54 protein-coding genes, 9 tRNA genes and 2 pseudogenes (2 of these 65 only partly in view) are annotated in these 54,421 nt (G+C 73.9%); 41 read left to right on the top strand and 24 right to left on the bottom strand.

All coding sequences use genetic code 11. The annotated features are described in order from the left end of the window. From egtB to ACTWO6_RS20245, 8 genes are all read left to right on the top strand, one after another. Window positions 1–722 carry the 3' portion of an ergothioneine biosynthesis protein EgtB gene (gene egtB, locus ACTWO6_RS20280; protein WP_446215397.1) on the top strand. The gene continues 616 nt to the left of window position 1, outside the view, so only the last 722 of its 1,338 coding nucleotides appear in the window; the start codon falls outside the window, past its left edge; it ends in the stop codon at window positions 720–722. A 214-nt stretch (window positions 723–936) separates the two neighbouring features. Next, window positions 937–1,683, top strand: coding sequence for an ergothioneine biosynthesis protein EgtC (gene egtC / locus ACTWO6_RS20275; protein WP_446215396.1), 747 nt, complete (start codon window positions 937–939; stop codon window positions 1,681–1,683). Between the two features lie 56 nt (window positions 1,684–1,739). Further along, on the top strand, window positions 1,740–2,705 hold the full coding sequence (gene egtD, locus ACTWO6_RS20270; RefSeq protein ID WP_446215395.1) for an L-histidine N(alpha)-methyltransferase: 966 nt from the start codon (window positions 1,740–1,742) through the stop codon (window positions 2,703–2,705). Between the two features lie 258 nt (window positions 2,706–2,963). Beyond that, complete coding sequence (locus ACTWO6_RS20265) at window positions 2,964–3,551, top strand: TMEM165/GDT1 family protein (protein ID WP_130337048.1); 588 nt, start codon at window positions 2,964–2,966, stop codon at window positions 3,549–3,551. 84 nt (window positions 3,552–3,635) lie between these two features. After that, window positions 3,636–4,004 carry a DUF1622 domain-containing protein gene (locus ACTWO6_RS20260; protein ID WP_446215394.1) on the top strand — a complete coding sequence of 123 codons (369 nt, stop codon included), beginning with the start codon at window positions 3,636–3,638 and terminating at the stop codon, window positions 4,002–4,004. Then, window positions 4,001–4,333 (top strand): hypothetical protein, encoded by a 333-nt coding sequence (locus ACTWO6_RS20255; protein ID WP_446215393.1) that lies wholly within the window; start codon window positions 4,001–4,003, stop codon window positions 4,331–4,333. The genes ACTWO6_RS20260 and ACTWO6_RS20255 overlap by 4 nt, the downstream gene beginning before the upstream one ends. Then, window positions 4,330–4,533, top strand: a complete 204-nt coding sequence (locus tag ACTWO6_RS20250; protein ID WP_446215392.1) for a hypothetical protein — start codon at window positions 4,330–4,332, stop codon at window positions 4,531–4,533. Before ACTWO6_RS20255 ends, ACTWO6_RS20250 begins: the two co-directional genes overlap by 4 nt. 734 nt (window positions 4,534–5,267) lie before the next feature. Continuing rightward, on the top strand, window positions 5,268–6,728 hold the full coding sequence (locus ACTWO6_RS20245; RefSeq protein WP_446215391.1) for a polysaccharide biosynthesis tyrosine autokinase: 1,461 nt from the start codon (window positions 5,268–5,270) through the stop codon (window positions 6,726–6,728). Here ACTWO6_RS20245 and ACTWO6_RS20240 read toward each other — a convergent pair. Continuing rightward, window positions 6,709–7,263, bottom strand: a complete 555-nt coding sequence (locus tag ACTWO6_RS20240; RefSeq protein WP_446220707.1) for an arsenate reductase/protein-tyrosine-phosphatase family protein — start codon at window positions 7,261–7,263, stop codon at window positions 6,709–6,711. The two genes, ACTWO6_RS20245 and ACTWO6_RS20240, sit on opposite strands and share 20 nt — an antisense overlap. Before the next feature lie 144 nt (window positions 7,264–7,407). Between ACTWO6_RS20240 and ACTWO6_RS20235 the strand changes: the two genes are divergently transcribed. The 4 genes and pseudogenes from ACTWO6_RS20235 to ACTWO6_RS20220 form a co-directional block, all read left to right on the top strand. Then, window positions 7,408–8,673, top strand: coding sequence for a glycosyltransferase family 4 protein (locus ACTWO6_RS20235; RefSeq protein WP_446215390.1), 1,266 nt, complete (start codon window positions 7,408–7,410; stop codon window positions 8,671–8,673). Between the two features lie 156 nt (window positions 8,674–8,829). Then, a complete protein-coding gene (locus ACTWO6_RS20230) occupies window positions 8,830–10,542 on the top strand; it encodes a DUF4012 domain-containing protein (RefSeq protein ID WP_446220706.1) in 1,713 nt (570 codons plus the stop codon). A 67-nt stretch (window positions 10,543–10,609) separates the two neighbouring features. Next, on the top strand, window positions 10,610–11,053 hold the full coding sequence (locus ACTWO6_RS20225) for a protein-tyrosine phosphatase family protein (protein ID WP_446215389.1): 444 nt from the start codon (window positions 10,610–10,612) through the stop codon (window positions 11,051–11,053). Further along, window positions 10,993–11,175: pseudogene (locus ACTWO6_RS20220) on the top strand (MerR family DNA-binding transcriptional regulator); the annotation flags it as partial. The gene ACTWO6_RS20225 and the pseudogene ACTWO6_RS20220, both read left to right, overlap by 61 nt. A gap of 86 nt (window positions 11,176–11,261) precedes the next feature. On the opposite strand, the gene ACTWO6_RS20215 reads toward ACTWO6_RS20220, so the two are convergent. Both ACTWO6_RS20215 and ACTWO6_RS20210 read right to left on the bottom strand, forming a co-directional pair. After that, window positions 11,262–11,732 (bottom strand): Clp protease N-terminal domain-containing protein, encoded by a 471-nt coding sequence (locus ACTWO6_RS20215; protein ID WP_446215388.1) that lies wholly within the window; start codon window positions 11,730–11,732, stop codon window positions 11,262–11,264. Between the two features lie 7 nt (window positions 11,733–11,739). Beyond that, window positions 11,740–11,943, bottom strand: coding sequence for a helix-turn-helix domain-containing protein (locus ACTWO6_RS20210; protein WP_109802195.1), 204 nt, complete (start codon window positions 11,941–11,943; stop codon window positions 11,740–11,742). A 101-nt stretch (window positions 11,944–12,044) separates the two neighbouring features. Here ACTWO6_RS20210 and ACTWO6_RS20205 point away from each other — a divergent pair, with 101 nt between their 5' ends. The 5 genes from ACTWO6_RS20205 to ACTWO6_RS20185 all read left to right on the top strand — a co-directional run bounded on the left by ACTWO6_RS20205 (window position 12,045) and on the right by ACTWO6_RS20185 (window position 20,104). Continuing rightward, window positions 12,045–13,562, top strand: coding sequence for an FAD-dependent monooxygenase (locus ACTWO6_RS20205; RefSeq protein ID WP_446215387.1), 1,518 nt, complete (start codon window positions 12,045–12,047; stop codon window positions 13,560–13,562). 156 nt (window positions 13,563–13,718) lie between these two features. Then, window positions 13,719–14,993 (top strand): D-alanyl-D-alanine carboxypeptidase family protein, encoded by a 1,275-nt coding sequence (locus ACTWO6_RS20200; RefSeq protein ID WP_446215386.1) that lies wholly within the window; start codon window positions 13,719–13,721, stop codon window positions 14,991–14,993. Window positions 14,994–15,209: 216 nt separating this feature from the next. Further along, on the top strand, window positions 15,210–17,555 hold the full coding sequence (locus ACTWO6_RS20195) for a lysylphosphatidylglycerol synthase domain-containing protein (RefSeq protein ID WP_446215385.1): 2,346 nt from the start codon (window positions 15,210–15,212) through the stop codon (window positions 17,553–17,555). Window positions 17,556–17,843: 288 nt separating this feature from the next. Further along, window positions 17,844–19,160, top strand: a complete 1,317-nt coding sequence (locus ACTWO6_RS20190; RefSeq protein WP_446215384.1) for a D-alanyl-D-alanine carboxypeptidase family protein — start codon at window positions 17,844–17,846, stop codon at window positions 19,158–19,160. A gap of 80 nt (window positions 19,161–19,240) precedes the next feature. Then, window positions 19,241–20,104 (top strand): M15 family metallopeptidase, encoded by an 864-nt coding sequence (locus ACTWO6_RS20185; RefSeq protein WP_446215383.1) that lies wholly within the window; start codon window positions 19,241–19,243, stop codon window positions 20,102–20,104. 41 nt (window positions 20,105–20,145) lie between these two features. On the opposite strand, the gene ACTWO6_RS20180 is transcribed toward ACTWO6_RS20185, so the two are convergent. Beyond that, window positions 20,146–21,189 (bottom strand): M36 family metallopeptidase, encoded by a 1,044-nt coding sequence (locus tag ACTWO6_RS20180; RefSeq protein WP_446215382.1) that lies wholly within the window; start codon window positions 21,187–21,189, stop codon window positions 20,146–20,148. Window positions 21,190–21,298: 109 nt separating this feature from the next. On the opposite strand from ACTWO6_RS20180, the gene ACTWO6_RS20175 reads away from it, so the two are divergent. Further along, window positions 21,299–21,805, top strand: coding sequence for a DinB family protein (locus ACTWO6_RS20175; protein ID WP_446215381.1), 507 nt, complete (start codon window positions 21,299–21,301; stop codon window positions 21,803–21,805). 191 nt (window positions 21,806–21,996) lie between these two features. Further along, a complete protein-coding gene (locus ACTWO6_RS20170) occupies window positions 21,997–22,767 on the top strand; it encodes a hypothetical protein (protein ID WP_446215380.1) in 771 nt (256 codons plus the stop codon). A 10-nt stretch (window positions 22,768–22,777) separates the two neighbouring features. Here the strand turns inward: ACTWO6_RS20170 and ACTWO6_RS20165 are convergent, their stop codons facing one another. From ACTWO6_RS20165 to ACTWO6_RS20155, 3 genes are read right to left on the bottom strand one after another with little or no spacing between them, the layout of a single operon-like run. Next, a complete protein-coding gene (locus ACTWO6_RS20165; protein ID WP_446215379.1) occupies window positions 22,778–23,584 on the bottom strand; it encodes an alpha/beta hydrolase in 807 nt (268 codons plus the stop codon). 11 nt (window positions 23,585–23,595) lie between these two features. Continuing rightward, complete coding sequence (locus ACTWO6_RS20160) at window positions 23,596–23,826, bottom strand: hypothetical protein (protein ID WP_446215378.1); 231 nt, start codon at window positions 23,824–23,826, stop codon at window positions 23,596–23,598. Further along, a complete protein-coding gene (locus ACTWO6_RS20155) occupies window positions 23,823–24,173 on the bottom strand; it encodes a PadR family transcriptional regulator (RefSeq protein WP_446215377.1) in 351 nt (116 codons plus the stop codon). The genes ACTWO6_RS20160 and ACTWO6_RS20155 overlap by 4 nt, the downstream gene beginning before the upstream one ends. Between ACTWO6_RS20155 and ACTWO6_RS20150 the strand changes: the two genes are divergently transcribed. The 3 genes from ACTWO6_RS20150 to ACTWO6_RS20140 all read left to right on the top strand — a co-directional run bounded on the left by ACTWO6_RS20150 (window position 24,172) and on the right by ACTWO6_RS20140 (window position 27,659). After that, entirely contained in the window at window positions 24,172–24,567 is a 396-nt protein-coding gene (locus ACTWO6_RS20150) for a hypothetical protein (RefSeq protein WP_446215376.1), read from the top strand. The two genes, ACTWO6_RS20155 and ACTWO6_RS20150, sit on opposite strands and share 2 nt — an antisense overlap. 105 nt (window positions 24,568–24,672) lie before the next feature. Beyond that, on the top strand, window positions 24,673–25,299 hold the full coding sequence (locus ACTWO6_RS20145) for a methyltransferase domain-containing protein (protein ID WP_446215375.1): 627 nt from the start codon (window positions 24,673–24,675) through the stop codon (window positions 25,297–25,299). Between the two features lie 350 nt (window positions 25,300–25,649). After that, window positions 25,650–27,659, top strand: coding sequence for a GTP-binding protein (locus tag ACTWO6_RS20140; protein WP_446215374.1), 2,010 nt, complete (start codon window positions 25,650–25,652; stop codon window positions 27,657–27,659). A gap of 31 nt (window positions 27,660–27,690) precedes the next feature. Here the strand turns inward: ACTWO6_RS20140 and ACTWO6_RS20135 are convergent, their stop codons facing one another. Continuing rightward, window positions 27,691–28,344, bottom strand: a complete 654-nt coding sequence (locus ACTWO6_RS20135) for a phosphatase PAP2 family protein (RefSeq protein WP_446215373.1) — start codon at window positions 28,342–28,344, stop codon at window positions 27,691–27,693. 82 nt (window positions 28,345–28,426) lie between these two features. Between ACTWO6_RS20135 and ACTWO6_RS20130 the strand changes: the two genes are divergently transcribed. Continuing rightward, window positions 28,427–28,798, top strand: coding sequence for a BlaI/MecI/CopY family transcriptional regulator (locus tag ACTWO6_RS20130; protein ID WP_446215372.1), 372 nt, complete (start codon window positions 28,427–28,429; stop codon window positions 28,796–28,798). After that, window positions 28,795–29,712, top strand: coding sequence for a M56 family metallopeptidase (locus tag ACTWO6_RS20125; protein WP_446215371.1), 918 nt, complete (start codon window positions 28,795–28,797; stop codon window positions 29,710–29,712). Before ACTWO6_RS20130 ends, ACTWO6_RS20125 begins: the two co-directional genes overlap by 4 nt. Here the strand turns inward: ACTWO6_RS20125 and ACTWO6_RS20120 are convergent. From ACTWO6_RS20120 to ACTWO6_RS20110, 3 genes are all read right to left on the bottom strand, one after another. Next, window positions 29,694–30,287, bottom strand: coding sequence for a DUF6058 family natural product biosynthesis protein (locus ACTWO6_RS20120; protein WP_446215370.1), 594 nt, complete (start codon window positions 30,285–30,287; stop codon window positions 29,694–29,696). The two genes, ACTWO6_RS20125 and ACTWO6_RS20120, sit on opposite strands and share 19 nt — an antisense overlap. 86 nt (window positions 30,288–30,373) lie before the next feature. After that, complete coding sequence (locus ACTWO6_RS20115; RefSeq protein WP_446215369.1) at window positions 30,374–31,093, bottom strand: hypothetical protein; 720 nt, start codon at window positions 31,091–31,093, stop codon at window positions 30,374–30,376. Window positions 31,094–31,160: 67 nt separating this feature from the next. After that, the gene (locus tag ACTWO6_RS20110; protein WP_446215368.1) at window positions 31,161–32,069 is read right to left on the bottom strand and encodes a phosphotransferase enzyme family protein; all 909 of its coding nucleotides are present in this window, start codon (window positions 32,067–32,069) and stop codon (window positions 31,161–31,163) included. Window positions 32,070–32,387: 318 nt separating this feature from the next. Between ACTWO6_RS20110 and ACTWO6_RS20105 the strand changes: the two genes are divergently transcribed. From ACTWO6_RS20105 to ACTWO6_RS20060, 10 genes are all read left to right on the top strand, one after another. Continuing rightward, window positions 32,388–32,461: transfer RNA gene (locus ACTWO6_RS20105), tRNA-Trp, on the top strand. 134 nt (window positions 32,462–32,595) lie between these two features. Next, window positions 32,596–32,668, top strand: a tRNA-Glu gene (locus ACTWO6_RS20100). Window positions 32,669–32,693: 25 nt separating this feature from the next. Beyond that, a tRNA-Gly gene (locus ACTWO6_RS20095) sits at window positions 32,694–32,767 on the top strand. A 28-nt stretch (window positions 32,768–32,795) separates the two neighbouring features. After that, on the top strand, window positions 32,796–33,995 hold the full coding sequence (locus ACTWO6_RS20090; RefSeq protein ID WP_446215367.1) for an RtcB family protein: 1,200 nt from the start codon (window positions 32,796–32,798) through the stop codon (window positions 33,993–33,995). 34 nt (window positions 33,996–34,029) lie between these two features. Then, window positions 34,030–34,102, top strand: a tRNA-Arg gene (locus tag ACTWO6_RS20085). Window positions 34,103–34,135: 33 nt separating this feature from the next. Further along, window positions 34,136–34,207, top strand: a tRNA-Gln gene (locus ACTWO6_RS20080). A 5-nt stretch (window positions 34,208–34,212) separates the two neighbouring features. Next, window positions 34,213–34,285 (top strand) — tRNA-Leu (locus ACTWO6_RS20075). A 12-nt stretch (window positions 34,286–34,297) separates the two neighbouring features. Then, window positions 34,298–34,372, top strand: a tRNA-Leu gene (locus tag ACTWO6_RS20070). A 7-nt stretch (window positions 34,373–34,379) separates the two neighbouring features. Next, a tRNA-Glu gene (locus ACTWO6_RS20065) sits at window positions 34,380–34,455 on the top strand. An 88-nt stretch (window positions 34,456–34,543) separates the two neighbouring features. Beyond that, window positions 34,544–34,607, top strand: a tRNA-Arg gene (locus tag ACTWO6_RS20060). A gap of 862 nt (window positions 34,608–35,469) precedes the next feature. On the opposite strand, the gene ACTWO6_RS20055 is transcribed toward ACTWO6_RS20060, so the two are convergent. The 3 genes from ACTWO6_RS20055 to ACTWO6_RS20045 form a co-directional block, all read right to left on the bottom strand. Beyond that, window positions 35,470–35,751 (bottom strand): hypothetical protein, encoded by a 282-nt coding sequence (locus tag ACTWO6_RS20055; protein WP_446215366.1) that lies wholly within the window; start codon window positions 35,749–35,751, stop codon window positions 35,470–35,472. 201 nt (window positions 35,752–35,952) lie between these two features. Beyond that, on the bottom strand, window positions 35,953–37,440 hold the full coding sequence (locus ACTWO6_RS20050) for an MFS transporter (RefSeq protein ID WP_446215365.1): 1,488 nt from the start codon (window positions 37,438–37,440) through the stop codon (window positions 35,953–35,955). 86 nt (window positions 37,441–37,526) lie between these two features. Next, window positions 37,527–38,126 (bottom strand): TetR/AcrR family transcriptional regulator, encoded by a 600-nt coding sequence (locus ACTWO6_RS20045; protein WP_446215364.1) that lies wholly within the window; start codon window positions 38,124–38,126, stop codon window positions 37,527–37,529. 188 nt (window positions 38,127–38,314) lie between these two features. Between ACTWO6_RS20045 and ACTWO6_RS20040 the strand changes: the two genes are divergently transcribed. After that, complete coding sequence (locus tag ACTWO6_RS20040; protein WP_446215363.1) at window positions 38,315–38,530, top strand: hypothetical protein; 216 nt, start codon at window positions 38,315–38,317, stop codon at window positions 38,528–38,530. A gap of 15 nt (window positions 38,531–38,545) precedes the next feature. Continuing rightward, complete coding sequence (locus ACTWO6_RS20035) at window positions 38,546–39,295, top strand: hypothetical protein (protein WP_446215362.1); 750 nt, start codon at window positions 38,546–38,548, stop codon at window positions 39,293–39,295. A 16-nt stretch (window positions 39,296–39,311) separates the two neighbouring features. Here ACTWO6_RS20035 and ACTWO6_RS20030 read toward each other — a convergent pair whose 3' ends face one another. From ACTWO6_RS20030 to ACTWO6_RS20010, 5 genes are all read right to left on the bottom strand, one after another. Beyond that, complete coding sequence (locus tag ACTWO6_RS20030) at window positions 39,312–40,211, bottom strand: Gmad2 immunoglobulin-like domain-containing protein (RefSeq protein WP_446215361.1); 900 nt, start codon at window positions 40,209–40,211, stop codon at window positions 39,312–39,314. Next, window positions 40,208–41,596, bottom strand: coding sequence for an ATP-binding protein (locus ACTWO6_RS20025; protein WP_446215360.1), 1,389 nt, complete (start codon window positions 41,594–41,596; stop codon window positions 40,208–40,210). Before ACTWO6_RS20025 ends, ACTWO6_RS20030 begins: the two co-directional genes overlap by 4 nt. A gap of 4 nt (window positions 41,597–41,600) precedes the next feature. After that, the gene (locus ACTWO6_RS20020) at window positions 41,601–42,281 is read right to left on the bottom strand and encodes a response regulator (protein ID WP_446215359.1); all 681 of its coding nucleotides are present in this window, start codon (window positions 42,279–42,281) and stop codon (window positions 41,601–41,603) included. A gap of 90 nt (window positions 42,282–42,371) precedes the next feature. Next, window positions 42,372–42,929 carry an AMIN-like domain-containing (lipo)protein gene (locus ACTWO6_RS20015; protein ID WP_446215358.1) on the bottom strand — a complete coding sequence of 186 codons (558 nt, stop codon included), beginning with the start codon at window positions 42,927–42,929 and terminating at the stop codon, window positions 42,372–42,374. 142 nt (window positions 42,930–43,071) lie between these two features. After that, the gene (locus tag ACTWO6_RS20010) at window positions 43,072–44,337 is read right to left on the bottom strand and encodes an MFS transporter (protein ID WP_446215357.1); all 1,266 of its coding nucleotides are present in this window, start codon (window positions 44,335–44,337) and stop codon (window positions 43,072–43,074) included. A 73-nt stretch (window positions 44,338–44,410) separates the two neighbouring features. Between ACTWO6_RS20010 and ACTWO6_RS20005 the strand changes: the two genes are divergently transcribed. Genes ACTWO6_RS20005 through ACTWO6_RS19995 form a run of 3 tightly spaced genes read left to right on the top strand, consistent with a single transcriptional unit; the run spans window position 44,411 to window position 46,764 of the window. Beyond that, the gene (locus ACTWO6_RS20005) at window positions 44,411–45,412 is read left to right on the top strand and encodes a DUF5937 family protein (RefSeq protein ID WP_446215356.1); all 1,002 of its coding nucleotides are present in this window, start codon (window positions 44,411–44,413) and stop codon (window positions 45,410–45,412) included. Window positions 45,413–45,416: 4 nt separating this feature from the next. Then, on the top strand, window positions 45,417–45,845 hold the full coding sequence (locus ACTWO6_RS20000) for an NUDIX domain-containing protein (protein ID WP_446215355.1): 429 nt from the start codon (window positions 45,417–45,419) through the stop codon (window positions 45,843–45,845). Window positions 45,846–45,867: 22 nt separating this feature from the next. Beyond that, a complete protein-coding gene (locus ACTWO6_RS19995; protein WP_446215354.1) occupies window positions 45,868–46,764 on the top strand; it encodes an alpha/beta hydrolase in 897 nt (298 codons plus the stop codon). Here ACTWO6_RS19995 and ACTWO6_RS19990 read toward each other — a convergent pair. From ACTWO6_RS19990 to ACTWO6_RS19970, 5 genes and pseudogenes are all read right to left on the bottom strand, one after another. After that, on the bottom strand, window positions 46,742–47,242 hold the full coding sequence (locus ACTWO6_RS19990) for a hypothetical protein (RefSeq protein WP_446215353.1): 501 nt from the start codon (window positions 47,240–47,242) through the stop codon (window positions 46,742–46,744). The genes ACTWO6_RS19995 and ACTWO6_RS19990 overlap by 23 nt on opposite strands. Window positions 47,243–47,333: 91 nt before the next feature. Further along, the gene (locus tag ACTWO6_RS19985; RefSeq protein ID WP_446215352.1) at window positions 47,334–47,906 is read right to left on the bottom strand and encodes a hypothetical protein; all 573 of its coding nucleotides are present in this window, start codon (window positions 47,904–47,906) and stop codon (window positions 47,334–47,336) included. A gap of 44 nt (window positions 47,907–47,950) precedes the next feature. Then, a complete protein-coding gene (locus tag ACTWO6_RS19980; RefSeq protein ID WP_446215351.1) occupies window positions 47,951–48,724 on the bottom strand; it encodes a hypothetical protein in 774 nt (257 codons plus the stop codon). A 5-nt stretch (window positions 48,725–48,729) separates the two neighbouring features. Next, window positions 48,730–49,350 carry an HD domain-containing protein gene (locus tag ACTWO6_RS19975; protein ID WP_446215350.1) on the bottom strand — a complete coding sequence of 207 codons (621 nt, stop codon included), beginning with the start codon at window positions 49,348–49,350 and terminating at the stop codon, window positions 48,730–48,732. A gap of 115 nt (window positions 49,351–49,465) precedes the next feature. Further along, window positions 49,466–49,594 (bottom strand): annotated as a pseudogene (locus ACTWO6_RS19970) (transposase); the annotation flags it as partial. A 364-nt stretch (window positions 49,595–49,958) separates the two neighbouring features. On the opposite strand from ACTWO6_RS19970, the gene ACTWO6_RS19965 reads away from it, so the two are divergent. Both ACTWO6_RS19965 and ACTWO6_RS19960 read left to right on the top strand, forming a co-directional pair. Then, window positions 49,959–50,918 (top strand): LpqB family beta-propeller domain-containing protein, encoded by a 960-nt coding sequence (locus ACTWO6_RS19965; protein ID WP_446215349.1) that lies wholly within the window; start codon window positions 49,959–49,961, stop codon window positions 50,916–50,918. A gap of 558 nt (window positions 50,919–51,476) precedes the next feature. Continuing rightward, on the top strand, window positions 51,477–54,421 hold the 5' portion of the coding sequence (locus ACTWO6_RS19960; RefSeq protein WP_446215348.1) for a GH92 family glycosyl hydrolase. The gene runs 2,680 nt beyond the window's last position; only the first 2,945 of its 5,625 coding nucleotides appear in the window; the start codon lies at window positions 51,477–51,479; its stop codon lies off the right edge, out of view.

The raw sequence follows: 54,421 nt of genomic DNA, 5'->3' as shown, positions 1-54,421 counted from the left end.
ACACCGTCGAGCTGCCCGCGTACGTCATCGACGCCGCGCCGGTCACCAACGGCCGGTACCGCGAGTTCATCGCCGACGGCGGGTACGACGAGCCGCGCTGGTGGAGCGAGGCGGGCTGGCGGCACCGCACCGAGGCGGGGCTGACCGCGCCGATGCACTGGCGGCGCGACGGCGACGGCTGGGCGTACCGGCGGTTCGGCCGGTGGTCGCCGGTCCGCGACGACGAGCCGGTGGTGCACGTCTGCTTCTTCGAGGCGGCGGCGTACGCGGCCTGGGCCGGCCGGCGGCTGCCCACCGAGGCCGAGTGGGAGAAGGCGGCCCGCTGGGACCCGGCCACCGGCCGCTCCGGCCGCTACCCGTGGGGCGACGAGGACCCCACCGCCGAGCACGCCAACCTGGGGCAGCGGCACCTGTGGCCGGCGCCGGTGGGCGCCTACCCGGCGGGGGCGTCGCCGCTCGGCGTGCACCAGCTGATCGGTGACGTCTGGGAGTGGACCTCGACGACGTTCCGGGGGCACCCGGGCTTCGCCGCGTTCCCGTACCGCGAGTACTCGGAGGTCTTCTTCGGCGACGACTACCGGGTGCTGCGGGGCGGGTCGTTCGGCACCGACAAGGCGGCCTGCCGGGGCACCTTCCGCAACTGGGACTACCCGATCCGGCGGCAGATCTTCAGCGGGTTCCGCTGCGCCCGCGACGCCCGGCCCGAGGAGGCGCACGCGTGAGGGAGCGGAGCGAGCGAACCATCCGGCTCAGCAGCGCGGCGCCTCGCGCCGCCGCGGAGCGGAGCGAGGTGGCGGTGTGAGCGCGAGGAGTGAGCCGGTCTTGCGAGCCCCGCAGTCGCGAACTGAGGTGGCGGCGTGAGCGCGAGGAGTGAGCCGGTCTTGCGAGCCCCGCAGTCGCGAACTGAGGTGGCGGCGTGAGCGGCGGTGCCGCCTGATGTGTCGTCACCTCGCGTACCTGGGACCGCCGGTCAGCCTGCGGACCCTGCTGTACGACCCGCCGTACTCGCTGCTGCGGCAGTCCTGGGCGCCGCGGGACATGCGCGGCGGCGGCACGATCAACGCGGACGGCTTCGGCGTCGGCTGGTACCCGGGCGAGGGCGACCCGGTCCGCTACCGGCGGGCCCAGCCGCTCTGGGGTGACACGACGCTGCCGGAGCTGGCCGCTCTCACGGTCAGCGGCGCGGTGCTCGCCGCCGTCCGCTCGGCCACCGTCGGGATGCCGGTGCAGGAGAGCGCCGCCGCGCCCTTCGCCGAGGGGCGCTGGCTGTTCAGCCACAACGGGGTGGTCCGGGGCTGGCCGGACGCGATGGTCCCGCTCGCCGCCGAGCTGCCGGTACGCGACCTGCTCACCCTGGACGCGCCGACCGACGCCGCGCTGGTGTGGGCGCTGGTGCGGCACCGGCTGCGGGCCGGGGAGGAGCCGGCCGCCGCGGTGGCCGACACCGTGGCGGCGGTCGCGACGGCCGCCCCCGGCTCCCGGCTGAACCTGTTGCTGACCGACGGCCGGACGGTGGTGGCCAGCGCCGCCGGGCACGCGCTGTCGGTCCGGACCGCCGGGGATTCGGTGCTGCTGGCCTCCGAACCCCTCGACGACGACCCCGACTGGCGCCCGGTGCCGGACGGGCAGCTGGTGGTGGCCACCCGGGCCGGGGTGCGGACCCGCGCCCTGGCGGGCGGGTGACGCCGGAGTTTTTTCGCGGGTGGGACAGGGACGTTCGCCAACGGAAGGGACACCTCATGAGCGCGGAGCCACTGGAGATCTACCTGGGGGAGCAGGACCTCGACCGCGGCCTGCGGGAGGACGTCCGGTTCGGGCTGACCGCCGAGCCGAAGTGGCTGCCACCGAAGTGGTTCTACGACGCCCGGGGCAGCGAACTCTTCGAGGAGATCACCCGGCTGCCGGAGTACTACCCGACCCGGGCCGAACGAGCAGTGCTGGCCGAGCGGGCCGGCGAGATCGCCGAGCTGACCGGCGCGAAGACGCTGATCGAGCTGGGGTCCGGCTCGTCGGAGAAGACCCGGCTGCTGCTGGACGCCTTCACCCGCCGCGGTGGGCTGGGCACCTTCGTGCCGCTGGACGTCTCGACCAGCGCCCTGCGGCAGTCCACCGAGGAGATCGCCGCCGACTATCCGGGGCTGCGGGTACGCGGGATCGTCGGCGACTTCACCCGGCAGCTGGACCGGCTGCCCACCGGCGGCCGGCGGCTGGTGGTCTTCCTCGGCGGGACGATCGGCAACCTGCTGCCGGTCGAGCGGGCGGAGTTCCTGACCGCGATGCGCGCCGCGCTGGAGGCCGGCGACTGGCTGCTGATCGGCACCGACCTGGTCAAGGACCCGGCGGTGATCGTGCCGGCGTACGACGACGCGGCCGGGGTGACCGCCGAGTTCAACCGCAACGTGCTGCGGGTGATCAATCGGGAGCTGGGGGCGGACTTCGACCCGGAGGCCTTCACCCACGTGGCGGCCTGGGTGCCGGAGCGGGAGTGGATCGAGATGCGCCTGCGCGCCGAGCGCCCGATGCGGGTGCGGGTGCTCGACCTGGACGTCGAGTTCGCCGCCGGGGAGGAGCTGCGGACCGAGGTCTCGGCGAAGTTCCGGCCCGAGGGGATCGCGGCCGAGCTGACCGCCGCCGGGTTCACCCCGGAGGCCTTCTGGACCGACCCGGACGGCCTCTTCGGCGTCACGCTCGCCCGGGCCGACTGAGGGCCGGGCCGGGCGGCGCGGGCCGGAGGCCGCCGCGGGTGACCCTGTTCACCCGCGGCGGCCCGCGCCGGGCGGGGTGGGCTACGCTGGCCGACGCGAAGGGGAGTAGCCCCCAATGTCGTGGTCGACATACTGATGCGTTCCGCATCCGGCCACGCGGCCCCGGTCCCCGGGGCGGGCGAGACCTTCGACTCAGGCTGTCGCAGCCGGGTCGAGGGCGCCCCTGTACCTCCTCCCGGCTTGATCGGGAAGGTTCACATGGACGGTTTCCTCGTCGCGCTGGTGATCAGCTTCGGCGTCATCTTCGTCGCCGAGCTGGGTGACAAGTCCCAGCTCATGGCCCTGACGTTCGCCACGCGGTTCAAGCCGATGCCCGTGCTGATCGGCATCACCGTCGCCACCGCGATCGTGCACCTCGCGTCGGTCGCGATCGGGTACGGCCTCAACGCCGCCCTGCCCACCGGCTGGATCTCGCTGATCGCGGGTCTGGCCTTCCTCGCCTTCGGCGCGTGGACCCTGCGGGGGGACAAGCTCACCGAGGAGGAGAAGCGCAAGGCCGAGAAGACCGGCAAGTCGGCGATCGTCGCCGTCGGTGTCGCGTTCTTTCTGGCCGAGCTGGGCGACAAGACCATGCTGGCCACCATCACCCTGGCCACCAAGTACGGCTGGTTCGGCACCTGGCTCGGCTCCACGCTCGGGATGGTGGCCGCCGACGCGCTGGCCATCCTGGTCGGCCGGCTCCTCGGCCGGCACCTGCCGGAGAAGGCCATCCGGTACGGCGCCGCGGTGCTCTTCGCCATCTGCGGCCTCTGGCTGATCTTCGAGGCGGTCGCCGAGCTCTCCTGAGCCCTCCGGGCCGGCCGGCCACCCCGCCGGCCGGCCGGTCCCCGCCCACCGACTACTGCTCCCCGGGACGGGTAACGGCTCCGGGTGCGGTGGTCGGAGGTCCTCCACCACGGCGACCAGATCGTGGTCGCCGTGGTGGAGGTCGCCGGCGCGGTGATCATCTTCGTCGGGGCGCTCTGGGCGGCGTTGCGGTTCGTGGTCGTGGGACTCCGGCACCGCGACGCCGCCCTCTTCACCCCGATCCGGCTCTCCCTGGGCCGGTTCCTCGCCCTCGGGCTGGAGTTCCAGCTCGCGGGGGACATCCTGCGTACCGCGGCGTCGCCGACCTTCAACGAGATCGGGCAGCTCGCGGCGATCGCCACCATCCGGACCGCGCTGAACTTCTTCCTCCGCCGGGAGATCGCCCAGGAGCAGCGGCAGGTGGGCCAGGCGGGCGGCGGGCCGCCGCCGTGACCGGCGCGCTGCCGGACCTGACCACCGGGCTGGCCTTCCTCGCCGGGTTCGCCGCGCTGGTCACCACCGGTTCCTGGCGGGCCGCGCTGCGGATCCTGCTGGACCTGCTGGTCGCCGTCGGGTTGCTGCGCCTCTCCCTGGCCGGCGGCTGGTCGGCGCTGGCCGTGGCGGCGGTGGTGGTGGCGCTGCGGCACCTCCTCTGGGCGGCCCTCGCCGCCGGCCCGCCCGGCCCGGCCCCAACATCGCCGCCCCGCTGCGGCGGAGACGATCAACGCTTAGCGTTGGCGGCGAGAGGCGAACACGGAGAAGACCGGAGGACAAGCGCATGAGCAGGCACGACGAGCCCAACGAGTACGGCTTCGCCGGTGACGCCACCGCCCCCGAGCCGCCGGCCGGCGCGCGCCCCGACGAGCAGGACCGGATCGAGGAGATCGCGGTGCCGGCCGACGACTTCACGGAGCCGTTCGCCGACGCGCTGGAGGAGACCGAGGAGACCGAGGAGGAGCGGGCGGCCGAGCGCAAGCGCTGAGCCGCGACGCCCCGCGAGCGGCGCGGACCGGACAGGTACGCCCCCGCCGAGCTGCTCGGCGTAGTGGGCGGTGAGCCGCTCGGTGACCCGCGTGGAAGCTCGGCGTCCGGGCCGCTCATCGAGAAGATCACCGTACGCCGCCCGGGTCCGCCGCACGGCCTCGCCGATCTGCTCTCGGCCGCCCCGGTACGCGTAGCCAGCCAGGCGCTGCCGGCGGTGGCCGGGGTGATCGTCGAGCAGCCCAGCCGGGACGTACCGGCTGCGCGGGTCGTCGAGGAGCACCCGGACCGCTCGCTGGCCTCGTCCACCCCGTGGACCAGGCACCGCTCCGGCCGCGGACCGGGCGCTGGCGGCGTTCCCGGTGGGCGCGCCAGACGGCCCGGGCCGCGCCCATCAGGAGCAGGGCGACGGCGGTGCCCAGCAGGGGCGTGCTGGCCGGTACCGGTCGGTCGGTGATCGGCAGCAGCCCGGCCAGCGTGACCAGGGCGGCGAGCGCGCTGGTGCCGGCCAGATCGCGGGCCTCGCCGGCGCTGCTTCGCGATCCATGGTCTGCCCCCCGCGTCTGATCCGACATTGGGTTGATTTGGTACTTGTGTGCCGGTCTGATCGTCTACATTCGTTGAGTCGTTCACTGAGAAGGATGAGCGCTTTAGATACTGGCACGCGAACTGGGCGTTTTAGGGGGCTTTCGTGCAGTCTTTCCGGATAGCTGGCTCGACGCGAGGGGAGTTGTGATGGAAGTTCGCAGCTACCTGCGCCTGATCCGACGCCACTGGTGGATCGTTCTGGTCACCCTGATGGTGGCGCTGGGTACGGCCGCCCTCGTGACGGTCCGGACCCCACCCCGGTACGTGGCCTCGGTGACCTACTTCGTCACCACGCCCACCCAGGGCGTCACCGACGCCTACCAGGGCGGGCTCTTCCTTCAGCAGCGCGTGAAGTCGTACGCCGACCTGCTCACCAGCGACCGGCTGGCGCAGAGCGTGGTGGCCGAGAACCCGGTCGGTCTCACCGCCGACCAGGTGCAGCGGCGGGTCAGCACCTCCACCGAGGCGGGCACGGTGCTGCTGAAGGCGACGGTCACCGACACCGACCAGACCCGCGCGCTGAAGATCACCGAGACCCTCTCCGCCAAGTTCGTGGAGCTGGTCCAGAAGGTGGAGACGCCGCCGGACGCCACGGCCCCCCCGATCAAGCTGGAGGTGGTCAGCGGACCCCGGGTGAGCTCCAGCCCGGTCTCCCCCCAGCCGGTGCGCAACCTGGTCGTCGGTGGCGTGCTCGGCCTGCTGCTCGGCCTGGCGCTCGCCGTGCTCCGCGGGCTGGCCGACGTGCGGATGCGGGACGCCGCCGCGCTCCAGCGGGTGACCGGCAGCCCGCTGCTGGGAGAGATCCCGTTCGACAGCGACGCCCGGAGCGCCCCGCTGATCGTCGGCGAGGCGGCGAACTCGGCGCGCGCGGAGGCGGTCCGCAAGCTCCGCACCAACCTGCGCTTCGTCGACGTGCACGAACCGGCCCGGGTCATCGCGGTGACCAGCGCCCTCCAGGGCGAGGGCAAGACCACCATGGCCTGCAACACGGCCATCGCGCTGGCCGAGGCGGGCTGGCGGGTGTTGCTCATCGACGCCGACCTGCGCCGGCCCAAGGTCGCCGACTATCTCGGTCTCGACGGCGGCGTCGGCCTCACCGACGTCCTCGTCGGCGACGTCCAGGTCGGCGACGTCGTCCAGCGCTGGGGCGACAAGTCCCTGCTGGTCCTCCCGAGCGGGTCCGCGCCGCCCAACCCGAGCGAGCTGCTCGGCTCCAAGGCGATGGCGGACCTGCTGCTCGCCCTGCGGGAGTCCGCGGACATCGTGGTCATCGACACCGCGCCGCTGCTGGCCGTCACCGACGGGGTGGTGGTGGCGGTGCAGGCCGACGGCGCCCTACTGATCACCCAGCAGGGCCGGACGTCGCGCCGCAAGGTGGCCGCCGCCGCCGCGTCGCTGCACTCGGTCTCGGTCCGGCTGCTCGGCTGCGTGCTGAACATGGCGAAGGTGCCGAAGGCGGACGCCCACCAGTACGAGGCGTACCGGGTGACCGTGCCGCCCGCGCCGTCCGGGCCCGCCGACCCGGCGCCCGCCGCCCCGCGCGGCGAGCACCTCGGGACGGGCCGGGCCAGCGATCCGACTCAGGAACTCACCCGGCTGCCCCGATGAGCGCCAGCACGGGTCTGATCGACTGCTCGATCTCCTCGGCGCAACGCCGGAAGTCCGCCGGCGTACCACCGACCGGGTCACGCAGATCGTCCGCGCCGGGGGCGGCGGGTTGCAGCCGCCCCCGGGCGCGGGCCGCCGCCTCGACCGCCGCCCGCAGCGGTCGGCCGGCCGGGTCCTTCGCCGGTTCCGCCGCGGCGGCCAGCCGGGCGAACTGGCGGAGGGTGAAGGTCCGGTGCAGCACCCCCGGGGCCAGCGCCGTGCAGAGCGAGCGTTGGCGCCGGGTCGCGGTCAGCACCACCGTGGCCGCCGTCAGGTGTTCCGGGCGCAGCTTCCGGGTGCGGAAACCGGTGGGGTCGGCGCCGGTCCCGGCCGCGACGTCGATCGCGTACGGGTGCATGGGCGCCCCGTCGACCGCGTCGGTGCCCGCACTGGCCACCGTGACCGGATGCGCGGCGAGCAGCCGACGCGCGATGTACTCCGCCATCGGTGACCGGCACATGTTGGCGTGGCAGACGAAGAGCACCCCGTCGACCATCTGCACCCCTCTCGTCGGCGCGGTCGCGGGACGGATCGCCGCGACGGCGGTGCTCCGGCCGTCGCGGCCGGACGCAGAGGGGTTGCCGGCATCGTACGGGGTTCCGGCGGCCCGCCGCCGGGCCGCCGCGCCGGGGGCCGGCGAATGAAGATCGGCATCCTGTCGTACCACTTCCCGCCGGAGCCGGCCTTCATCCCCGGCAGCCTGGCGGAGGAGCTGGCGGCCCGCGGGCACGAGGTCCGCGTCCTGACCGGCTTCCCGGACTACCCGGGCGGGCATGTCTATCCCGGCTGGCGGCAGCGCTGGCGCCACCAGACCCGCAGCGAGCGGCTGACGGTCCGCCGGGTGCCCCGGTACGCCGGGGGCGACGGGTCCACGCGGGCGCGGATGGCCAGTTGGCTGTCCTTCGCCGGCAGCGTCGCGCTCACCGGCCGGCGCTACCTCGGCGACGTCGACGCCCTGTACGTCTTCCAGCTCCCGGCGGTCACCTTCGCCGCCGCCGGCCTGCTCCGGCTGCTCGGCCGGGTGCCGACCGTGCTGCATGTGCAGGACGTCTGGCCCGAGGAGGACCCGTCCCGCGGTGCCGACACCCGACGCTGGTCGGGGCGGGTCGGCGCCACCCTGCGCCGGCTCTACTCGGAGGCCGACGGCATCGCGGTCAGCGCACCGTCCATGCGCGATTTGGTCTCCGACGGCGGCGCCGACCCGGCCCGGGTGCGGAACGTGCTCAACTGGACCGACGAACGGATCTTCCACCCGACCGAGCCGAGCCGGGCCGCCCGCCGGCTTATCCGCCGGGACGGCCGGTGCGTGGTGATGCACGCCGGCACGATCGGCGTACGGCAGGGTCTGGAGACCGCGGTGCGCGCGGCGGCGGCGCTGGACGACCGGATGGACCTGGTCCTGGTCGGCTCGGGCGCGGAGGAGCGGCGGGTGCGGGGGCTCGCCGCCGAGCTCGGGGCGGAGAACGTCCGCTTCGTGGAGCGGCGCTCACCGGTCGACATGCCGGAGCTGTACGCGGCGGCGGACTACCAGCTGGTGATGCTGCGGGACCTGCCGGAGCTGCGCGGCATGGTGCCCGGGAAGCTGCAGGCGGCCCTCTCCTGCGCCTCGCCCGTGGTCGCCTCGGCCGGCGGCGACACCGTCGAGTTGGTGGAGCGGGCCCGGGCCGGGCTCTCCTGCCCGCCGGAGGACTGGGCCGCGCTGGCCGACCGGTTCTGGCTGGCCTCCGCCATCCCGCCGCCGGCCCGCGCCGACATGGGCCGCCGGGGACGCGAGGCCTACCTGCGGGAGATGTCGCTGCGGGCCGGGGTCGACCGGATCGAGCAGATGCTCCACGAGGTGGCAGCCGGTGCAGCGCCGGCCGGCGGTCGCTCCGAGCGAAACCCGGATAAGGGCTTGAAGGCGTAAAGGATCGAATGGCACCACGGAGTCCTGGTCGCTTAGTGCTAGAAAGCGACTAATGGGCATGTCTATCCGTTTTTCGGAGTGGAGAGTGGTGTGAGGCATAGCGCTGTGCCGCGCCGGAGCAGGTCCCGACGGCGCACCCGGGCTCGGGTGCGGCGCATGCTCCTCGCCGGGCTGGTGGCCCTCTCGCTGGTCGTGCTGACCGGCGGGTGGATCGGTCTCCGTGGTTGGCAGGCCCGCGCCCACCTGCTCAACGCGGCCGGGCTGGCGCGTCAGCTCAGCGTGGACGTGGTCGGCGGGGACGCCGCCCGCGCCCAGCGCACCCTCGCCGCCCTTCAGGCGCAGGCCGACGCGGCCCGGAGGGCGACCGGCGACCCGGGCTGGTGGCTCGGCCAGCGGTCGCCGTACGCCGGCGACGACCTGGGCGCGGTACACCAGATCGCGGTCGCGATCGACGACCTCGCCCGGCGGGCGTTCCCGACCCTGCTCCGGACCGACCTCACCAGCCTGGTGCCCCGCACGGGGCGCCTCGACCTGGCCCGCCTCCGGTCGGTCTCGGCCGAGCTCTCCGGAGCCGACCGGGCGGTGGAGGAGACCCGCACCCGGCTGGCGGCGGTGCCCACCGACGACCTTCTCGCGCAGTTCCAGGACGTCCTGTCCAGCCTGCGCGCGGAGATCGACCGACTGGCCGACCTGACCGGCGCCGCCGACCAGGCCGCCCGTGTGCTTCCGCCGCTGCTCGGCGCCGACGGACCCCGGCGCTATCTCCTGGTGTCGCAGAACCCCGCCGAGCTGCGGGCGACCGGCGGCATGTTCGGTGCCTACGCGGTGATCCGGGCCGAGAACGGCCGGGTCACGCTGGCCCGGCAGGGCACCAGTGCGGAGCTGACCCGCTTCAACCCGCCGCTGCGGGTCGACCCGGAGCTGCGCCGGCTCTGGAACGACCTGCCGGGGAGGTATCCGGCGGACGTGAACCTCGGGCCGGACTTCCCCACGGCCGCCGCGCTGTACCGCGAGATGGTACGGCGGCGGACCGGGACCACGGTGGACGGTGTGCTGGCGGTCGATCCGGTGGTGCTCTCCTACCTGCTCAGGGCGACCGGCCCGGTCGCGGTGCCCGGCAGTGCGCCCCTGGTCGGCGACACCGTCGTCCGCACCCTGCTCAGCGACGCCTACCGGGATCTGGGCACCAGGGAGCAGGACGCCTACTTCGCCGCCGCCGCGCCGGCGGTCTTCGACGCGTTCCTCACCAAGAGCGCCGACGTGCGGGCGCTGTTGTCAGCTTTTGACCGGTCTGTAGCGGAACGCCGAATACTGTTCTGGAGTGTCCACCCTGAGGAGCAGCGTGTCCTGGGTGACAGCCGGTTGACCGGGACGCTCCCCGAGAAGGACATCGTGCCGACGGTCGGCGTCTTCCTCAACGACGGCAGCGGCGCGAAGCTCGGCTACTACCTGCGGTTCTCGGCGAACCTGACGGTCGGCGACTGCCAGTCCGACGGCCGGCGGGAACTCCGGCTCCGGGTCGCCGTGCACTCGACCGCGCCCAGATCGGGCCTCTCCGACTCGGTCACCGGTCTGGCCCTCGCCGGCGATCCGTACACCGCCCGCACCTTCGTGTCGGTGTACAGCCCGACCGGCGGGGCGGTGCTCGGCGGCCGGCTCGACGGCAAGGCCGCCGCAATGGGCAGCGGGACCGACCGCCGGCGCCAGGTGACGGTCGCGACGGTAGAGGTGCAGCCCGGGGTGACCCGGACCCTCGAGGTCACGCTGCTCACCGGGAAGACCAGCGCCGGCACGGCCGAGCTGCAACTCACCCCCACCGTCACCCCATGGACCACCCAGGTTGTCACCGCACCCAGCTGTGAGCAGTAGGAGAGAATCCACCATGCGGCTGTCCCGGCGGGCGTCCCGCATTCCCGACGGCGGCACAATGGGGGCGATGGCAGGGGAGTCCTGGGTGGACCCGGCCGGGCTGGTGACGCTGCCCGGCGGGGCCGTGGTGCGCGGGCGGCGGATCGCCGACACCGCCTCGCCGGCCGACTTCGCCCTGCTGCTCGCCCCCGGCCCGCACCCCGCCTGGCCGTACCGGCGGATCCGCTGGCCCGACTTCTGGCTGCCGCTGGACCGCGCCGACGCGCTCGACGCGCTGGGCGAGGCGCGTCGGCGGGCGTACGCGGGGGAACGGGTGGAGATCGCCTGCCGGGGCGGTGTCGGCCGGACCGGCACGGCGCTCGCCGCGCTCGCCGTCCTCGACGGGCTGCCCGCGGCCGGGGCGGTGGCCTGGGTACGCGCGCGCCACCATCCCCGCGCGGTCGAGACGCCGTGGCAGCGGCGCTGGCTCCGGCGGATCGACCCCGCCCGGGACGGCCCCGCCGCCCGTTGACCGGCCGGCGGGTCGGCGAGGTGGCCGCGCTGGTCGGCGTCCGCACCTCCCGGGTGCGGCTGTGGGAGGAGCGCGGCCTGCTCCGCCCGGCCCGGCAGCGAGGGACCGGCTATCGGCTGTACGACCCCGCGGAGGTGCGCGCCGCGCAGGTCGTCGCGCTGCTGCGCCGGGGCGGCTACCCGTACGAGATCGTCGGCGCGGCGCGGCGTCAGGCCGCCGTCGGGCCCAGCCGCGCGCGGACCGCGGACCGGTCCACGCCCAGCTCGCGGAAGACCTCGGCCGCCGGGTCGGGCGGGGCGCACTCCAGGAGGGCCAGCAGCAGGTGCGCCGGCCTGATCCGCCGGCCGCCCTGCTCGCGGGTCACGCCGACGGCCCGCCGCAGGGCGGTCCGCGCCGCGGAGGTGAACGGCGTCCGCTTGGCTGACAGCGGCACGGGGGCCCGCTCGACGCCCCGTACGTCGATGCCGACCGCGGCGAGGGCGGCGAGGTCCAGCGAGTCCAGCGCGGCCCGGGCGCGGGCCAGATCCAGGCCGAGCGCGCCCAGGGGGTCGAGCTCGCTGGCGTGCAGCACGCCGAGCAGCAGGTGTTCGGTGCCGAGCCGGCGGTCGCCCCGGTGCCGGGCCTCGTCGAGGGCGGCGGTCACGGACGTCCGGGCGTCGGCGGCGAATTGTTCGAACATCTGGGCCTCACTTCCCGTGCTTGCTGTGCACCGACTGGCGGGACACGCCGAGCGCGTCCCCGATCTGCTCCCAGGACCAGCCGTCCTGGCGGGCGCGCGCCACGGCCGCCGCCTCGACCTGTTCGGCCAGCCGGTGCAGCGCGCCGACCGCGCGCAGCCCGACGGCCGGATCGTGCGAGCGCAGCCGCGCGGCGAGCTCGGTCTCTTCCATGGCTGTCAGTCTGGATTGACAAGCGGTCGTTTGTCAATCCAGACTGACGTCGATCGTCGTTGTCAGGCCAGACTGACAACCTCGTCCGGAGGAGGACCGGAATGACTCTCGACGTGGTGATCGTCGGCGCGGGCCCGAACGGGCTGCTGCTCGCCTGCGAACTGCGACTGGCCGGCGTGCCCGTGCTGCTGCTGGAGCGCAGCCCCGGACTCGGCGGCGAACCGCGCGCGAACGGCCTGCTGGGTCGGGTGGTCCAGGCGATGGACCTGCGCGGCCTCTACGAGCCCCTGGCCGGGCGGCCCGGACCGCCGGCACCCACCCCCTGGTTCCAGTTCGGCGGCCTGCCGCTGGACCTGTCCGGGCTCGCCGGCAACCCGCTCTTCGCGTTGCCCGTGCCCCAGGCCCGCATCCAGCAGGTGCTGGCCGAACGCGCCCGCGCCCTCGGCGCGGAGATCCGGCACGAGCACGAGGTGACCGGGTTCGCGCAGGACGACGACGGGGTCGTAGTCACCGTCCGCGCACCCGGCGGCGAACAGCGGCTGCGGACCCGCTGGCTGGTCGGCGCGGACGGCGGCCACAGCCTGGTCCGCAAGCACGCCGGCATCGACTTCCCGGGCGGCACCGACGACCGGTTCATCTCCCACCTGGGGCACGCCGTCATCCCCGCCGACCGGCTCGGCCCGGACGGCGTCCTGACGCTGCAGGACGGCCGGCGGCTCCGGCCCTTCGTCCACAACAGGCTCCCCGGCGGGGTGTTCACCTACGCCCGGCTCGGCGACACCGGCGCGGCGCACCTGGTCGCCGCCATGGAGTGGACCGGCCCGCGGCCGGACGGCGCACCGGTCACCTTCGCCGACCTGCGCGCCGCGGTCGACCGGGTGCTCGACGGGATGCTTCCGCTGGGCAGCCCGGCCGGGCCGGCGCCGCTGCTGCGCCGGCTGGCCTGCGTCAACCTCCGGCAGGCCGCCAGCTACCGGGCCGGGCGGGTCCTGCTGCTGGGCGACGCCGCGCACGTGCACCCGGCGGTCGGCGGCCCCGGACTCAACCTCGGGCTGCAGGACGCGCTGAACCTCGGCTGGAAGCTCGCCGCCGAGGTGCGGGGCTGGGCGCCGCCCGGCCTGCTCGACACCTACCAGACCGAACGGGCGCCGGTCGGCCGACGGGTCGCGCTCCAGTCCCGCGCGCAGCTAGCGCTCCTCGCCCCCGGCGACGATATGACCGCCGCCCGCGACCTGCTCGCCGAGCTGCTGCGGCGGGAGCACACCCGGCGGGACGTCGCCGCCCTGCTGGCCGGCGCCGACCAGCCGTACGACATGGGCCAACCGGATCCGCACCCGGCGACCGGCGCCTGGCTGCCCGACCTGCTGCCCGCCCTCACGGACGGGCGGGCCGCCGTCCTGGACCGGATCCGGGCGGGCCGGCCGGTGCTGGTGGAGCTGGCCGACGGCGCCGCGGCGGCGGCGACCGGGTGGGCCGACCGGGTCGACGTCGTCCCCGCGCGCGGCGCGCTCGACGCCGCCGCGCTGCTGGTCCGGCCGGACGGGCACGTGGCCTGGGCCGGCGCCGACGGGCTGGCCGACGCGCTGGGCCGGTGGTTCGGGTCGCCGGCTTCACCCTGACCGGGGTCGGCTGCGCGACCAGCTGAGACGGGTCGGCGCGTCCCCGGCCACCAGCCGCGGGACGCGCGCCGATCCCCGGGGCGTGATCACGCCGGGGGAAGAAGTCCGGCCGGGTCGGCCGCGGCCAAGCGATCTTGCGGGTTAGTCTGCGTGGTCATGAGAGCTCGGGTCCTGGCCGCCGCCACCGCCGCCGTACTCGTGACCGTCGTGCCGGCCGTGCCGGCGCACGCCGCGCCCGCCCAGGCCGCGCCGGCCGCGCGGGCCGCCCGCGCGCCGCTGCCCTGCCCGAAGGCGCCGGCTCCGAAGGTGTCCCGGCCGCCCCGGCCGGTGCCCCCGCCGGCCGTGCCGCAGGACCGGGTGGTCGGTGGCGAGCAGCTCGACACGCCGGGCCTGGCCGCGCCGGCCGGCGCGCCGGCCCCGCCGGCGGTCACCGCGACGTCCTGGCTCGTCGCCGACCTGGACAGCGGCGCGGTGCTCGGCGCCTGCGGCCCGCACGAGTACGGCACCCCGGCCAGCACCCAGAAGCTGCTGCTGGCGGCCACCATGATGCCGAAGCTCGACCCGAAGCAGGTGGTCACCGTCACCCGGGGCGACCTGAACATCGCCCCGGGCAGCTCCGCCGTCGGCCTGCTCGTCGGCGGCCGGTACACCGTCGAGACGGTCTGGCTGGGGCTGCTGCTCAACTCCGGCAACGAGGCGGCGAACGTGCTGGCCCGGCTCGGCGGTGGCGCCGGGGGCGTCACCGGCGGGGTCCACGCGATGAACGAGGAGGCCCGCCGGCTCGGTGCCCGGCAGACCCACGCGGTCACCCCCTCCGGCCTCGACGGCAAGGGGCAGTTCACCAGCGCGTACGACCTCGCCCTGATCGCCCGGTCCTGCTTCGCCAACCCGCTGTTCCGCCGGTACGCGCTCACCGAGCGGACCCAGATCCCGGCCCAGCCCGCGCTCAAGAAGGGCGGGTTCCAGATCCAGAACGAGAACCAGCTCATCTACCGGTACCCGGGGGCGCTCGGCGGCAAGACGGGCTTCACGGAGCTGGCCCGGCACAGCTACGTCGGCGCCGCCCAGCGCAACGGCCGGCGACTGGTGGTCACCCTGCTCGGCGCCGAGGCCCGGCCGGTCCGCGGCTGGCAGCAGGGCGCCCAGCTGCTGGACTGGGGCTTCGCGCTGCCCCGGGACGCCCAGGTCGGTCGGCTCGTCGAGCCGGGCGAGCTGGACGCGGCGGAGGCCGCCCCGAGCGGCTCCCCGGCCCCGCCGACCGCGCCCGCCCCGTGGCACGGCCCCGCGGCGACCGCCGGCCGCCGGATGGCCGAGGGGGACTGGCGGGTCATCGGTCCGGTCGCCGGCGGCGCCGCCACCATCGTCGGCGTGCTGGTGGCGGTGCTGGTGGCCCGCCGCCGTCCCCGCCCGACCGGCCGCCGCCGCGCCTAGCCCCCGGACCCGGCCGCCGCCGCAGCCCCGGCTCCGGGCGGGCCGGCCGGCGCGGGGAAGGGGACGAATCGCCCCGGTTGCGGTCCGTCGCGCCCCGGGGTCGCCCTATGGTCGACCCATGCGGGACAGCGCGGCAGCCGGCCGGACCACGTCGCAGCCGGGACCGGCCCCGCGTACCGGTGGCGCGCGCCGGCCGGCCGTCCGCTAGGGCCGGGGATGCTCCGGGCCCGCCGGCCGTCGCCGGCGCTGGTGTTCAGCCTGACGGTCTCGGCCGGGCTGCTCGCCGTGGTCAGCCTCTGGGCCCGGAACCGGCCGCCCGGCCGCTGGGAACGGGACCTCTTCGCGCTGGTCAACCAGATCCCGGGGCCGGTCGGGCCGGCCCTGGTGCTGGTCATGCAGCTCGGCGCGTACCCGGCGGTGCTGGTGGCGGCGGCCGGGGCGGTCCTGGCCCGGCGGATCGGCCTGGCCCGGGACCTGCTGATCGCCGGCAATCTCGCCTACTGGTCGGCCGTCCTCTGCAAGGCCCTGGTCGCCCGGGAGCGACCGGCCGCGTTCCTGGCCGACATCCGGTTCCACGACACGATCACCGGGCGGTTCGGGTATCCCTCCGGGCACGTGTCGGTGGTGACCGCGCTCGCCGTGGTGCTCGCCCCCGCCCTGCCCGCCCGGCTACGTAGCCTGGTCTGGCTCGCCGTGGTCGCGGTCGGGACCGCCCGGATCTACGTCGGCGCCCACCTGCCGGTCGACGTGCTGGGCGGGTTCCTGGTCGGCTGGTTCGCCGCCAGCCTCACCCGGCTGATCGTCGGGGACGTGGGCCCCGGCGACTCGGCCGGGCGGCTCCGGCAGGTCCTCCTCGGCCGAGGTGTCGAGGTGGCCGAGCTGACGCCGGTCCGCGGGGACGCCCGAGGCTCCCGCCCGTGGCAGGTCACCACCACCGACGGGCGACGCCTCTTCGTGAAGGTCACCGGTGGCCGCCAGCGGGACGCGGACTGGCTCTACAAGCTCTACCGCCGGCTGCGCTACCGGGACATCGCCGACGAGCCGCCGTACGTGACGGCGAAGCAGAAGAACGAGCACGAGGCGTACCTGCTGCTGCTCGCCGAGCGGGCCGGGGTGCGTACCCCGCGACTGGTCACCACCGCCACCGACGCGGTGGGCGACGCCCTGCTGGTCCTGGAGTTCGTGCCCGGGCGGCCGCTCGACGCGCTGGAGGCGGCCGAACTCGGGCCGGACGTCCTCGACGAGGTCTGCCGGCAGGTGGCCCGGCTGCACCAGGCCGGCCTGGCTCACCGGGACCTGCGGGCGGCCAACGTGCTGGTCGCCGACACCTCGGCCTGGCTGGTCGACCTCGGCTTCGGCACCGACGGCGCCTCGGCCGAGCAGCAGGCCCGCGACCTGGTGGAACTCCTGGTCACGCTGGCCGCGCTGGCCGGCGTGCGGCCGACCGTCGACGCCGCGATCCGGCAGCTCGGCGCCGGTCCGGTCGCCGACACGCTGCGCTGGCTGCAACCGGCGCTGCTGTCCCGGGCCGGCCGGGCCCTGGCTGACGCCCACCCCGGCCTGCTGGTGGACCTCCGCGACGAGATCACCCGCCGGTTCCCCGACCGGCAGGACCGGCTGGCCCGGGTCGTCCGGATCACCCGTCGGGACGTGTTCCTGCTGGTCATGCTCGGCCTGCTGGTGCACTTCCTGCTGCCCCAGCTCGGCCAGGTGCGGGCCGCGTCGCACGCCGTGCTGCACGCCGACCCGCTGGCCGTGACCGGCGCCCTGCTGGCCTCGGCCGCCACCTACCTGCTGAGCGCGGTGGTGCTGCGGCTGGCCGCCGCCGGCCGGGTGCCGCTCGGCCGGACGGTCGCGGTGCAGGTGGCCGCGTCGTTCGTCAACCGGCTCGCCCCGGGCGCCGTCGGTGGCGCCGCGCTGAGCGTCCGCTACCTGCGCCAGCAGGACCTGCCGGTCCCGGCGGCGGCCACCGCCGTCGCCGTGGACCGGATCTCGGGCATCGTCTCCGTCGGCCTGCTGCTGCCCGTCCTGCTGCCGTTCGCCCGCGGCGCGCGCCGGCACCTGGTGAGCGCCGCCACCGGGCGCGGCCTGGCCGTGCTGCTGACCGTGCTGGCGGTGCTGCTGCTCGCCGCCGCGGCGCTGGCCGTGCCCCGGCTGCGTGCGCGGGTCGGCGCGGCCCGTTGCCAAGCGGCGCAGGCCGTACGCTCGCTGGCCCGCAGTGGGCGGATCACCCGGCTGCTGGCGGCGAGCCTGGGGCTCACCCTGGCCTACGGCGCCGCGCTCTACCTATCGCTCCTCGCCGTCGGCCTGCCGGTCGAGCCCGCGCTCCTCGCGCCGGTGCTGCTGGTCTGCGTCGTCGGGGAGGGGGTGGCGTCCGCCGCCCCGACCCCCGGCGGGCTGGGCGCCACCGAGGCGGCGCTCGTCTCCGGCCTGCTGCTGTTCGGGGTCGGGGTGGACACGGCGGTCGCCGGGGTGCTGGTCTACCGGCTGGCCACCTTCTGGCTGCCGGTGCTGCCCGGCTACGTGACGCTGCGGGTGCTGGTCCGCCGACACGTGGTCTGAGCACCACGCAGCCGGCGCTGGGTGGACGTCCAGGTGCCGACGAACCAGTCGAAGGTGTTCTCCATGGCCGCACGCTAGGCCGGGCCCACTGACACCCTGCCGTCAGGGGAGACGCCGATCAGCCGCCGACCCGGGACGCCCGGGGCCTCCGGCGACGCGTCGGCCCGCGCCGACAACAGGCTTCGCACCGTCCCGGCCGGCGGCGCAGCGTAGCGTTCCGACGCTCGTCGGGGGCCGGAACCGGCGACCGGCCCCCCGATCGGGCAGCCGTGGCTAGCGTCGCTGAACATGAGAGCTTGGGCTCTGCCGCTCGCGGTTCTCCCCGCCGTGCTGCCCGCCGCCGGCACCCCGACGGCCGCCGCCGGCGCTCCCACGGCCGCTGCCCGCGCGTCCACGGCCGCCGTCGCCGCCCCCGCGGGCCTCCGCAACCGGGCCTCGGCCGGCACGGCGCCGCCATGCCCGAACGTGCCCGCCCCGGCGACCCGGCCACCGCAGCCACCGCCGCCGGCGGACCCCGCCGCCCGGGCCGTCGGCGGGGCCACGCTCGCCACCGCCGGCCTGGCGGTGCCGCCGTCCGTGCCCGCGCCGCCGGCGGTGACCGCCACCTCGTGGGTGGTCGCCGACCTGGACAGCGGCGCGGTGCTGGGGGGCTGCGGTCCGCACGAGTACGGGGTGCCGGCCAGCGTGCAGAAGCTGCTGCTGGCCGCCACGATGCTGCCCCGGCTGGATCCCCGCCGGGAGGTCACCGTGACGGCGGAGGACCTGGCCATCGAGCCGGGCAGCTCCGCGGTCGGCCTGGCCGAGGGCGGCCGGTACCGAATCGAGACGATCTGGCTGGGCCTGCTGCTCAAGTCCGGCAACGAGGCGGCCAACGCGCTGGCCCGGCTCGGCGGCGGCGCGGACGGCCAGGCCGGCGGGATCCGCGCGATGAACGAGGAGGCGCGGCAGCTCGGCGCCCTCCAGACCCACGCGGTCACCCCGTCGGGACTGGACGGCCCGGGCCAGTTCACCAGCGCGTACGACCTGGCGCTGATCGCCCGCGCATGCTTCGCCGACCCGGCCTTCCGCCGGTACACGGCGACCCGCACCGCCGAGATCCCCGGGCAGCCGGCCCTGCGCGAGAAGCCCTTCCAGATCCAGAACGACAACCAGCTCCTCGACCGGTATCCGGGCGCGCTGGGCGGCAAGACCGGCTTCACCGACCTCGCCCGGCACACCTACGTGGGCGCGGCCGAACGCAACGGCCGGCGGCTCGTGGTGACCCTGCTCGGCGCGGAGATCCCCACCCAGCGGGGCTGGCAGCAGGGCGCGGCCCTGCTCGACTGGGGCTTCGGACTGCCGCGGGACGCCGCCGTCGGCCGGCTGGTCCGCCCGGGCGAGCTGACCGCCGCCAGCGCCGCGCCCACCGGCACGGCGCCCCCGTCGGCCCTCGCCGGCGGCGCCGGGCTGCACGGCGCTCCGGCCGGCGGCCCCGCGCCCTGGCCCCGGACCGGGCCGCTCCTCGGCGTCGGCGCGGTGCTGGTGGCGGGGGGAGCGGTGCTGATCACCCGGCGTCGCCGGCACGCCGTGCGGGCCAGCTCGGGGACCACCGGGCAGGAGTGGTAGCGCCGCCCGCCCCGGCCGTACCGGGCCGGGTCTCCGGGTTTGCCCGTCACCGCCGTGGTGGGTCCGGTAGACAGGGCAGCGTGAGCAGCGGGAGACGACCGTCCGGCGGCGCCCGGCGCCTGGCGGTCGTGCTCGTCGCCGCGACCGCCGTCGTCGCGGGCTGCCAGCGACCCGCGACGCACCCGCCCCCGTCCCCGCCCTCGCCCTCGCCCTCGCCGAGCCCACCACCGTCCGCCACCGGGCCGCGGGCCCCGGCGGACTTCGTCGTGCTCTCCGACGTCGACCCGAGCATCCACTCCGACATCCGGTACGCCACCGCGCACAACTTCGTCGGTCGTCCGATCGCCGGCTACCCGGAGCCGCTCTGCCTGCTCACCCGTCCGGCGGCGGAGGCGCTGCGCCGGGTGCAGGCCGCCGCACTCGGCCAGGGGCGCAGCCTGAAGGTGTACGACTGCTACCGCCCCCAGCGCGCCGTCGACGAATTCGTGGCCTGGGCGAAGCTGCCGGGGGAGCAGCAGATGAAGGCCGAGTTCTATCCCGACGTGGCCAAGTCGAAGCTCTTCGCCGACGGGTACGTCGGCGCGCCGACCTCGCACAGCCGGGGCAGCACGCTGGACCTCACCCTGGTCCCCGCCCCGCCGCCCACCCAGCCCGGATACGTGCCGGGGCAGCCGCTGGTGTCCTGCACCGCGCCGCCCGGACGGCGCTTCCCCGACAACTCGGTCGACATGGGCACCGGGTTCGACTGCTTCGACCCGCTCGCCCACACCGCCGACCCCCGGGTCACCGGGTCCGCCCGGGCGAACCGGGAGCTGCTGCGGCGGCTGATGACCGCCCAGGGGTTCGAGAACTATCCGCGGGAGTGGTGGCACTACCGGTTCACCGCCGAGCCGTACCCGCGGACGTACTTCGACTTCCCGGTGGCCCGGTCGTCACTGCCGTGAGCGCCGTCCCGGCCGGTGTCCGGCCGGGACGGCGCTGCCGGTCAGAGGATGCCGCGGGCGACGAACGCCGCCCGGGTCGCCGACGCGGCGGTCGACCCGTAGAGCCGCCGGGCGGCGGCGACCGTGGCCAGCGCCGCGTCCCGGAACGAGGTGTCCGGGGCGAAGGCGAACTGCGCGTCCACGATCAGTGTGGTGGCCTTGCGGTCGCCGAGGGCGGACCGGATGTCCCACAGCGCGCGGGACCAGATCTCGCCGTCGCGGTGCACCTCGCCCACCATGTCCGCCGGGTAGACCTTCGTGCCGTCGAGCCGGCGCAGGCAGTGCGGGACGGTGCGGGTGTAGGAGACCGAGTCCCAGTCGGCCACGCAGGCCTCCGGGGTCTTCGTCGGCGTGCCGGTCGCCCAGCTTGTCACCACGACCGCCAGGTAGTCGCCGAACGCCTCGCCGATGGAGCCGGACTCCAGGTTGGTGCCGAAGCCGGGCACCTGCCCGTCCTGCACCGAGTGGCCGTACTCGTGGACGATCACCTCGGCGTCCTCTGCGTCGTCCACGCCGCCCTTGCCCAGGGTGATGTTCGCCTTGTCCTCACGGAAGAACGAGTTGTCGCCGCCGAACTGGTCGATGCGCAGCTCGATCTGCCGCTGGTTGACCGGCCGCAGCGTGCTGCCGAAGCCGAGCGACTGCAGGTACGCCTGCGCGGTGTTCACCCAGTGGTAGCCCATGACCTGCTCGAACTGGTCGGCGTCCCGGTGCCACGCCGGGTACCCGCCGTCGACCGCCCGGGCCGGGGTGCCGGTCTTGCTCTTGACCGTGACGTACTTCCCGGTGAGGGTGCCGGAGCCGTCCAGGTTGGTCAGCAGCACCGACCGGTACGCCCCGGCCAGCGCCGGGTAGTCGGCGTCCTTGGCGTCGGTCAGCGTCTGGTCGCCGAGCTGCTGCACCGGGTTCGGGGCGAAGACGGTCGCGGTGGCGCTGTACCCGTACGGGTCGCCGGCAGCCTGGACGGTCGTGCCGCCGGCGACCAGCGCCGCGGTGACCGCCGAGGCGACCAGCGCGGAACGTCTGATGTGGGGGTGCATCGTCATGATCCCTTCGAGGGTGGATCGATCCGCTGAGACTAGGCTTCGCGACGAACCCTGCCAACCCTCGACGGGCAGGCCAGCGGCCCTCCCGTCGTCCCAGGAAGGACCCCTCGTGGAGACCGAACGGATCGGCCCGCCCCTGCTGGCCGGGGAGCGCGAGACGCTGCGCGCCTTCCTCGACTTCCACCGGGCCACCCTCGCCATGAAGTGCGCGGGGCTCACCGACGAGGAGCTGCGCCGCGAGTCGAGCCCACCGTCCACGCTGTCGCTGCTCGGCTTGGTCCGGCACATGGCCGAGGTGGAGCGCGCCTGGTTCCGCCGCGTGATCAACGGCGAGGACGTCCCGCTGGTCTGGTCGGCGACCGGCGACTACCAGGAGGCGTACGACGCGACCGGGGCCAGCCGTTCGGAGGCGTTCGAGGCGTGGCAGCGGGAGGTCGAGCACGCCCGTCGCATCGAGCGGGAGGCGGAGTCGCTGGACGTCACCGGCCACCAGGTGCGCTGGGGCGAGGACGTGTCGCTGCGGCTGGTGATGCTGCACATGATGCACGAGTATGCCCGGCACAACGGCCACGCCGACTTCCTCCGCGAGGCGATCGACGGCACGGTCGGCGTCTAGTCCGCCCGGCCGAGGTCGATCGTGGACCGTCGGGGCCTGCTCCCGCCCGGCGGGAGGGCCCCGGTACCTCGGTCCCCGCCGGCAGGCCCTCCGGCCCTGCCCGTGCCGGGCCGGCCCGGGCGCGGCTGAGGACCCGCGCCGCGGTGCCCGCCCGGTCCTGCTCACAATGGGGGAGAGCGGAAGGGGTGCGGGTGGGGCGGGAGCGGAAGCACGTCGTGTACGGGGCGTCGCGCGTGCCGTTCCTGCGCCCGCTGGCCCGTCCACCGGTGCCGTCGAGGACGTACCTCGGCTGCACGGCCAGCGGGTCCATCGCGGGCGGTTTCCTCTTCAGCGGTCACCCGTCCCCGGCGTTGGTCCTGTTCGGTGCGACCGCGCTGGCCGCGACGCCGGTGCTGGTCGCGTTGGGCACCCGCCGGCATGTCGTGCTGACCGGGCCGTACGGCTGGCGGACCTGGACCCCCATCGGGAAGGCGTACGCGCGCCTGCTCCGGTCGCTGCCGGAGCTGCACCCGATGATCGAGCTGCGCCCGACCCGGCTCGCGCTGGAGCGTGACCGGCTCGACCTCGCCGACCTCGTGGCCCGGCGACAACGGGTCGAGGCGGTACGCGGGTCGGTGCGCACCGCCGGGTACGGCTTGACCGCCGACGATCCGGTCCGCGACGAACTGGACCGGCGTGCCCGGCTGCTCGGCGACACCCTCGCCGAGCAGGACGCGGAGATCGCCCTGCGGACCGAGCGGCTGATCGCCCTGGCCGACCGGTGGTCCGAGTTCGCCTACCGTCGGGCTGCGGAGCGGCGCGCCGCCCGGCGCAGCCGCCGGGCGCTCGGCACGATCGCCACCGTCGACGCGACGCTGGACGCGGGCACCCCGGTCACCGCCCGCGACCCGGTGCCCGAGCTGGCGGAGCGGACCGACGCCGTGCTCGGGGCGTACCGTGAGTTGACCGGGCCGGACATCTGAGCCCCCCAGCTCAGCCGCTGCCGGCGTCGGTCCGATCGCCGTCGCCGCGGCGCAGCGGAAGCCAGGCCAGCACGTCCTGGATCTTCGCGTCCCAGTACGCCCAGTCGTGGGTGCCGGGGGAGAAGTCCACGGTGAGCGGCACCCCGCGCCGTCGGGCCGTCTCGACGAAGTGGGTGTTGTCCTCGTACAGGAAGTCCTCGGTGCCGCAGGCGACGTAGAGCGCGGGCAGGTCGCCGTCCGCGCGCTCCAGCAGCGCCACCGTGTCGTCGTCGGTGCCGGGCACCTGCCGGTCGCCCCAGACGGTGTGCCAGACCGCCGGGTTCATCGGGCTGGTCGGGTGCTCCCGCCGCTCGGCCACGTTGAGCGCGCCGGAGAGGCTGGCCGCCGCCGCGAACCGGCCCGGGTCGCGCAGCGCCCACTTCATCGCCCCGTAGCCGCCCATCGACAGCCCGGCGACGAAGGTGTCCTCCCGCCGCTCGGAGAGCCGGAAGAACGACCGGCACACCTCGGGCAGCTCCGTGCTGAGGAAGGTCCAGTAGCGGTTGCCGTGCTCCTCGTCGGTGTAGAAGCTGCGGCCCGCGTTCGGCATCACCACGGCCAGCCCGAGCGGCGCGACGTACCGCTCGATCGCGGTGCGGCGCAGCCAGATGGTGTGGTCGTCGGTCAGGCCGTGCAGCAGGTAGAGCACGGGCGGGTCGCCGACGGTGGCGCTGCCCGCCATGCCGATCTGCGATGAGGCGCGTTCCGGCAGGATGACCAGCATCGACGTGTTCACGTCGAGCGCCTCGGAGAAGAAGTCGCAGTGGACCAGCGCCATGGCGCCCGATGCTACGCGACAGGGCGGCCACGCCCTTGCCGCGTGCGCTGTCGCGCCCAGGGTGAGCGAGCCACGGCGAGCCGCTCGGCCCCGGCCGGGTCGGCTCCCTCGGCGACGGCCTGCGCCACCGCGCTGGGCAGGTGGTCCTCGGCCTCCACCATGGTCCGCCGCCCGGCGGCGCCGGTGCCGGCCAGCCGGTCGAAGAGCCGGTCGAGGTACCCGTCGATCGGAGAGTCGCTCATGCCGGTGCTCCCTGGGCCGGTGCGAGGATCGCGGCGACGTCGCGGACGAGGGCCTGCCATTCGGACTGGTTCGCCGCCAGCGCCGCGCTGCCCTGGTCGGTCAGCTCGTAGCACCGGCGACGGCGGCCGGTGTCGTCGTTCCACGCGCTGGCCACCAGGCCGGCGCGTTCCAGCCGGTGCAGCGCGGGGTAGACGGTGCCCTCCGGCAGGTCGAAGGTTCCCCCGGAGCGGTCCCGGAGGGCCTTGCCCTCGCCGGCCAGGAGGGACAGGATGACCAGGCGCGCCGGAAACCTCCGCGTAACCTGCGCGCCGCTGGTCTCTGTCACGAGGAAGTGGGAGTCAGTCATGAGCGACGTGTCGACGGCGCTGGGTGTGCGCCTCTATCCCGACCTGGTCGAACGGGGCGGGCTCGCGTCCGGGCTCACCGAGACGGCCGCCCAGCACCAGCTCGACGTCGGCCGCGTCTCCGCTCCCGAACAGGGCCGCAGCCGCTTCACCTGTGCCGAGCTGACCTCCGAGCGGGGCACCGTCTGCGTCGGGCTGGGCTCCCAGGCCCGCTACTTCATGATCGACATCAGGGTGGCGGGGGAGGTCCAGGCCCGGGGTGACACCACCGACCTGGTGCAGGTCGCCCAGGTGGCCGCCGCCTGGCGGGCCGGCGCGACCCTCGACGACCTCACCACGCGCTTCCCCTTCATGGAGCGGGTCACGGTCCGCCCGACGGTCGCGCAGGTCCAGTAGCGGACGCGGCAGGCCGGCGCGGCCCACGTCGAGACGCACGGGCTGACGAAATGGCGACGACAGTCGACGGGCTCCTGCGCCAGGCCGTGTTTCAGAGGGCTTGACATGACGGTCCGATACGACGAGGTGCTCGGCCCGCTGCGTGAGGCGTACGACGCGGCGGCGGCCTTGCGTGACGCGCTCACCAAGGAGCCGTGGAAGCTCGCGGAACGGCAGGCGTTCCGTGACCGGCTGGCGCCGGGCGCGCGGCTGCTGGAGATCGGCGCCGGCACCGGACAGGACAGCGCCTACTTCCAGCAGGAGGGCTTTGCCGTCGTCGCATCCGACCTCTCGCCGGTGATGGTCGAGCGCTGTCGGGCCAAGGGCATCGAGGCCCATGTTCTGGACTTTTTGCACCTGGATTTCCCGGTCGGCTCGTTCGACGCGGTGTTCGCGATGAACTGCCTGCTGCACGTGCCCAACCACGACCTGCCCGCGGTCCTCGCGGCGATCCGGGCGATCCTGCGCCCCGGCGGGCTGTTCTTCGTCGGCGTGTACGGAGGCAACGAGAGCGCCGAAGGTCCCATCAGCGACGACGAGCACGAGCCGCCGCGCTTCTTCTCGTTTCGCAACGATGAGCAGCTGCTCGGCTTCGCCGCCGCGTCGTTCGACGTCGTGGACTTCCACCCCGTAGACGTCGGCCGCGGCCACCGGTTCCAATCGCTGACGCTGCACCGCCCGGACCTCGAGTAACGGAGCACCGTCCATGGGCTGTGTTCGTCGGCAGATCAAAGCCATTCCTCACACCGAACCCATCTTTGAAACCGGGCCTCCACCGCCGCCCTCACCACCCGGCTGCGGCTGCACCGGCGCGAGTGGCGCCACGCCGGCCGGACGTACCAGGTGATCAGCCTGCGCCCGACCGACACGGCCGGACTGAACGGCCGCCCCGGCCCACCCCGCAAGAGTTAATCGGTTGCCGGCCCGCGGGCGGGCTGCTGCAATCCGATCAGGTAAGCCCGAGCAGAGGAGCCAGGCAATGCGCGCAGCGTCCGTGTCCAACCAGAAGGGAATCGCCACCTACCCAGAGGACATGACGCTGCGTGAAGACGTTGAACTTGGGAATCCTGGCACATGTCGACGCCGGTAAGACGAGCCTGACGGAGCGGCTGCTGCACAGCGCCGGCGTCATCGACGAGCTCGGCAGCGTCGACGACGGCAGCACCCGCACCGACACGATGGTGCTGGAACGGCAGCGCGGCATCACGATCCGCTCCGCCGTGGTCTCCTTCGTCGTCGACGGGGTCACCGTCAACCTGATCGACACCCCCGGCCACCCCGACTTCATCGCCGAGGTCGAACGGGTGCTCGGCGTGCTCGACGGCGCGGTGCTGGTCGTTTCCGCGGTCGAGGGCGTCCAGGCCCAGACCCGGGTGTTGATGCGGACGCTCCAGCGGCTGGGCATCCCCGTGCTGATCTTCGTGAACAAGGTCGACCGGGCCGGCGCCGACCCGGAGCGGGTGCTGCGCCAGATCGCCGAGAAGTTGACCCCGGCCGTCATCGCCACCGGACGGGTCGACGCGCCCGGCACCGCGGCCGCCCGCTGCCTCCCCTTCGGCCCCGACGACCCGGAGCATGCCGCGCGCCTCGTCGACCTGCTCTCTGCGTACGACGACGCGCTGCTCGCCGCGTACGTCGAGGACGAGCGCGCGGTGACCGGGCGTCGGCTGCGCCGGGCGCTCGCCGCGCAGACCGGGCGGGCGCGGGTGCATCCGGTCTTCGCCGGCTCGGCGATCACCGGGGCCGGCGTCGAGGCGCTCATCGCCGGTCTCGTCGAGCTGCTGCCGGCGGCCGACGGCGACGGGGACGCCCCGCTGCGCGGCACGGTCTTCAAGGTCGAGCGCGGGCCGGCCGGCGAGAAGATCGCGTACGCCCGGATCTTCGCCGGCACCCTGCGGGTCCGCGACCGGGTCCCGTTCCGGGGGGACGCGGCGGCCAAGGTCACCGCGATCAGCGTCTTCGAGGCCGGGGCCGCCGTGCCGGCCCCGTCGGTCGGCGCCGGCCGGATCGCCCGGCTGTGGGGCCTGGCCGACGTCCGCGTCGGCGACTTCCTCGGCGCGCCGCCCGACCGGCCGGCCGGCCGCCACCACTTCTCCCCGCCGACCCTGGAGACGGTGGTGGTGCCGTGCCGCGCCGCCGACCGGGCGGCCCTGCACTCGGCCCTCGCCCAGCTCGCCGAGCAGGACCCGCTGATCAACCTGCGGCAGGACGACATCCGGCAGGAGATCGCCGTGTCGCTCTACGGCGAGGTGCAGAAGGAGGTCATCCAGGCCACCCTCGCCGACGAGTACGGCGTGCCGGTCGACTTCCGGGAGACCACCACCGTCTGCGTGGAACGTCCGGTCGGGGTCGGCGCCGCCGTGGAGTGGATCGGCAGGGAGCCCAACCCCTTCCTCGGCACCGTCGGGCTGCGGATCGAACCGGGCCCCATCGACAGCGGGGTGGAGTTCCGCCTCGGCATCGAACTCGGCTCGATGCCGCTGGCGTTCCTCAAGGCCATCGAGGAGACCGTCCGGGAGACCCTGCGGCAGGGCCTGCGCGGCTGGTCGGTGATCGACTGTGTGGTCACCCTGACCCACGGCGGGTACTGGGCCCGGCAGAGCCACTCGCACGGCGTGTTCGACAAGAGCATGTCCAGCACCGCCGGGGATTTCCGCAACCTGACCCCGCTGGTCCTGATGGCCGCCCTCACCCGGGCCGGCACCCGGGTGCACGAGCCCATCCACCGGTTCCGTCTGGACCTGCCGGCGGATCTGTTCGGCGCGGTGCTGCCGGTGCTGGCCGGGCTCGGCGCGGTGCCCCGCGACTCCACGGTGCGCGGCTCGTCGTACCTGGTGGAGGGGGAGGTGCCGGCCGGCCGGGTGCACGCGCTGGAGCAGCGCCTGCCGTCGCTGACCCGGGGCGAGGGGATGCTGGAGTCGGAGTTCGACCACTACCGGCCGGTGCGCGGGCCGGCGCCGGGCCGGCCCCGCTGGGACCACAACCCGCTCAACCGCAAGGACTACCTGCTGGCGGTGGCGCGCCGGGTCACCGGAGCGACCCCGGACCGGTGACCGCCGTGCGCCGGTCCGGGCGCCCCGGCGGTCACCGGCCGGTGGTCTCCGGCGGGGTCCGCCCCCGGTCCGCGGCGGTGCCGCCGACGACCGGACCGGGCGGCGTCGGGGGCTCGGCGGTGACCAGCGGGCGCAACGCGGTGCGACCCGTCGCGGTGACCAGCCGGGTGGTGAACGGGCGGGCGAGCAGCACGACGAGGACCGCGACAACCGTGCCGAGGAGCAGGCCGGCGAGGACGTCGTGCGGGTAGTGCGCGGCGATGTACACCCGGGAGAAGCCCATCACCAGCGCGGCGACCGCGGTGACCAGGCCGAGTCGTCGGGACACGAACCACAGCGCGGCGGCCGCCGCGCCCGCCATCACCGAGTGGTCGGAGGGGAACGAGAAGTCGGTGCTGCGGGTGGCGAGCACGAGGATGCCCGGGTGGCTGGTGTACGGGCGGGCCTCGTGGAACGCCGACACGAACGGCTGGTTCGCGGCCACCGCCAGCAGGGTCGCCACCGGGGCCAGGACGGCCGCCGCCACCCGGGCCGGCTCGTTCGTGCGCCGGGCGTACCACCAGGCCGCCAGCATGAGGGCGGCGAAGAGCGCCACGCCGTACGCGGCGTAGCCGGTCACCGCGGCATGCAGCCAGGGGGTGGCCACCGCGAACCGGTTGACCTCGTCGAACAGTCCGACGTCCATCGCACTCCCGTCGCCGAGTAGCACCTACAATGTTTGTAGTTCGGAGGGTACTACTACAAGATTTGTAGTTACTGGGGGACGGGTGGAGAGCAGACGCCGCCGGCACGGCGACCTGGAACACGAGATCCTGGCGGTGCTCGCGGCCGCCGACGCGCCGCTCACCCCGGCGACGGTCCGGGAGCGCCTCGACGCCGGGCTCGCCTACAACACCGTCACCACGGTGCTGGCCCGCCTGCACGACAAGGGACGCGTCACCCGCCACCCGGCGGGCCGCGCCTACGCCTACCAGGCGGTACGCGACCGCGCCCAGGTGACCGCGCACCAGATGCGCCGGCTGCTCGACGACGACGACACCGACCGCTCGGCCGTCCTCACCCGCTTCGTCGGCTCGCTCACGCCCGAGGACGAGGCGCTGCTGGTCACCCTGCTCCAACGGACCGAGCCGGACTCATGATCATTGCCCTGGGAGTGGTGCTGACCTCCGTCGCGGCCTACGCCTGCTGCGGGCCATGGCTGAGCCGTACCCTCCGACCCGCCCTCGCCGTGCGGCTCCTCGCGCCGACCGGCCTCCTCGTCACCGCGGCGCTCTGGTTCGCCGCCGCGGTCGCCGCCGCCACCTGGATCGGCCAGGACGCCGAGGTCGCCGCGGTCGGCGCCTGGTCGGCCCAGGCGCTGCGGTCGCAGGCCCCCGTGCCCTGGCCTGTCTCGGCCGCCGCCCTGCTCGCCCTCGCCGCCGCGGCAACCCGTACCGCCGGCTTCCTGATCCGCCGGGCCCGGGCGATGCGTGCCGCGCACCGCGACTGCGGCCGGCTGGGCGAACCCGGCTCACTGGTGGTGCTCGACATCGACACACCCGACGCCTTCACCACCCCCGAGGCCACCGGCCGCATCGTGGTCACCCGCGGCATGCTGCGCGCCCTCGCCCCCGACGAACGCGCCGCCCTGCTCGCCCACGAGGCCTCCCACCTGTCCCACCGGCATGCCTGGTGGACCACCGCCGTCGATCTGTCCGCCGCGGCGAACCCGACGCTCGCCCCCACCGCGCGGAAGCTGCGCAACGCCGTCGAACGGTGGGCCGACGAGGACGCCGCCGCCCGACTGGGGGACCGGCGGCTGGTCGCCCGCGCCCTGGCCCGCGCCGCCCTGGCCCGGCGGCGCCACCCCGGCGACCTGCTGCCCGCCGCGACCGGGGGCGACGTCCCGGACCGGGTGCGGGCCCTGCTCGACCCGCCCGTCCCGCGACGCGGCCCGGCCGTCGCCGTGCTCGCCCTGGTCCTCGCCGCGCTGACCCTGGGCGCCGCGACCGTCCAGCACCAGGGCGAACGCGTCTTCGAACGCGCGGAGCACGCTCACTCGCCGCGGGGGTAGCGGGCCCGCACCGCGTCCACACAGGTGTCCCGGGAGGTCGGCCCACCGAAGCGGAGCCGGTCGTACCCGGTGAACGCCGGCTCCAACGCGTCCAGCTCGTCGACCAGCGCGTGCAGCCGCGCCGACCAGGCCGCCGACCCGGCGTCCGGCTCCGCCGGCGCCGACCGGATCGCCGCCACCAGCTCGTCCTTGCGCCGGATGGTGTCCGGCGTGACCGAGCGCAGGCAGACGTACCGCCCGCTGAGGTAGCCCTCCCACTCCGCCGCGCCCTGCGCCGGGTCCGCCCAGTGCCCGGCGAACCAGGCCGCCAGCCGCTCCGGGCCGCCCGCCCGCTCGGCCAGCACGAACAGGTCCGCCGGCACCATCTCCGCGCCGTCCGAGCGCAGGTAGCCCGGCAGCGGCAGCCGCCGGTCCAGCATCAACCGGCGTACGTCGTCCGGGTCCCGACCGGTCGCCGCGCACAGCTCCACCAGGACCACGAACTGCTTGCTGACGTATGCGTCGTCCGCCGCCGTCATCGGATGGTCCCCGTTGACCTCGCGGAACCGCTCGGCCAGCCGCTTCCTCAGCTCCACGCGCTTTCCCTCCGGTCAACGGACCGGCCGTCGCGCGGTCGTCACCGGCACGGTAGCCGCCGGACGGTTCGGTCCGCACCGAACCGTCACCGGTCGTCGAGCCGGGCGAGCGCGCTGCCGACCAGCTCGTCGGCGGCCGCCTGCCACCGGGCCCGGTCGCCGGGGGCGTCCCGTCGCCGACGCCATCGTCGTCGCGGCTCGGCACGGGGCGTCGCGATCAGCTCAAACAGCCCCGGTTCCCGGTACACGGAGACCGGAGGGTCGACCTCGGGATCGTCCGGCGGTTGCGCGTACCGCAGGAGGGTGTTCGCCGCGTGGTACCGCACCAGGTACTCGCTGTCGCAGACGGCCCGGCCGAGCGCGTGGACAAGGTCCGCGGTGGGCGCGAAGCGGGCCAGCGCGATCGCGGCATCCATCCGGTCCGTCCAGTGCCGCGCGCCGAGGACCGCCACGATCGCCGCCGCCCACGACTCCTCGGCGGTCAATCGGTGCAGGGCGGTGGCGACGCTGACCAGAAAGGTGTTCGACGCGGTGGGGACGGCGGCGCGCAGCAGCTCCCGAGCCCGAACCGGCGCGAACCCGGCCTCGCCGAGCACCGCCAGGGACTCCGCGGCGACCGCGTCCCGGTCGTCGAGGCCGGCCGTCAGCATCCGTTCCACCATGACGGGATCAGCCCGCGCCGCCCGCAGCAGCCTGGAGAACTCCGGCCCGTCGTGCCACACCAGGTACGGGTCGCCGAACACCGCCCGCCGCCACGCGCGCCATTCGTCAACCGTGGCCGGCCGCGCTGCCTCGTCGGAGGTCATGTCCGCATCGTGTACCCCGGCGGCGACCGCCGCAGTCCTGAACTCGGCGGGGGCGGACAACACCGGTTCAGGCCCACCCTTCGTCTCCCGGTCCGGATGCCACCAGACGCCGCCGGGCGTCCGCCAGGCCCTTGTCGTTCTCGGCGGGCCCATCGATGCCGGTGCGGTCGTCCGCGACGATCCGCCGCGCAAAGTAGTCCGCCTGGACCGCCCACCGGAATCGCAGCATCGGCCGCAGACCCCGGTCCACCTCGGCGCGGTCGAGCGCGCCTCCGCGCAGGTACGCCTCGACCAGCTCGCCGCCGCGATCCGGCCCGCCGACGTACATTACGGCCGAGGCCAGGTCGTACAGCAGCGGACCGGTCAGCGCGACGCTCCAGTCGATCACCCCGCACACGCCCGCCGTGCAATCCCACCGGAACGCCTCCGGCGCCGGATCGGTGTGCAGCAGACCCCACGACAGCGTTTCCGGCGCCAACTCATCCAGGTCGCGCACCGCCGCGGTCACCGCCGGACGGACCCAGTCGCGTACCCCCAGGTGGCCCGCCGTGGGATCGACCCAGTGGAACCGTTCCGCGTCGCGGACCCGGACCGTCGCGAGCGCCCGATGGACCCGGCCGAGAGTCGACCCGATGACCCGCTGCTCCACCCGACCCTCGCCGGTCAGCGCCACCCCCGGCACCCAGGTCAACAACGCCAGCGGCCGGCCGCCCGCCGTCACCACCGTCCGCCCGTCGACGGTGGGCACCGGCGCTCCCGCCGGTACGCCGGACCCCTGCAACCGGTCGGCGATCGCCAACCCGCCCGTGAACTGCGCACCCGCCGTCGGCGCCACCGACTTCAAGACCCAGCGCCGCCCATCCCGGTCGACGAACCAGGTCTCCGAGTTCATCCCGCCACCGTGATGGCTGAGCTGCGCGCCACCGAGCCGCCAGTGCCGTTCCAGCCAGGACCGCAGCGTCGCCTCGGGGACCATGGCCGCAGTCAACCAGCCGCACGCCGGCATCGACCAGCCGAATATCAATTGCGGTCACCGTGCTCCGCGTTTACCGTCAACGGGCAACGTCAACCGGATCAACCCAGGGAGTACGCCGTGTCGCAGCGCACCCGCACCGAAGCCCCGCGGCCCACGCCGCGCGGTGGTGCCACGCTGCCCAACGGCGAGCGAGGCCTGGGCCGCTGCCAGCGTCAGCGGTGGCAATCGGGGTGGCGGCGCGACTAGCGCCAGCGCGACACGCGCAGCCGCCCGCCCCGCGAAGGGACCGGGCGGCTTTTTCGTCACCCACTCCCGCTCAGGGGCGTAGCTCAACCCGGTGGAGCACCGGATTCCAAACCCGACGGTTGCAGGTTCGAATCCTGCCGCCCCTGCTCGCCCTGTCCCGGCCCCGGCCGGCGACGCCGCACCTTCTCAACTCCACAGTGGATGAAGCGAGCACAATCCCGGCCGGCGTGCCGACGCGCCGGCCGGGGCGACACATCAGGGACGGTTCCCCGTCCCACACGGGCCGTTGGAGCAATGGGCAGCTCACCCGGTTCTCAGCCGGGCGGTTACGGGTTCGAGTCCCGTACGGCCTACGACCGTCCCACCCGGGACGGACACGCGGTTGTAGCGCAGTCAGGCAGCGCGTCACCTCGCCAAGGTGAAGATCGCCGGTTCGAATCCGGCCAGCCGCTCGCACACCCCCGACATGAGGAGACGACGATGGGTTTCACCCCGCTGGCCGGCACCCGGGCGCCCGTACGGGTCTGGACCGACCCGTACGGCATCGAGCCGCAGGCCGCGCAGCAGCTCCGCAACATCGGCGCACTGCCCTGGGTGCAGGGCGTCGCCGTCATGCCGGACGTGCACTTCGGCAAGGGCGCCACCGTCGGGTCGGTCATCGCGATGCGGCAGGCCGTCTCGCCGGCCGCGGTCGGCGTCGACATCGGCTGCGGCATGTCCGCCGTGCGGACCTCGCTCACCGCGGCCGACCTGCCCGACGACCTCGCCCCGCTGCGGTCGGCCATCGAGGCGACCATCCCGGTCGGGTTCGCCAAGCGCGACGACCCGGTCGACCCGCGCCGGGTCCGGGGCCTGGCGCACGCCGGCTGGGACGCGTTCTGGCGGCGCTTCGGTGAGCTGGACCGGAAGGTGGCGCAGCTGGAGCACCGGGCCCAGCACCAGATGGGCACCCTCGGCGGCGGCAACCACTTCATCGAGGTCTGCGCCGAGCAGGGCGGTCCGGACGACGGGCAGGTCTGGCTGATGCTGCACTCCGGTTCCCGCAACATCGGCAAGGAGCTGGCCGAGCGGCACATGGCGGTGGCCCGCGGGCTGCCGCACAACGTCGACCTGCCCGACCGGGACCTCGCGGTGTTCCTCACCGGCACGCCGGAGATGGACGCCTACCGCCGGGACCTCTTCTGGGCCCAGGAGTACGCCCGGCGTAACCGGGAGGTCATGCTCGCCCTGCTCTGCGGGGTGGTCCGGGACCAGTTCCCGCACGTCTCGTACGGCGAGCCGATCAGCTGCCACCACAACTACGTGGCGGAGGAGACGTACGACGGGGTGGACGTGCTGGTGACCCGGAAGGGCGCCATCCGCGCCGGCCGGGGGGACCTGGGCATCATCCCGGGGTCGATGGGCACCGGCTCGTACATCGTGCGCGGCAAGGGCAACCCGGACGCGTACTGCTCGGCCTCGCACGGGGCCGGGCGACGGATGTCGCGGGGTCAGGCGAAGCGGACGTACAGCACCGCGGACCTGGTCCGGCAGACCGCCGGCGTGGAGTGCCGCAAGGACGCCGGGGTGGTCGACGAGATCCCCGGCGCGTACAAGGACATCACCAAGGTGATGGCGCAGCAGGACGACCTGGTCGAGGTGGTCGCGCACCTCAAGCAGGTGGTCTGCGTGAAGGGTTAGACCGACCGGCGCCCGAGGGGGGCGCCGGTCGTACGCCCCGGTGGCGCAGCGGAGAGCGCGCCGGTCTACGAAACCGGAGAGCCCAGGTTCGAATCCTGGTCGGGGCACGGTCCGCATCCGCGACGGCGGAGCGGAACCTGTGCGAGCTGGTGCAATGGGCAGCACAATCGTCTCTGGAACGATCGATGGAGGTTCGAGTCCTCCGCTCGCAGCACGAGCCCTCGTGGCCCAATGGAAGAGGCGGCGGCATGAGGTGCCGCAGGTTGCGCGTTCGAATCGCGCCGAGGGCACGCAGTGTTCACGCCCGGGTAGCCCAACTGGCAGGAGGCACGGCTTTCAGGAAGCCGACAGTGTGCGTTCGAATCGCACCCCGGGTACGCGGATGGCGCGGTGGACGAAGTGGGAGAGTCGCCCGGCTTTCACCCGGGATACGTTGCGGGTTCGAATCCCGTCCGCGCTGCTCATGCTCCCGTACGCCGGCGATCCGCTCCAGTCGTGGGCGTCCTGCGTGGTCGATGGCGGCCCGCACGACGAGCAGTTCGAGCGCGAGCCCGCAGCGGAGAGCGCACCAGATTCCGAACCTGGCGGTCGCTGGCTCGAATCCAGCCCGGGGGGCAACCCAATCTTTTTGAGGCACGCTTGCTGGGCACCAGTTTCCCTGGACCCTACTAAACTGGCGAGCGTGACGACGCCCCTCCGTGTCACCACGGGTAATCGTATTCCGAGCGAAATGTTCGCTGCTGCCAGGCGGCCAACCACGCTCTCGTATTTGGCAGGACTGCTAGAGGGGGAGGGTTCTTTCCTGGCCCCTCCACCGTCATCCCCAGGGTGTCCCCGGGTCGTTTTGTCAATGACGGACGAGGACGTGGTCGCGCGTACGGCTGTGCTGGTGGAGACGACCTACTTCCGTATCCGCGCGAAGCGACCCCACCACAAGGATGCCTTTGTATGGAAGGTGCGGGGACGCCGCGCGGTGGAGCTCATGGATGCTCTGCATCCGTCGATGAGCCGTCGTCGACAGGGACAGATCGACCGTGCTGTCGGACAGTGGTTAGGTGTGGGCAATCGCAGGCCCTATGCCACGGAGGTGGCGGAGATGGTTACCCAGAAGGCGAAGGGTGTTCACCGTAAGCATCTTGCCGGGAGATTCGGCATAACTCCCAACAGCGTGAATGCAGCGATCCGTGGTGACTGTCGACCTGTTGAAGAGATGATCGCTACTGCGGAGCGCATTCGTTGTGCCGAGACCACACTGAGTGCCGCGGTATCCGGAGACGAGGACCTCGCGTGGTTGGTCGGCCTGCTGGAAGGGGAGGGATGTTTCCGAGCCGCCGTAGTGCTGAAGATGGCCGATGAGGGGGTCGTGAGGCGTGCGGCTGCGTTGATGGGTGCTCGCAGCGTGACTTGTTCCTCGCCGCCTCGGGCAAACTGGTCCCCGATATGGAGGACCGCAGTCTACGGGAACAGCGCGCGCCTACTGGCTGCTCGACTTCGCCCTGCTCTGGGGAACAGGAGGCGGGGGCAAGTAGATGTGCTCCTCGACTTCCGGCCTGCGGCTGAGGATCGCCATGAGCGAAACACCGCCATCGTCGAGCGATACCTGGCTGGCGAGACGGGAACAAAACTCGCCGCCGCTTTCGGAATGACACACCAGAACATCTACCAGATTCTGAAAATGTACCGATGTGGGTAAAATCGTGCGATAAGCGGCGTTTGACACCGTCTCTGGCAAGTTGATTTCGGCGACAGCATCCACTGTGGTCCTCCGCCGGAGGACGCGGGTCCAGCTGCTGCTCATAACGGCGGTCCGCCCGGTTCGCCCCCGGGTCCGGCGACGCCACTCCTGAGGTGGGGCGGTCAGCCGCCCGCCCTGCCCTCGACCAGCGACATGTGCTCTTGCGCGATCGCCGGCCTCCCTGGGACGGGAAGGCCGGCGATCGGGCGCGCGTATGGGTCGTCAGCCCATGTGCACGGCGTTGGCCGTGGCCAGGTGCTCCCGGCGGACCTTGATCAGCAGCAGGGTGACCAGCCCGGAGAGCAGGATCAGCCCCGCGCCCCAGGCGAACGCCACGGTGTAGCCGTGCACCAACGCCTTGACCTGGGTCATCGGGTCGGGCATCTTGCCGACCAGGTACGCGGTGACCGCGCTGGTGTACATGGTGTTCAGCAGGGCGGTGCCGAGCGATCCGCCGACCTGCTGGGTGGCGTTGAGGGTGGCGCTGGCGGCGCCCGCGTCGTGCTCGGGCACCCCGACCAGGGCGAGGCTGGACAGCGGTACGAAGGTGAAGCCGAGGCCCATGCCGAGGATCACCTGGGCGGGGAGCAGGTGGCTGACGAAGGACGTGTCCACGTCGATCTGGGTCAGCGAGAGCATCGCGGCGGCGGCGAGCACCGCGCCGGCCACCATCAGCGGCTTCGCGCCGAGGCGAGGCAGCAGCTGGCTGGCCACGCCCGCGGCGACGAGGACGCCGGCGGTGACCGGCAGCGAGGCGAGGCCCGCCTCGACCGGCGTGTACCCCAGCACCACCTGGAAGTAGAAGGTGAGGAAGAGGAACGCGCCGAAGAGCCCGGCGCCGATCAGGGTGGAGGCGAGGTACGCCCCGCCCCGGTTGCGGTCGAGCAGGATGCGCAGCGGCAGCAGCGGGTGGCTGGAGCGCAGTTCGATCAGCACGAACGCGGCGAGCAGCACCAGCCCGGCGGCGATGAACCCGATGGTGCCGGCGGCGTCCCAGCCGTCCTCGGCGGCCTTGGTGAAGCCGTAGACGAGGGAGACCAGCCCGGCGGTGACGACGACGGCGCCGGGGATGTCGTAGCGGGTGTCGCCGTGGGCGCGGCTGTCGGGGACCAGCGGGATCGCGGCGAGCAGGGCGATGGCGGCGATCGGGATGTTCACCAGCAGGCACCAGCGCCAGTTGGCGTACTCGGTGAGGACGCCGCCGAGGACGAGGCCGACGGCGGAGCCGCCGCCGGCGATGGCGCCGTACACGGCGAACGCCTTGGCGCGCTCCTTCGCCTCGGTGAAGAGCACGGTGAGCAGGGCCAGGGAGGCCGGGGCGAGCAGCGCGCCGAAGGCGCCCTGCAGGGCGCGGGCGGCGAAGAGCAGGCCGCCGGTGGTGGCGAGGCCGCCGATGGCGGAGGCGAGCGCGAAGCCGACCATGCCCACGAGGAAGGTGCGCTTGCGTCCCCAGTAGTCGGCGATCCGGCCGCCGAGCAGGAGCAGGCCGCCGAAGGTGAGGGTGTAGGCGGTGACCACCCACTGCCGGTCGGCGTCGGAGATGCCGAGGCTGAGCTGGGCCTGCGGGAGGGCGATGTTCACGATGGTGGCGTCGAGCACGACCATCAGCTGGGAGATCGCGATGACCGCGAGAACCAGCCAGCGCCGCGGGTGCGCCGCCGGCGCCACGGCGTCGGGTGCGCCGGACGCGGTCAGGGTGTTTCCGGGCATGGTGCAGCCTTCCGTGTGACGAGAGCCGGGCGTTGCGGTTGACGGGTGCGACACCCGCGTCGTGACGGGTGCTGGTGGCGGGGCGGTCAGTCGGAGCGGTGGCAGAGCACCGGGATGAGGACCTGGTCGACGAGCTGGGTGAGGAACGCGTCGTCCGCGGGGAGGCCGTGGGCGAAGATCCGGGACATCACCATGGCCGAGGCGAGGTCGTGGAACAGGTGCCGCTCACCGGCCTCGGCGGGGATCTCGCCGCGGGCGGCCGCGCGGACCACCACGGCGACGGTGCCGACCTGGCCGGCGGGCAGCACCTGCTGCCGGACGAGCTGGGCGAGCTCGGGGCTGGTCCGCATCGCGAAGGTCAACGCCTGCATGAGGTCGCCGTCGACGGTGCAGATCGCGACGGTGGTGCGGAGCAGCTCCAGCAGGTCACCGCGGAGCGAGCCGGTGTCGGCGGGGGTCTGCACGGCGACGTGCCGGTGCCGCAGCGCGGCGGCCACCAGCTCCGCCTTGCCGGGCCAGTGCCGGTAGATGGTGGCCTTGCTGACGCGGGCCCGGGCGGCGACGGCGTCGATGGTCATGCGGTCGTAGCCGACCTCGCGGAGCAGGTCGATGACGGTGGCCATCAACTCCGGGTTGCGCTCGCCCGGGTCGGCCTGTTCGAGGCCACTCCGCCGTTCCCCCCGCACGCCACCTCCCGCGAAACGATGTCGTACTGATCCTAGTCGGCTGGCTCCGTTTGGCCGGCGAAATATGAGCCACGTCGCAGTGTCAGCCGAAACGAGTCCGTTCCGCAGGGGTTCATCGAGGATTCACCGAACGGGGCGATGAACGCGTTCCTGGACCCACCCGGCGCCGACTTCGCTACCGTCGGGGCGTGGCCGAGGTGAAACTGCGCCTGCGTGGCGGACCGTACGACGGGCAGACCGTGGGCTGGGAGGTGCCCGACGCGGACGATCCGCCGATGTCGTACGAGCTGAAACTCCACGGACCGCACGAGGCCCGGGAGATCTACCAATACCGCCGGGCGGAGCGCGCGCCGGAGGGCGTGGCGGACTGGATCTACGAGGCGCCCGACGTCGGGACGCGGTAGGAGAGCGGTCGCAGCGTGAGCGAGGTGCTGGAGGACGGCGACATCTACTTCCTCTACCGGCCTCGGCTGGGCGAGCGGCACGTGGAATCGCTCGACGAGGTGCAGGGGCTGCTGGTGGTGTTGCATCCGTGGCACGGACGGCGGCGCCTGCGGCTGCTCGTCGCGGGCCGCAAGCGCCTGCCCGAGATCGACGAGCACGACCGTTTCTGGGCGTTCGTCGACGCCGTGGTGAGCCGGCCGGAGGAGCTCTACGAGGCGCTCAGGCGGCACCTGTACGGGACGAAGACGCGTGGTGAGCGGTTCCAGCCCCCGGCTCGGCCGGTGGCCGAGGGGGCGTACTGCATCATCCGGCACGACGACCACACCCATCTGGCGTACCAGCTCGAGCTGCCCCGCCGTCCCGGTCCGCCGCAGCACGAGCTCCGGATCGAACCGGAGGCGAGCTACATCGTCACGGTGAAGAATCCGGAGGCACCGTCGCCGCCCGGGGTCGGCCTGCGCGGCCCGGGTCGGGCCGAGCTCCCCGCTGACCTGCAGGAGCGCTTCCACACCCGCCGGTTCGCGCCACTCGATCCGCCCCGGTTCCTCGACCACCGGGGCGTGGAGCTGGTGCTGATCGGGACGGCCCACGACGCGTCGGCGGAGCTCGGGATCGACCTCGACGCCGAGGTCGAGCGGGCGGCCCGGAACACGATCTTCGAGGATCTGCGCATCGGACGCGCGGAGCGGCCGGCCGCGCCGCTGCTCACCGGCCGGTGGCAGTGACGGCGTCCCGCGACTCTCACCGGTCGGCGACAAGGACGACCGGGACCGACACCACGTTGATCCGGCTCCCGTCGCGCGCGGAGACCTCGTACACCTCGACGGTGCCGGGGCCGGTGACGGCCACCCGGTAGCCGACGGTGGCCCGGTAGTCGCCCCGGCAGCCGGAGCCGCAGGCGGCCGTGGTGAACGAGGTGCCGACCTCCCGGCCGTCTGCGGCCAGGACCCGGACGCTCACCGTCGCCTCGAAGACCTCCGCGCTGCCGGTCACGGTGACCGGGCTGGTGACCCGTTCGCCGACCGAAGGGCCGGTCACCACGATCGCCGGCAGCAGGTCGGCGTAGTCGTCGCGGCCGGTCGGCGCGCCGTCGGTCGGCGTGAACGCCACCCGGCGCACGGTGGGGAACTGGGTCAGCGTCCAGACCACCTGGGCCCGGCGGAGCCGGGCCGTCGCTGTTCCACCGCTGTCGAAGCCGGCCGGCGGGGCCAGCGCGGCTACCCCGTCGGCGATGCGGACCACCTGGACGCCGGCCGGCACCCGGGTGGTCAGGCCGGCCGCCGCCTCGGCGCGGGACGGTCCGGCGGCCAGTTCGGTCAGCGCCAGCCGGGAGGTGGCGACGGTGGCCGGGAGCGTACGCCGGGTCGGCGCCAGCTTCCCGTCCCGGACGAACCAGAGCTGCAGGGTGATCGTCCCGCCGTCCGGTCCGTCGGGCGCCACCGGCACCGTCGTGGTGGGGGAGGCCGGCGGGGGACGACGGCTCGGCGTGGTGGTGGCCGGTGCGGGGGCGCGCGGCGTGGCGGTGGCGCCGCCGGTCGGTGACGCGCCGACCGGCGCCGGCCCGAGGGTGCCCGTCCGGGCCGGGGCGCAGCCGGCGGCGAGCACCACGACCGCCGCGAGCGGAGCGAGCAGGCGTCTCACCGGTCACCCCCCACGGGTTGGACGGGCAGGTCGAGGTGGAACACCGTGCCCCGGCCGACCTCGCTGCGCACGCCCAGCCGCCCGCCGAGCAGGCGGGCGTTCTCCCGGGCGATGGCCAGGCCCAGCCCGCTGCCGGGGCCGGTGCGGGACGGGTCGACCTTGTAGAACCGGTCGAACACGAACGGCAGGTGCGCGGTGGGAATGCCCGGCCCCTGGTCGCTGACCTCGACGGCGATCGACCCGTCGGTGCGCCGCACCTCGGCCCGGACCGCGTCGCGGCCGTGCTCGACCGCGTTGGAGACCAGGTTCGCCAGCACCCGTTCCAGGCGGCGCGGGTCGGTGTCGACCGGCGTCGCGTCCCCGGTCACGGTCACCCGGCCGGTCCAGCCGCGGGCGTCGACGATGCCGCCCAACAGCGCCACGACGTCGACCGGTCGCACCGACAGCGCCTCCCGCCCGGCGTCCAGCCGGGAGATTTCCATCAGCTCCTCGACCAGCCGCCGCAGCCGCACCACGTCGGTGACGAGCAGCTCGGCGGCCCGGCGGGCGTCGGCGGGCAGCGAGTCCAGCTGCTCGGCGAGCAGCGACGCCGCCGCCACCAGCGCGGTCACCGGCGTACGCAGCTCGTGCGCGACGTCGGCGGTGAACCGCCGCTCCCGGGCCCGGGCCCGGGACAGCGCCTCGATCTTCGTCTCGAGCGCCTCGGCCATCTCGTTGAACGACGCGGCCCAGGCGCTGAATTCGTCTCGGCCGTGCACCGGCAGCCGGGTGTCCAGCAGGCCCTCGGCGACCGCCCGGGCGGCCCGGCTCGCCCGCCCCACCGGCTCCAGGGTCCGCCGGGCCAGGGCGTTGCCCACCCCGGCGGCGAGCAGCAGCACCGCCGCCCAGCCCACCAGCAACGCCGTGCGGAGCTGGCGCAGGCCGTCGACGAGGTCGTCCTCCACGGTCACCACGTACAGCTCGGCGGTGGAGCCGGGGATCCGGCCGCCCACCACGAGCAGGTGTGGCCGGGCGCCGTCGGGGGAGCGCTGGTAGCCGAGCTGCCCGGCGGCGACCGCGGCCCGCAGGTCCCGCCCGGGCGTCGGCGCGTAGCGCGGGTTCGACGCGGCGGTGTCGCCGGCCACGAGCAGGACGTGCCGTCCGTTCCCCTCGAAGCTGGCCAGCAGGTCCGCCCGCCGGGCGTCGGTCAGCGGCAGGAACTGCCCGGCCAGCACCAGCTGGTAGCGGGCGTCGGCCGCCGCGCGTTGCAGCGAGCCGTCGAACCGGGCCTGCCGCAGCATCAGGTACGAGCCGCCGGCCAGCACCCCGGCGGAGACCCCGGCGACCAGCACGAACGCGACGACGAGCCGGCGCCGCAGGCGCCCCGGGGGTACCCGGCCGGCCACCGCGTCACCCCGTCGACAGCTTGTAGCCGGCCCCGCGGACCGTCCGGATCAGCACCGGCTGGCCGGGATCGTCCTCCACCTTGGCCCGCAGCCGCTGCACCGCCACGTCCACCAGCCGCGAGTCGCCGAGGTAGCCGTGCCCCCACACCCGGTCCAGCAGCAGCTCGCGGGTGAAGACCTGACCGGGTCGGCGGGCCAGCTCCAGCAGCAGCCGGAACTCGGTCGCGGTCAGGGTCAGCTCCCGTCCCGACTTGCGGGCCACGAAGCGGGCCGGGTCGATCTCCAGCGGGCCGGCCGTCACCGTGGTCTCCTCGACCGGGGCGACCGCCCGGCGCAGCACCGCGCGGACCCGGGCGACCAGCTCCGGCAGGTCGAACGGCTTGCGGAGATAGTCGTCGGCGCCGCACTCCAGCCCGACCACCACGTCGATGGTGTCGGTGCGCGCGGTGAGCATCAGGATCGGCACCTGGCTGCTCCGGCGGATCTCCCGGCACACCTCGAAGCCGTCCAGGCCGGGCAGCATGACGTCGAGCACGATCAGATCCACCGGCCGGGCCCGCCAGCCGGCGAGGGCGGTCGGCCCGTCGACCGCGGTGTCCACCCGGAACCCGGCCCGGCGCAGACCGAGGGCGGTGACCTCCCTGATGGAGGCATCGTCCTCGACGATCAGCACGCGGCCCTCCATGACGACCTCAGGGTAGCTCCGGCGCGACGGCGCGGGACCCTGGCGCAACGGTCGGTGATGAGGGCCGACCGGCCCCCATCACCGGTGTGGTCAGGCCTGCCACTTGTGCGCCACGTCGAGCACGATCCGGCTGTGCGTCCCCGGGCCGGTGAGCACGAACACCCGGTACGGCAGCTGCGCCCGGACCCCCACCGCGAAGGTGGTGTAGCCCTCGAAGCTGCCGCCGAAGACCACGTCCCGCAGCGTCCGGTAGCCCAGCGCGTTGACGGCGTGGTCGCCAGTACGGTACGGCAGGGTGGCGACGTGGTTCTCGTCGTACGCCGGGGCCCGCAGGGAGACCCGCAGCAGCGCCCCGCCCGCCGTGTACGGCGACAGCGCCAGCCCCTGCCCCTCGGTCCACGTCTCGCCGTACGCGACCGACCAGCCGTTCGCCGGCCCGGCGAACTCGAACACCACCCGGTCCCAGCAGTCGTGCTTCCCGGCCCGGACCTCCACCAGCGGGGCGCTGCTCAACGCGCCGCCCGACTTGGCCGTGCTGCCCCAGGTGATCCCGCAGTACGGCGTGGTCGCCGCCGCCGCGCCGCCGGTGCCGGCGAGCAGGCCGCCGAGCAGGACCGTCAGCGCCACCAGCGCTCTCTTCAGTCTCATCGTGTCCTCCCTGTCGATGTCGCGGGACCTGCTCCGGTGGTCCCGCCTCGACGGTCGGCGCGCCGTGCCACAGTGGCTTCGCAGCCGGGTAACCGTCGGGTAACAGCGTCCCGTCCGCGCCGACGGTCCCGCCCCGGGGCCGTCAGCGGTCGGCCGTGGGCAGCGCGGACGGGTCGGACAGCGTCCGCAGCGGCGACCGGTACAGCGGCAGCCAGGTCAGCGCGGCGCCGGCCGCGCCCACCCAGAGCGACGTACGCGCGCCCGCGTACTGGCCGAGCAGCCCGGCCAGCCCGGCGCCGACCGCGATCGCGCCGGTGAGCAGGAACCGGAAGGTGGCGTTCATCCGGCCGAGCAACGGGTCCGGGGTGACCCGCTGCCGCAGGCTGACCCCGATCACGTTGCCGACCCCGGTCCGCCACGCCAGCGCCAGCCAACCGAACCCGGCCAGCCACAGCCACCCTTCGGTGTCGACCAGCGCGACGAGGGCCCCGGCCGGTGCCACCAGCACCCCGGGCAGCCAGAGCGCCCGGCCGTGCCCGATCCGGGCGGCCAGCGGGCGGGCCGTCACCGCGCCCAACAGCGCGCCCACGCCGCCCGCGCCGAGGAAGAACCCGAGCATGCCGGCGCCGAGGCCGAGCTCGCGCAGGAACACCACCGGCAGCATCGTGGTCATCAGGTTCACGGTGAGGTTGATGCCGGCCAGCGAGACGGCGAGCGGACGCAGCAGCGGGCTGCCCAGCACGTGCCGTACGCCCTCGGCGAGCTGCCGGCCGAAGTCACCGGTCGGGCGCTCCCGGTCCGCGGCCGTCGGGGCGGCGGGGCGTACCCGGGTGAGGGCGAGCGCGGCGAGCAGGTGGGTGACCGCGTTCAGGGCCAGGGCGACCGGCGCGCCGAGCCACTGCACGAGCAGCCCGCCGAAGCCCCGGCCGCCGATCTGGACGGTCGCGCTGCTGGTCATCAGCAGCGAGTTCGCCGCCACCAGCCGGTCCCGGCCGACCAGTTCCGGCAGGAAGCTCTGGGCGGCCACGTCGCCGAAGACCGTGCCGACGCCGGTGAGCAGCACCACCGCGTACAGCTGGCCGATGGTGAGCGCGTCCGCCCACCAGGCCAGCGGGATCGAGGCGTACAGCACGGCGCGGGTCAGGTCCGCGGCGAGCAGCACGGTCCGGCGGGGCGACCGGTCGATCCACACTCCGGCGGGCAGCCCGATCAGCAGGAACGCGACGGTGCTGAGCACGGCGAGCAGGCCGACCTGCCCGGGGGTGGCCGCGAGCACCGACACGGCCAGCGCCGGCACGGCCAGGTAGCCCACCTGGAAACCCAGGCTCTCGGTCAGGCTGGCGGCGTAGACGTAGCGGAACGGCCGGGGCCAGCGGGTGGACCCCGGCGCGGCGGTGGTGGCGGTCATGGCGACGACCCTGGTCGGTGCGGGTGCCGGGGCCGATAAGTTTGAGCTGCGTCGAATCCGTGGGGAGGTGTCGATGCTGAGCGTCGCGCTGGGGGTCCGGGACCTGGCCAACATCCGGTTCGCGGTGTCGCCGCTGTGGGAGGCGGTCGCCAGCGTCCGGGTGGTCAAGAACCCGGACTGGTTCCCCGCCCACCAGCCGTGGCACCGGCAGGTCCGGCCGCGGCTCTCCACCGTGGACTGGCGGCTCTTCGCCGACCTGGTGCCGGTGCCCACCGTGGTGATCCCGGCGTTCGTCTGCCCGCCACCGCTGACCGCCCAGCCCACCCTCGAGCTGGAGCTCGCCGCGCTCGCCGCCACCCCGCCCGAGGCGGTCCGGGCCGCCCTCGACGGGCTGTCGGGGCCCCGGCCGCCCCGGCTCGCCGCCCTGTACGCCGACCCGCCGGCCGGCCTCGCCCGACTCGCCGAGGTGATCGCCGCGTACGCGGACGCCGCCATCGCCCCGTACTGGCCCCGGATGCGGACCCTGCTGGAACGCGAGGTGCTGGTCGGCGCCGGTCGGATGGCGGCCGACGGCGTGCAGGGCCTGCTCAACCGGATCGACCCCTACGTCTCCTGGGACGACGGGACCCTGCACGTCGACCACCTCACCCGGGCCGGCGCCGCCGCCCTGGACGGTCGGGGGCTGCTGCTGGTCCCGTCGGTCTTCGCCGGGTCGCGGGTGTGGTCGAACCTCTCCGAACGCGCGCCGCAGCCGGTCCTCCGTTACCCGGCCCGGGCGGTGGGCACCCTGTGGGAGCGCAGTGCCGCGCCGGCCAGCGAGGCGCTCGCCCGGGTGCTGGGGCGGACCCGGGCGACGCTGCTGCACGAGCTGGCCGTGCCGGCCGCCACCACCGAGCTGGCCCGGCGCTGCGGGCTGGCCGCCGGCACCGTCTCGCACCACCTGACCGCGCTGCGCGACGCCGGACTGGTGGGCACGCACCGGGTCGGGCGGTTCCTGCTCTACGCCCGGACCAGCTCGGCGGAGGCGCTGATCGCCGGCGCCGGTCCGCCCGAGGCGGCCGGTGGCGCAGAATGACTTGATGCCCGACCGCTCCCCGCGTACCCCCTCGGTGTCCTGCGTCTTCGTCTGCCACGACGGTGCGGGCCGGTTGCTGCTCGCCCGGCGCGGCGCCGGCGCCCGCGACGAACCCGGCACCTGGGACACCGGCGCGGGCGCGCTGGAGTACGGGGAGACCTTCGAGGCCGCCGTCGCCCGCGAGGTCCGCGAGGAGTACGCGACCACGCCGTTGGAGATCACCCTGCTCGGGGTCCGCAACGTGCTGCGCGACGACCCGCCGTCGCACTGGGTGGCGGTGGTCTTCGCGGTCCGGGTCGACCCGGCGACCGTCGCCATCGGGGAGCCGCACAAGTTCGACCGGCTCGGCTGGTACACCCGCGACGCGCTGCCCACCCCGCTGCACTCGCAGCTCCCGCCGACGCTGGCGCTGCTGCCGGACCACCTGGGCTGACCGCACCGGCTACGGTAATCGGATGCCGGTCACCCGACGTCGACTGTTGCAGTCCCTCGGCGCCGCCGTCGGCGTCACCGGGCTCGGCGCGGGCGGCCTCGCCCTGGTCGACGCCGAGGTGCTGCCCGGCCGGTCGGTGCTCAACCACGCGCTGGGCCGGTGCGCCGCCCGGCCGTCCGACGCGCCGCGCGGTGCCGCGCAGCCGCCGGTCACCGGCAGCTTCCGCTCCGCGGCGCGCCGCCGGGAGGTCGCCTTCGCCATCTCCTACCCGCCCGGGTACGCCCCGGGCGCCGAGCTCCCCGTCTGCCTGGCCCTGCACGGGTACGCGGCCGACGCCGGCACCGCCGTCGCCGCCGCCCGGTACCCGGAGTTCCTGGCCGGCGCGCTGCCCGACGGGGTGGCCCCGTTCGCGCTCGCCGCGCCGGACGGCGGCAACGGCTACTGGCATCTGCACGCCGGCGACGATCCACTCGGGATGCTGGTCGGCGAGTTCCTGCCGCTGCTCGCCGCGCGCGGCCTGCGGACCGACCGGGTCGCGGTGGCCGGCTGGTCGATGGGCGGGTACGGCGCGCTGCTGGCCGCGCTGACCCACCGCGACCGGTTCCGGGCGGTGGTGGCGACCTCACCGGCGATCTTCCACTCGTACGACGACGCCCGCGGCGTCAACGCCGGCGCGTTCGACAGCGCCGACGAATGGGCCCGCTACGACGTGACGGCCCGGGCCCGGGAGTTCGCCGGGCTGCCGGTGCGGATCGCGATCGGCGCCGCCGACCCGTTCGCCCCGGCGGTCCGGACGCTGCGGGACCGGCTGCCCGACCCGGGCGTGGTGGCGATCGGCACAGGCTGCCACGACAACGACTACTGGGCCTCGGTCGCCCCCGAGCAGGTACGGGCGATCAGCGCGGCGCTGGCGGGCTGACCGGACCGGTGAGGCCGAGCAGCCTCATCCGGTGCGACAGCTCCTCGCCCGCGCCGACGGCCCGCAGTCGGGCCGGCGCGTGTCGAAGCAGACAGTCGGTGAGCTCGGCGCGGAGAACGTCCTCGTCGTCCGTGGTCTCCCAGGTGTCCCAGGGAAGCTCGTCGCCCAGCAGGTCGTACTCCCACTCGGCGAACGACTCGGCCAGCCGCCGGTCCGCCACCGGACCGCTCGCCGACGCCCAGGCGTCGAGCCAGCGACCGAGCGTGCGCGAGGCTGTCACGAGCATGGGCAGGACCGCGTACTCGGGGTGCAGCTCCACGTCCGGCGTCTTGAGCAGGGCCAGCTCCTCCGCGCTGCCCCAGTGGCACTGGCAGTTGCCGTCGTCGGGGTGGGCGGTCATGCCGCGGAAGGTGCTGGCGAGGCCGTCCAGGGCAGCGTCGATGCGACGTCGGGCCGGCGTGGGGCGGGAGTGGGTCATGGGCGTACGCCTTCGGGGATTCCGGCGGCGCGCGGCGGCCGAAGATCGCGACTCTACCGGCCGGGCAGCCGGTGCGCCACGGTTACCTCGGTCAGGGCTTCGGGCAGACTGGATCGGCGTAGATGGTGAGGTAGATGCCGGCCGGGTTGACGACCGACCACTGTGGAGAGGGCGGGCGATCCGCCGTGCTCGGCCGGATGTCGGCCAGCTGCGCCGGCTGGGACCGGATCAGGAGGCGGCTGGTCACGCCACGCACATCGCGGCAGTAGGTGAGTTCAACCTGCCCGACCGGATCCGGTCCGGGGTCGCCGTCCGTCACGGGCCGCCATCCGCCGTCTCGGGCCACTGGGTCGAAGGTGCGTCGCAGGGTCGGGTCGTCGTAGTCGTGTGCCGGCCGCCAGGTGAGGGAGACCGAGGTGTTCGACACGTCCTCCTTGTTCAGGCGCCGGCACCCCTCGCTGCGTATGACGTCTCCAGCCCGCCGTGCGCCCTCCGGCCGCACGGCAAGGACCGGGTCGTCGGCGTACGCGTCTAGCAGCGCGTCCTCGTCGTCGGGGACTGTGCAGCCCGGGTACCGAGCGGCGCCGCCCGCGCCCGTCGCCCCGCACCCGGCCAGCGCCACCGTGAGCAGGGCCGCCACCGGCCAGAACGCCCGCATCCTCATGCGGCGCACGATAGTGGTCGATCGACCGCCCGGCTGTCCCGTCGTCAGGGGACGGCGGGGCCCGGCGCGGCGATGGCTGGTTTGACACCGAGCGCGCCCAGCAGCCGGTGGTACTCGGGCTCGGTGCCGATCGCGGACCGGTGCTCCGGGTGCGCCACGTAATGCCGGATGACGTCGCTGAGGAACCAGGGGTGGATCCGGCCGACGGGGAACCGGTCGAGGCGCCACCCCGGTCCGCGCCGCCGCACCAGTTCCGGCCGGGCGTATGAGAGCGTCAGGGCGTTGGCGTTCAGCTCGGGTCGCGGCGGGCCGTCCGGGGCGAGCGCCGCCCAGGGCACGGCCACCGACCGCGCCGGGGTCCGCCACGACAGGCCGTCGGGCCCCAGCCGTACCCGTGGTCCCTGCCACGCCGCGACCAGGTGCAGCGCCGCCACCGCTGCGAGGAGGACGGTCAGGGCAACGCCGACGATCCGCAGGTCCAGGGGTCTGTTCCGCGTGAACAGCGAGCCCGCCTGTCCGCCGGTCATGAGCGTGAACGCCAGGGCGAGAGTGACCCCCGTCGCGCTCATCGGAGACTCGAAGGACGGCACGTCCGGGCGGATCACGAGGGTCGGGGGTTTGTCCCGTTCCGTGGTGACGACGACGAATACCACCGCGACCAGGACGGCGACCACGAGACCGTCGTACAGCAGTTCGGAGAAGAGCGCGTCGCGGGTGGCCGTGAACGACCGCGACACCGGGTAGGCGACCGCCGCGCCCACGGCGGCGGTGAGGACGATGCGGCGCCGCCGGATCAGGGCGGCGGAGAGGGCGGACACGGACGTCAGCGTACGACCGGACCGCTGGCCGCCGGATCCCGTACCGGGTGGGTGGCCTGGAAGGCGAGCCGGCGGTCCGCGGCGGCGGCGATCCGGTCGAGGACGTCGTCCAGCTCCAGGAACACCGACCACCGCTCCCGGCCGGTGGCGGCGGCCAGCCGGTCCACGACCAGCTCTTCCAGGTCGGTGACCCGCTTCCCCTTCCACACCTTGTCGGCCACGCTGACCAGCAGGTCGTCGACGCCGATCCCGTCACCCTGCCAGGAGGCGTGGGTTCGCGCGAAGCGGGCCAGCGGCGCCGCGACACCGTGCCGTTGCAGCAGCTCGTAGCCGGCGGGCTCGTGAGCCGAGCCGGGTCCGGACAGCTCCTCCGGATGCCGGACCTTGCCGATGTCGTGGGTGGCGGCCCCGAAGAGCACCGCCGCGCGGTCGAACGGGAGCTGCGGGAACCGGTCCGCGAGGGCGTCGGTGAGCTGCGCGGCCACGTCGTGCACGGCCCGCAGGTGCGCGGCCAGGCGCGGCGGCGCGTGCAGCGCCGCGAGCAGGGCCGCGACCTCGTCGGGCAGCGGCCGAAGCGGCGGGTCGCCGGGCTCTTCGAGGGCGCGGCGCAGGGCGTCGGAGGTCACCGCAGCAAGGGTACGACCGGTCCTACAGCACCATCGGAAGCGGCTCGATGTAGCACTTCGCCACGTGCGGCTCCACGAGTCGCTTCGCCTCCTCGGCGTCCGCCTCGGTGAGGAACACGTCGTCCCGGCGAGGGTAGGTGATCGGCCGGCCGCGTCCGGTCCCGGCCGGCACGTGCGGGGCCAGGACGGCCCATTCGGCATCCGTGGTGTCGGACGGGTAGTGCCGTGGCCGGGCGGTCGGCAGGTGATCGGCGAGGCTGGCCGGGGCGGTAGATGCGGCGACACCGGCGACAAGGTATACAGACAGGGATGGGCCTTCGGTCGTGCTGGTTTAGTCGCCTTTGCTCGTACCGAAGGCCCTTCCCCATGTCACGCCGCCACGCCGGACACGCGAGATCATCGATCTCAACCGGGCCCCAGCGGCCGCCTCAACCCCTTTTTGCCGGGCTCTTAGTGCCGGATGAGGGTTGCCTGCGGTGTCGGCTTCGGCCCGGCTTCGGGCAGCCCGCTGACCGACCGGCCACCCGGCTCGGGCCGGACGTCCGATGGAGGGGGATCCATCCCTTCTAGAGGGTGGGACGAAGTCTTTTCACACGGGGGTTCACAACATGGAATTGAATCGACGGACGATGCTGCGCGGGGCCGCCCTGGCCGGAGCAGCGGCGGCGACCGGCCTGGCCGGCGGACTGGCCGGGTCGGCGCCGGCGAGCGCGGCCGACACCACCGAGGTGGTCAACGGACCGTGGCTGGTCAGCGCCGCGGGCGTGTTCCAGATCGACCCGGGCCACACCACGCCGAAGCTGCTGTTCTCCCGGGGTGACGACGCCACCGCCTCGCCCGACGGCCGCTACGTGGCCTTCCGCAACAACTCCTACATCCCCGGCCAGCCGCGCCCGGCCGCCGTGGCGCTCTGGGACCGGGTCACCGGCGAGACCCTGCCGCTGGTGGCGGGGGAGGAGGGCGTCTACTGGGAGAGCCCGACCTGGTCGCCGGACGGCACCCAGCTCGCCCTGGTCCGCAACCACGACACTCTGGTGACGGTCGACGTGGCCACCGGCGCCATCCGGGTGCTCGTGCAGGGGCACTTCATGGTCCGGCCGAACTGGTCCCGGGACGGCTCCATGATCGTCACGCGGTGGCACAGCCGCTCGGAGGGTCCGCAGCTGAAGACGCTGACCCTGGCCACCGGGAAGCTGCGGCGGATCTACCTGCCGGAGGCGGCCGGTGAGCTCTTCGACTGGCCGGTCTTCATGCCGAACTCGGAGCGGGTGGTGTTCTGCACAAACCGCTGGACGCGGGACACCGACGTGCCCGGCGGCGCGGCGCTGGCCTCGGTCCGGATCGACGGCACCGGGCTGAAGCGGCTCACCGACACCCCGCGGCTCTACCTGTCGCCGGTGTTCTCCCCGGACGGCCGCTACTGCGCGGCGCTGTCCGTGCCCCCGACCAACGAGTACCCGGACGGCGGCAACATCATCGTCTCCACCAGCGGCTTCGGTGAGCCGTGGTGGATCCCCGGCGACGAGTACGACGACAGCAGCCGGCTGGACTGGGCGCGCGCCCTCTGACCCGCTCCACCCTCCGACGCGGCGGCCGGCTTCCGGCCGCCGCGTCGGCGTCTGCCGACACCGTCGCGCCGGTCGCGGCCGCCGACGCCGTCCGATGCGAGGCTGAACCCCAGGGGGGGTTTGCTTTCGCAGCGACGAGTGCCGGCCAGTGCGGCGCAGATGGCATCGCCGTCATCCTCGGCGACGGCCTGCTCGCTGTGATCAACCCATTGACACGGCCGTGGTTTGCCCGGAACCATCAGCGACAGTCCACTGCTCCTGTCTTCGTAGGTCACGAGTTCTTTTGACAACGATGTCAGGCTGCGGGGTGCCACCTCCGAAGGGGAGTGCATGGCCGAGATCGGCGGCTCAGCACCACGGGTAGGGCAGGTCAATCAGCAGGTCGTCGCGGCGCCGATGACGGCGTCGACGCCCACGCCGACGGACGGCTCGTCCGGCCCGCGCGCCCGGTAATCACATTCGCGCTCCACCGCGATCGATCAACCGCAGCAGCCACGGTCCTCTCTGCCCAGACGTTCGACGCGCTCGACCCGGATCGAGTCGAAAGGCCCCGCCCCCATGTCGCATTCCCCCCTGGCGCGCCCCTTGTCCCCCCGACTGTTCGCCGCCACAGCTGCGGCCCTGCTGCCGGCGGGACTGCTCGTCGCCGCGCCCCCGGCGAGTGCCGTGCCCACTGCGGCGCCGCCCGGCAATTTCAGCTCCTCGTTCGAGTCGGCCGACCCGCAACCCGCCGCGAGCACCGTCGAGGTCGACGCGAGCGGTAAACCGGTCCAGGCGAACCTGAGCGGCTCGAGCCCCACGGGACTGCCCGGCAGCCTGCTCGGTCAGGTCGCCGCGGTGACCGCGAGCGCCGAGAACCCGCCGAACGAAACCGCCGCGAACCTCACGGACGGCAATTCCTCGACCAAGTGGCTGGCGTTCAACCCGACCGGCTGGGTGACCTACCAGCTGGCCAAGCCGGCGGCGGTGGTGCGGTACACGCTGACCTCCGCGAACGACGCCCCGACCCGTGACCCCAAGGACTTCACGGTGCAGGGGTCCAACGACGGCAGCACGTGGACCGACCTGAACAGACAGACAGGCGAGAGCTTCAGCGGGCGGTTCGCCACGAACACCTACAGCTTCACCAACACGACCGCCTACGGTTACTACCGCCTGAATGTCTCCGCGAACTCCGGTGACTCTCTCGTTCAGCTCGCCGACTGGGACATCAGCGACGGCTCGAACGTCAGGCCGCCGGCCACCCCGATGGTCAGTGTCGCCGGCACCGGTCCGGTCAGTGGCCACAACATGAAGCCCAGGGCCGGATTCACCGGGCTGGCTTCGCTGCGATACTCCGGCGGCGCCGAGGCCGACGGCCGCTCGTACGCGACCAACAAGGTGTTCGAGGTCGACATCCCGGTCGGGCCGAAGACGCGGTTGTCCTACAAGATCTTCCCTGAGTTCACCGGCCAGGACACTCAGTATCCGTCCACCTACGCGGCCGTCGACCTGCACTTCACCGACGGCGGCTACCTCAGCCTGCTTTCGCCGGTGGACCAGCACGGATACCCGCTCACGGCCGCCGGGCAGGGCGCGTCGAAGGTGCTCTACGCCGACCAGTGGAACGCCGTGCAGTCTGAGATCGGGGCGGTCGCGAACGGCAAGACGATCGACCGCATCCTGCTCGCCTACGACGATCCCCATGCGACCGCCTCGACCCGCTTCCAGGGCTGGCTCGACGACATCACGCTGGCGGGCGCTCCGACCCCGATCGACGGCTCCAGCCTCACCAATTACGTCGATACCCGGCGCGGGACCAACGCATCGGGCTCGTTCTCGCGCGGCAACAACCTGCCGATCTCGGCGATGCCGAACGGCTTCAACTTCTTTACGCCCGTCACCAATGCCACCTCGAACTCGTGGGAGTACGACTACCAGCGGAACAACAACACGGCCAACCTGCCCACGCTGCAGGGACTTGCGATCTCGCACGAGCCCAGCCCGTGGATGGGTGATCGTGACCAGATGTCGGTCATGCCGGTACCGGCCGGCGGATCGCTCACCGGAACGCCCAGCCGTCGGGCGCTCGCCTTCAGCCACAACGACGAGATCGCGCGGCCGGACTTCTACCAGGTCACCCTGCAGAACGGCCTGATCGCCCAGATGTCGCCCACCGACCACGGCGGGATCATGCGGTTCACCTTCCCGTCCGGGCAGGCCACCGGAAGCCTCGTCTTCTACAACGGCACGTTCACCATCGGTACGGACGACACGTTCACCGGCTGGGTCGACAACGGAAGCGGCCTGTCGGCCGGTCGCAGCCGGATGTTCGTGTCCGGCACCTTCGACCGGGCCCCGACTACGTCCTCCGCCACGTCCGCCACCTTCGACACCTCGGAAGACGGGCAGGTGACGCTGCGCATCGCGACGTCATTCATCTCGGTCGACCAGGCACACAGGAATCTCGACCTGGAGGTCACCGGCAACAGCCTCGACCAGGTCCACGCGACCGCCACTGCGGCATGGGAGGACCGGCTCGGCCGGATCGACGTTCAGGGTGCGACCGAGACGCAGCTGGTGACGCTGTACTCGAACCTGTACCGGCTGAACCTGTATCCGAACTCGCAGTCGGAGAACACCGGCACCGCCACCGCGCCGCACTGGCGGTACGCGAGCCCGGTGTCGTCGCCGACCGGCACGTCGACCGCCACGCAGACCGGCGCGAAGATCGTCGACGGGCAGATCTACGTCAACAACGGGTTCTGGGACACCTACCGCACCGTGTGGCCCGCGTACTCGCTGTTGTACCCCGACATCGCAGCCAGGATCGCCGACGGGTTCGTCCAGCAGTACCGCGACGGCGGGTGGATCGCCCGCTGGTCGTCGCCCGGCTACGCCGACCTGATGACCGGCACCAGCGCGGACGTCGCGATGGCCGAGGCCTACCTCAACGGCGTCGAGCTGCCCGACCCGCTCGGTGCCTACGACGCGGCGGTCAAGGACGCGACCGTGGCGTCCGGGCGCAGCGAGGTCGGCCGCAAGGGCATCGAGACCTCCCTGTTCCTCGGTTACACGCCGACCTCCACCGGCGAGTCGGTGTCGTGGGCGTTGGAGGGCTTCATCAACGACTACGGCATCGGCAACATGGGCGCGGCCCTGGCCAAGGACCCGGCCACGCCGAAGTCGGAGCGCGACCGGCTCAATGAGGAGTCGCGGTACTTCCTGCAGCGTGCCCGCAACTACGTCAACCTCTTCGACGCGAAGACGAAGTTCTTCCAGGGACGCGACGCGGCCGGCAACTTCCTCGTCGGCAACCCGCTGGACTGGGGTGGCGTCTACACCGAGACCGACGGGTGGAACTACGCGTTCACCGCGCAGCAGGACGGTCAGGGGTTGGCCAACCTGTACGGCGGGCGGAAGGCGCTGGAGCAGAAGCTCGACGAGTTCTTCGCCACCCCGGAGAATGCCGACCATCCGGGCGGATACGGCGGAACGATCCACGAGATGCTCGAGGCGCGTGC

The organism is Micromonospora sp. IBHARD004 (assembly GCF_052814115.1).
The sequence above is the reverse complement of the archived record's forward strand: the minus strand, read 5'-3'. Positions and strand labels throughout refer to the sequence as shown.

What these genes read in the sequence shown, in the direction of transcription:
- ACTWO6_RS19990 (WP_446215353.1), bottom strand. Translation starts at nt 47,242, where the DNA reads ATGACCCACTCCCGCCCCACGCCGGCCCGACGTCGCATCGACGCTGCC.
- ACTWO6_RS19995 (WP_446215354.1), top strand. Translation starts at nt 45,868, where the DNA reads ATGCCGGTCACCCGACGTCGACTGTTGCAGTCCCTCGGCGCCGCCGTC.
- ACTWO6_RS20010 (WP_446215357.1), bottom strand. Translation starts at nt 44,337, where the DNA reads ATGACCGCCACCACCGCCGCGCCGGGGTCCACCCGCTGGCCCCGGCCG.
- ACTWO6_RS20145 (WP_446215375.1), top strand. Translation starts at nt 24,673, where the DNA reads ATGACGGTCCGATACGACGAGGTGCTCGGCCCGCTGCGTGAGGCGTAC.
- ACTWO6_RS20000 (WP_446215355.1), top strand. Translation starts at nt 45,417, where the DNA reads ATGCCCGACCGCTCCCCGCGTACCCCCTCGGTGTCCTGCGTCTTCGTC.
- ACTWO6_RS20090 (WP_446215367.1), top strand. Translation starts at nt 32,796, where the DNA reads ATGGGTTTCACCCCGCTGGCCGGCACCCGGGCGCCCGTACGGGTCTGG.
- ACTWO6_RS20050 (WP_446215365.1), bottom strand. Translation starts at nt 37,440, where the DNA reads ATGCCCGGAAACACCCTGACCGCGTCCGGCGCACCCGACGCCGTGGCG.
- ACTWO6_RS20180 (WP_446215382.1), bottom strand. Translation starts at nt 21,189, where the DNA reads ATGACGATGCACCCCCACATCAGACGTTCCGCGCTGGTCGCCTCGGCG.
- egtD (WP_446215395.1), top strand. Translation starts at nt 1,740, where the DNA reads ATGAGCGCGGAGCCACTGGAGATCTACCTGGGGGAGCAGGACCTCGAC.
- ACTWO6_RS20200 (WP_446215386.1), top strand. Translation starts at nt 13,719, where the DNA reads ATGAGAGCTCGGGTCCTGGCCGCCGCCACCGCCGCCGTACTCGTGACC.
- ACTWO6_RS20210 (WP_109802195.1), bottom strand. Translation starts at nt 11,943, where the DNA reads ATGGAAGAGACCGAGCTCGCCGCGCGGCTGCGCTCGCACGATCCGGCC.
- ACTWO6_RS20230 (WP_446220706.1), top strand. Translation starts at nt 8,830, where the DNA reads ATGCTCCTCGCCGGGCTGGTGGCCCTCTCGCTGGTCGTGCTGACCGGC.
- ACTWO6_RS20115 (WP_446215369.1), bottom strand. Translation starts at nt 31,093, where the DNA reads ATGACCTCCGACGAGGCAGCGCGGCCGGCCACGGTTGACGAATGGCGC.
- ACTWO6_RS20015 (WP_446215358.1), bottom strand. Translation starts at nt 42,929, where the DNA reads ATGAGACTGAAGAGAGCGCTGGTGGCGCTGACGGTCCTGCTCGGCGGC.
- ACTWO6_RS19965 (WP_446215349.1), top strand. Translation starts at nt 49,959, where the DNA reads ATGGAATTGAATCGACGGACGATGCTGCGCGGGGCCGCCCTGGCCGGA.
- ACTWO6_RS20250 (WP_446215392.1), top strand. Translation starts at nt 4,330, where the DNA reads ATGAGCAGGCACGACGAGCCCAACGAGTACGGCTTCGCCGGTGACGCC.
- ACTWO6_RS20215 (WP_446215388.1), bottom strand. Translation starts at nt 11,732, where the DNA reads ATGTTCGAACAATTCGCCGCCGACGCCCGGACGTCCGTGACCGCCGCC.
- ACTWO6_RS20135 (WP_446215373.1), bottom strand. Translation starts at nt 28,344, where the DNA reads ATGGACGTCGGACTGTTCGACGAGGTCAACCGGTTCGCGGTGGCCACC.
- ACTWO6_RS19985 (WP_446215352.1), bottom strand. Translation starts at nt 47,906, where the DNA reads ATGAGGATGCGGGCGTTCTGGCCGGTGGCGGCCCTGCTCACGGTGGCG.
- ACTWO6_RS20240 (WP_446220707.1), bottom strand. Translation starts at nt 7,263, where the DNA reads ATGGTCGACGGGGTGCTCTTCGTCTGCCACGCCAACATGTGCCGGTCA.
- ACTWO6_RS20245 (WP_446215391.1), top strand. Translation starts at nt 5,268, where the DNA reads ATGGAAGTTCGCAGCTACCTGCGCCTGATCCGACGCCACTGGTGGATC.
- ACTWO6_RS20150 (WP_446215376.1), top strand. Translation starts at nt 24,172, where the DNA reads ATGAGCGACGTGTCGACGGCGCTGGGTGTGCGCCTCTATCCCGACCTG.
- ACTWO6_RS20125 (WP_446215371.1), top strand. Translation starts at nt 28,795, where the DNA reads ATGATCATTGCCCTGGGAGTGGTGCTGACCTCCGTCGCGGCCTACGCC.
- ACTWO6_RS20005 (WP_446215356.1), top strand. Translation starts at nt 44,411, where the DNA reads ATGCTGAGCGTCGCGCTGGGGGTCCGGGACCTGGCCAACATCCGGTTC.
- ACTWO6_RS20265 (WP_130337048.1), top strand. Translation starts at nt 2,964, where the DNA reads ATGGACGGTTTCCTCGTCGCGCTGGTGATCAGCTTCGGCGTCATCTTC.
- ACTWO6_RS20155 (WP_446215377.1), bottom strand. Translation starts at nt 24,173, where the DNA reads ATGACTGACTCCCACTTCCTCGTGACAGAGACCAGCGGCGCGCAGGTT.
- ACTWO6_RS20235 (WP_446215390.1), top strand. Translation starts at nt 7,408, where the DNA reads ATGAAGATCGGCATCCTGTCGTACCACTTCCCGCCGGAGCCGGCCTTC.
- ACTWO6_RS20190 (WP_446215384.1), top strand. Translation starts at nt 17,844, where the DNA reads ATGAGAGCTTGGGCTCTGCCGCTCGCGGTTCTCCCCGCCGTGCTGCCC.
- ACTWO6_RS20160 (WP_446215378.1), bottom strand. Translation starts at nt 23,826, where the DNA reads ATGAGCGACTCTCCGATCGACGGGTACCTCGACCGGCTCTTCGACCGG.
- ACTWO6_RS20020 (WP_446215359.1), bottom strand. Translation starts at nt 42,281, where the DNA reads ATGGAGGGCCGCGTGCTGATCGTCGAGGACGATGCCTCCATCAGGGAG.
- ACTWO6_RS20165 (WP_446215379.1), bottom strand. Translation starts at nt 23,584, where the DNA reads ATGGCGCTGGTCCACTGCGACTTCTTCTCCGAGGCGCTCGACGTGAAC.
- ACTWO6_RS20110 (WP_446215368.1), bottom strand. Translation starts at nt 32,069, where the DNA reads ATGGTCCCCGAGGCGACGCTGCGGTCCTGGCTGGAACGGCACTGGCGG.
- ACTWO6_RS20195 (WP_446215385.1), top strand. Translation starts at nt 15,210, where the DNA reads ATGCTCCGGGCCCGCCGGCCGTCGCCGGCGCTGGTGTTCAGCCTGACG.
- ACTWO6_RS20205 (WP_446215387.1), top strand. Translation starts at nt 12,045, where the DNA reads ATGACTCTCGACGTGGTGATCGTCGGCGCGGGCCCGAACGGGCTGCTG.
- egtC (WP_446215396.1), top strand. Translation starts at nt 937, where the DNA reads ATGTGTCGTCACCTCGCGTACCTGGGACCGCCGGTCAGCCTGCGGACC.
- ACTWO6_RS20225 (WP_446215389.1), top strand. Translation starts at nt 10,610, where the DNA reads ATGGCAGGGGAGTCCTGGGTGGACCCGGCCGGGCTGGTGACGCTGCCC.